Source organism: Streptomyces sp. NPDC093111 (assembly GCF_040683955.1).
Taxonomy (GTDB): Bacteria; Actinomycetota; Actinomycetes; order Streptomycetales; family Streptomycetaceae; genus Streptomyces.
This window is the reverse complement of record NZ_JBFBNW010000012.1, coordinates 277,653-322,279: the sequence shown is the minus strand read 5'-3', so window position 1 is coordinate 322,279 and position 44,627 is coordinate 277,653. Positions and strand designations below refer to the sequence as shown.

Sequence of the window (44,627 nt, the reverse complement as noted above, 5' to 3'; positions counted from 1 at the left end):
CTTGACGGCCCGGCCCCGGGGGCCTTTTCACACTCGGAGGGCGGCCGGGGGCCCGGCCACGCGGGGGGCTGGGGGAGTGGCCAGTGTGGGTGGGCGGCTGTCGGGTCGGTGGGGGGTGGGGCCGGGTATTGGCGGGCGTTTGTTTGGTGTGTGTCGGCTGGGTGGGTGGGGGCTGGGTTTGTGGCCGGGGCCGGTGGGGCGGGCTTGGGTCGGTTCGGGGTGCGCGGGAGTGGAGTGGGGCGGTCGGGCTGGGCTTAGCGGCGGATGGGTTGGTGATGGGCTGGGCTTCAGGCCCCGCTGGTCACTCTGGGAGTGGGGGATGCAAAGTCCGCGATTCCGGGCCGGGATGGGGTGGGTGAGGACTCGTGTGGTGGGAGAGGTGGAGGCCGGTCGTAGGCGTGCGAGTTGGGGGGACTTTGCATGGAGGTCCACCCCGTACGGGCGTGCACGGCCCGCTCTCCCCGCCCTCCCTGCCCTCGATGGGACGGGAGGTGGCTGGTGGGGCAGGGGAGGCGCCCCCCTCCCTTCCCCTGCCCCGGCCATCCAGGCATCCGGGCATGCAGTCATGCAAAGTCCGCTCTTCCCGTCCTCGATGGGGCGGGGAGGGACTCGTGTGACGTGGGGGGTGGTCGGCGGTGCTCTCGGGCGGGAAGTGAGCGGCGTTGGTCGGCTCGGGCTACGGCGGGGTGGGCTTCCAGATTCCTTCGCGGATCAGGCGTCGCTGCCGGGCTCGCTCGCAGATCGCCGTCACGTAGTACGTCAGGCTGAGGGCGGCGCCGAACGCGATGCCGACCATGACGTCCACGAGTTGTGTGCCGGGGGTGGCCGCGACCACGGCGAAGAAGAGCAGGCCGGGCGCCGCTGCCGGGGCCAGGGGCCGGCGAGCGGCGAATCGCTGGAATCGGGTCGGCGGTTGATTGCCTCCCAGGAAGCGATCAACTGCCCGGAAGCCCCTCGCCGGGGCTGGGGGGATCTTCGGCATACCGGCGAGCGTAGCGAAGCGCCCTCCATGGCCGACGCATGGATGACCAGGCCCCAAGCCGACGAACAGGCAGTGACCAGCGGGGCTTGAAGCCCAGCCCATTGCCGCCCTTCCGGCGCTGAGCCGAGCCCGACCGCCCCATTCCACTGCCGCGCACCCAGGACCGGCCGAAGCCCGTCCACCGGCCCGGGCCACAAGCCAAGCCCCCACCCACCCAGCCGACGCACGACAAACGAGGCCCGTCGATACCCGGCCCCACCCCCCACCGGCCTGACGGTCGCGCACCCACGCCAGCGACTCCCCTACCCCCCGCGTGGCCGGGCCCCCGGCCGCCCTCCGAGAGGTTTTTCGCACCTTCCAGCGCCGGGTCAAGGGTGGAGCGCAGCGGAATCGCGAAGCGACGCGACCGCAGGGAGCGCCCTTGACGCGGCGCTGGAAGGTGCGACTCTCGGAAAGAGGGCGGCCGCACCAGAAGCCCACCCGCACCCCCACCCCGACGAACCCAACCCTCCCCGAGCCCGAGCTCCCGGCCCAACCCCGTTTCCATCGCCCCGAGTTGTCCCCCACCCCGCCCTGTTGGCAAGGTGGATAACAACGCCCCCGGCGCGTTATTGTCCACCTTGCCGATAAGGCGACGGGGAGGGCAGGGGAGGGCACGGGAAGGCAGGGAGCGCGGATGACGGCGAAGCGGCGTAGGCGGAGTCCTGAGGAGGCTCGGGGGGAGATTCTCGATGCCGCCACCGAGCTCATCGCCCGGTACGGGCCCGATGGTGTCGGCCTGCGGCGGGTGGCCGAGGCCGTCGGTGTCACGCACGGGCTCGTGACGCACTACTTCGGCACCTACGCCGCCCTCGTCCGCGCCGTCCTCCAGCGCGAGAACGAGCGCAAGCGGGACCTCGTGCGGGAACGGCTCCGGGCCGACGGCCGCGTGCCGTACGCCGACGGCATGACCCGGGTCCTCTTCGAGATCCTCGGCGACGAGCGGTACGTCCGGCTCTGGGCCTGGTCCCAGCTCCACGACTGGGAGGGGGAGGCCGGCGGGGCTCCCGACGCCCCGACCAACCTCTCCCGGCTCGTCGACGCCATCGAGGACGGGGTCCGCAGCGTGCTGCCCGGGCCCGACGGCCCGGACCGGGAGCGGATCGAGATGGTCGTCCTCCTCGCCCTGTCCGGCGCGTACGGGTACGCCCTCGGCCGGCGTTACTGGCTCACCGACCTCGGTCACGACCCCGACGACCCGGGGCGCGACGCCACCTACCGCACGGCCCTCTCCTCCGCGCTCGCCGCCTACCTCCAAGGGTTGACGCCATGACACAGCACGAGCTCGACATCCTCGCCTCCGACCAGGAGCGGTACGCCGCCGAGGAGCGGCTGCGGTCCGCCGTCGAGAGCGGCCGGCTCCCGCTCGAACAGCTCTCCCTCCGCCTCGACGAGGTGCACGCCTCGCGCACCCGCGGCGATCTCGAAACCGCCTGCCGCGGCCTCCCCTCGCCCGGCCCCCGTGACGCGCTCGTCGTCGACCGGGCCCCCACCTCGGGCCGCTTCGTCGCAGGGGTCTTCGGCGGTTTCCACCGCAAGGGCCAGTGGGTCGTGCCCCCGCGCATGACGTTCTGGTCCATGTGGGGCGGCGGCAAGGTCGACCTCACGGAGGCGCGGTTCAGCAGTCACGACACGGTGATCCGGGCCGTCGCCCTCTGGGGCGGCACCAAGATCTTCGTCCCCGCGGACATCGAGGTCGACGTCCGGGGCTTCGGTCTCTTCGGCGTCTTCGACAAGCGCGCCGCCCGCCGCACCGGCAAGCCCGGCGTGCCCCGTGTCGTCATCAAGGGCCTCGCCCTCTTCGGCGCGGTCGTCACCCGGACGAAGGAAGCCGGGTAGCCGCTCGGTCGGAATTCGGTGTGAACTCCGCCGGAGGGGTTGGATTTCAGGGCGGGGGGCAGGGGCGGACGCCAACTCCGTAACTCCGTAACTCCGTAACTCCGTAACTCCGTAGCTCCGTAACTCCGGGAATTTCCCGGGGTGATGGGTGGGGTCGGCGCGAAGTCCGTCCGCCCAGGTCGTGCGTGTCTCGCCGGTCACCTTTGGCCATTGATTAACTCCCGACTCCCGCGCCGCAGTTGTTGACGAACTCGGCGGGAAATGGATTCGGAAAGGGAGGTGTTGGTGAAGAACGAAGACAGCACGCGGCGGCCGGTGAGTTCTCCGGCTCGCCGCACTCAACCTCGCCGGGCTCGGCGCGGGTGGAGGAAGGGGGACGGTCATGAAGCCGCCCATCGGTGTGTACGTCGTCGACCTCCGTACGGGGAGGATCGGCACCGTGATGGGGCACGAGGGGCCCTATCTCCAGCTCCGGCCCATCGGCGGCGGGCGCGAGTGGGACTGTGAGCCGGACGGGGTGCGGGTCGCCACGGCCGGTGAGCGGCTGAGCGCGGCGACCGCGCACGCGAACGCGCGGAGTCGGGGCGAGGTGCCCTGAGGGAGGGGTCGAACCCGGGCCGCGGGAGGGGCGAGCGGTGAGGGTCCCGGGCCGCTCTCCCCGTACGGGAGAATGGCTCCATGAGTCTGTTCCGCGACGACGGCATCGTGCTGCGCACCCAGAAGCTGGGTGAAGCGGACCGCATCATCACCTTGCTCACGCGCGGTCACGGGCGCGTACGCGCCGTCGCGCGCGGGGTGCGGCGGACCAAGTCGAAGTTCGGCGCCCGGCTCGAACCGTTCTCGCACGTGGACGTGCAGTTCTTCGCCCGGGGGAGTGAGCTCGTGGGACGCGGGCTGCCGCTGTGCACGCAGAGCGAGACGATCGCCGCGTACGGCAGTGGGATCGTCACCGACTACGCCCGGTACACGGCGGGGACCGCGATGCTGGAGACGGCGGAACGGTTCACCGATCATGAGGGCGAGCCGGCCGTGCAGCAGTATCTGCTGCTCGTGGGCGGGCTGCGGACGCTGGCGCGGGGTGAGCACGCGCCGCATCTGATCCTGGACGCCTTCCTGCTGCGCTCGCTCGCGGTGAACGGCTACGCGCCCAGTTTCGACGCCTGTGCCAAATGCGGACTTCCCGGGCCCAACCGGTTCTTTTCGGTTGGCGCGGGCGGAGTCATATGCGGCGACTGCCGGGTGCCCGGAAGCGTCGTACCCTCTGCGGAGGCCGTAGCCCTGCTCAGCGCGCTGCTCACTGGCGACTGGGAGACGGCGGACGCGTGCGAACCGCGTCACGTCAGGGAGGGCAGCGGCCTCGTGTCCGCCTACCTGCACTGGCACCTGGAGCGCGGGCTGCGCTCGCTGCGGTACGTAGAGAAGAGCTAGGAGAACCATCGCCATGGCCATCGCACGACTTCTCGGGCGCCAGCGCCGGGAGTACAGCACCCCCGAGCCGCACCCGTCCGGCGCCCGCCCGCCGAAGCTCCAGTCGGAGCTCGTGCCCGAGCACGTGGCGATCGTCATGGACGGCAACGGCCGCTGGGCCAAGGAGCGCGGTCTGCCGCGCACCGAGGGGCACAAGGTCGGGGCCGAGCAGGTGCTCGACGTGCTCCAGGGCGCGATCGAGATGGGCGTGGGCTCGATCTCGCTCTACGCCTTCTCCACCGAGAACTGGAAGCGGTCGCCCGAAGAGGTGCGCTTCCTGATGAACTTCAACCGCGACTTCATCCGCAAGTCCCGCGACCAGCTCGACTCCCTCGGCGTGCGGGTGCGCTGGGTGGGCCGCATGCCCAAGCTGTGGAAGTCGGTCGCCAAGGAGCTCCAGGTCGCCCAGGAGCAGACCAAGGACAACACCAAGCTCACGCTGTACTTCTGCATGAACTACGGCGGGCGGGCCGAGCTGACGGACGCGGCGCAGGCGCTCGCGGAGGACGTCAAGGCGGGCCGGCTCGACCCGGCGAAGATCACCGAGAAGACGATCCAGAAGTACCTGTACTACCCGGACATGCCGGACGTCGACCTCTTCCTGCGCCCCAGCGGCGAGCAGCGCACCTCCAACTACCTGATCTGGCAGAGCGCGTACGCCGAGATGGTCTTCCAGGACGTGCTGTGGCCCGACTTCGACCGCCGTGACCTGTGGCGGGCCTGTGTCGAGTTCGCCCAGCGCGACCGGCGCTTCGGCGGCGTGGACCCGGCGGACCTCGCCGTCCTCGAGAAGGGCTGAGCCGCCCGGCCGTGCGTAGGGCGAGAGGCCCGCACCGATTCGATCGGTGCGGGCCTCTCGTATGTCAGGTCGCCGGGCAGGTCACTTCGTCGCGCACTCCGCGCAGGTGCCGAAGATCTCCACGGTGTGCGCCACGTTCACGAAGCCGTGCTCGGACGCGATCGTCTCCGCCCACTGCTCCACGGCCGGGCCCTCCACCTCGACGGCCTTGCCGCAGACGCGGCAGACGAGATGGTGGTGGTGGTCGCCGGTCGAACAGCGCCGGTAGACCGTCTCGCCGTCGCTGGTGCGCAGCGCGTCCACCTCGCCCGCGTCCGCGAGGGACTGGAGCGTGCGGTAGACGGTGGTGAGGCCGACGGAGTCGCCGCGGTGCTTCAGCATGTCGTGCAGCTCCTGGGCGGAGCGGAACTCGTCGACCTCGTTCAGCGCCGCCGACACGGCGGCCCGCTGCTTGGTCGAGCGGCCTCGTACGGGGGGTCCTGCCGTCACCACGGGGGCCTCCTTGAATCTTGTCTGCCCCCGCCATTCTGCCAGTCCGCCGCCCCCCTGGGCCCGGACCGGGCTCAGACCTTCACGTCGTCGGCGGGGCGCCGGGCGCCCGGGAGCTCGGCGTCGCACTCCCGCGCGGCGGTCTCGGCGGCGCGGGCGCGGCGCCGGGCGAGCGGGGTCGCGAGGACCGTGAGGGCGATGAAGACCCCGATCGCGAGGAGCACGATCGTCGCGCCGGGCGGCACGTCCTGGTAGTAGGAGGTGACCGTGCCGGCGAGGGTGACGCCGGTGCCGATGACGACCGCGAGCACGAAGGTCGTGCGGAAGGACCGGGACAGCTGCTGGGCGGCGGCCACCGGGACCACCATCAGCGCGCTGACCAGGAGCAGGCCGACGACCCGCATGGCGACCGTGACGGTCACGGCGGCGGTGACCGCGATGAGCAGGTTGAGGAACCGTACGGGCAGGCCGGTGACGCGGGCGAACTCCTCGTCCTGGCTGACCGCGAAGAGCTGGCGGCGCAGGCCGACGGTGACGAGGACGACGAAGGCGGCCAGGATGCCGATGGCCGTGACGTCCTCGGCGGAGACCGTCGAGAGGGACCCGAACAGGAACGAGTTCAGGTTGGCGTTGGAGCCGGTCGGCGAGAGGTTGATGAGCAGCACGCCGCCGGCCATGCCGCCGTAGAAGAGCAGCGCGAGGGCGAGGTCGCCGCGGGTCTTGCCGTACGCGCGGATCAGCTCCATCGCGACGGCGCCGACGACGGCGACGGCGGTGGCCATCCACACGGGGCTGCTGTTGAGCAGGAAGCCGAGGCCGACACCGGTCATGGCGACATGGCCGATGCCGTCGCCCATCAGCGCCTGGCGCCGCTGGACGAGGTAGATGCCGACGGCGGGCGCGGTGATGCCGACGAGGACGGCGGCGATCAGCGCCCGCTGCATGAAGGCGAGCTGGAGGATTTCCATGGGTGCGGCTTTCCTAGATCCTCGGGGTCCTCAGGTCAGCAGACCGGTGCGGAGCGGCTCGTCGGCCGCGTGCGGGTGGACGTGGTCGTGGCCGGGCAGCGCGTGCTGGCCGACGGCCTTCGGGGGCGGGCCGTCGTGGACGACGCAGCCGTCGCGCAGGACGACCGCCCGGTCGATCAGCGGCTCCAGCGGGCCGAGCTCGTGCAGGACGAGCAGGACGGAGGTGCCGCCGGCGACCTGTTCGCGCAGGGTCGCGGCGAGGATCTCCTGGCTGGCGAGGTCGACGCCGGCCATCGGCTCGTCCATGATCAGCAGTTCCGGCTCGGAGGCGAGCGCGCGGGCGATGAGCACCCGCTGGTGCTGGCCGCCGGAGAGGGCGGAGACGGAGTCCTTGGCGCGGTCGGTGAGGCCGACGAGGGCGATGGCCCGGTCGACGGCGGCCCGGTCGGCCCTGGTGGTGAGGCCGAAGCGGCGCCGGGAGAGCCGGCCGGAGGCGACGACCTCGCGGATGGTGGCGGGCACGCCGCTGGCGGCGGTGGTGCGCTGCGGTACGTAGCCGACGCGCGCCCAGTCGCGGAACCGCTTCTGCTCCGTGCCGAACAGTTCGATGCTGCCGCCGGTCAGCGGCACCTGGCCGATGACGGAGCGGACGGCGGTCGACTTGCCGGAGCCGTTGGCGCCGAGCAGGGCGACGACCTCACCGCGCCGGACGGTGAGGTCGACGCCGCGCAGGACGGGGCGCGAGCCGAGGGTCGCGGTGGCTCCGCGGACGGAGATGACGGGGTCGTCGTGCCCGGGTGCGCTCACGGGTGCCTCCTGCTGCTTTCCCTGCGGGGTGGGTGTCACTTCGCGCCGAGGGCCTTCTGGAGCGCGGCGAGGTTGGACCGCATGACTTCGAGGTAGTCAGCGCCCTTGGACTTGTCCGTGATTCCCTCCAGCGGGTCGAGCACGTCGGTCTTGAGGCCGGTGTCGGTCGCGAGGGTGTTGGCGGTCTTGTCGCTGGCGAGGGTCTCGAAGAAGACGGTGGTGACCTTGTCCTTCTTCGCGATGTCCTGGAGTTCCTTGACGCGGGCGGGGCTCGGCTCGGACTCGGGGTCGATGCCGGTGATGCCCTCCTGGTCCAGGTCGTAGCGCTCGGCGAGGTAGCCGAAGGCGGAGTGGGTGGTGATGAAGGTCCGGGTGGCGGTGTTCTTCAGGCCGTCCGCGAACTCGGTGTTCAGCGCGCCCAGCTTCGTGACCAGGGCGTCGGTGTTCTTCTTGTAGTCGGCGGCGTGGTCCGGGTCGGCCTTCTCGAAGGCGGCGCCCACGCCCTTGGCGACCTCGGCGTACTTCACGGGGTCGAGCCAGATGTGCGGGTCGGTGCCGGCCTCGGACGCGTGGTCGTGGCCGTGCCCGGCGTCCTCGGCGGCGTGGTCGTGGCCGGAGGAGGTGCCGTGCTCCTCCAGCTTCGTGAGGGTGGCCGCGTCGACGGTGTTCGCGACGCCGGCCTGGGCGATGGCGTCGTCGACGGCGGGCTGGACGCCCTTGAGGTAGAGGACGACGTCGGCCTCGCCGAGCTCGCCGATCTGCTTCGGCTTGAGCTCCAGGTCGTGCGGCTCGACGCCGGGCTTGGTGAGCGTGTCGACGGTGACGTGGCCGCCGCCTATCTGCTCGGCCAGGTACTGCATGGGGTAGAACGACGCGACCACGTCCAGCTTCCCGCCACTCCCCTTGCCGGCCGCGTCCGAGGTGCCGGAGCAGGCGGTGAGGGTGACGAGGCCGAGGGTGACGGCTCCGGCGAGGGCGGTGGTGGGTATCAGTCGGCGTACGTTCATGACACTCATTTTCAACAAAGATGGAAACGGTTGTCAATTGCCGAACGCTTCGTCCCACTGTGTTCCCGAGCACTCCCGGGCCGGGGGGAACCGATTTGATACGGGGGGTGCGGGCGCCGGTAACCTGAGGCATTCGCACTTCGTCGTCGTAATGAAGAGAGCACCGTGGCCGCCGACAAGATCGACACCATCGTCAGCCTGAGCAAGCGCCGTGGCTTCGTCTACCCGTGCAGCGAGATCTACGGTGGCCAGAAGGCCGCCTGGGACTACGGACCGCTGGGTGTCGAACTCAAGGAGAACATCAAGCGTCAGTGGTGGCGCTACATGGTCACCGCGCGCGAGGACGTCGTCGGTATCGACTCGTCCGTCATCCTGGCCACCGAGGTCTGGGAGGCGTCCGGCCACGTCGCCACCTTCAGCGACCCGCTGACCGAGTGCACCTCCTGCCACAAGCGCTACCGCGCCGACCACCTGGAGGAGGCGTACGAGGAGAAGCACGGCCGCCTCCCCGAGAACGGCCTCACCGACCTCAACTGCCCCAACTGTGGCAACAAGGGCACCTTCACGGAGCCCAAGCAGTTCTCCGGCCTGCTCTCCACGCACCTCGGCCCGACCCAGGACACCGGCTCCGTCGCGTACCTGCGCCCCGAGACCGCCCAGGGCATCTTCACCAACTTCGCCCAGGTGCAGACCACCTCGCGCAAGAAGCCCCCGTTCGGCATCGCGCAGATGGGCAAGTCCTTCCGGAACGAGATCACTCCGGGCAACTTCATCTTCCGCACGCGCGAGTTCGAGCAGATGGAGATGGAGTTCTTCGTCAAGCCGGGCGAGGACGAGCAGTGGCAGGAGTACTGGATGCAGCAGCGCTGGAACTGGTACACCGGCCTGGGTCTCCGTGAGGAGAACATGCGCTGGTTCGAGCACCCGCAGGAGAAGCTCTCCCACTACTCGAAGCGCACCGCCGACATCGAGTACCGCTTCTCCTTCGGCGGCAGCGAGTGGGGCGAGCTGGAGGGCGTCGCCAACCGCACCGACTACGACCTGAACGCCCACTCCAAGGCTTCCGGCGCCAACCTCACGTTCCTGGAGCAGGAGACGGGCGAGCGCTACACGCCGTACGTCATCGAGCCGGCGGCCGGTGTCGGCCGCACCATGCTCGCCTTCCTGCTCGACGCGTACATCGAGGACGAGGCGCCGAACGCCAAGGGCGTCATGGAGAAGCGCACCGTGCTGCGCCTCGACCACCGCCTGGCCCCGGTCAAGGTCGCGGTCCTGCCGCTGTCCCGCAACCCGCAGCTCTCGCCGAAGGCCAAGGGCCTCGCGGCCGACCTGCGGCAGAACTGGAACATCGAGTTCGACGACGCCGGCGCCATCGGCCGCCGCTACCGTCGCCAGGACGAGATCGGCACCCCGTACTGCGTCACCGTCGACTTCGACACCCTCGACGACAACGCGGTCACGGTGCGCGAGCGCGACACCATGAAGCAGGAGCGCGTCTCCCTCGACCAGATCCAGGGCTACCTGGGCAGCCGCCTGCTCGGCTGCTGAGTCCGGCACACGCACGGGAAAGCCCCCGGTTCCGAGAGGAACCGGGGGCTTTCCCGCGTCGTGGGGACGCCTACGGGCGCAGACCGCGCAGCAGCAGACCGACGACCGACTCGAACTCCGCCTCGATCGCGGGCCGCCGCCACTCCGGCGCGTAGGCCGGGTCGTGGAAGCGGGCGGTGGCGTGGAAGAGCGCGCGGGCCGTGGCGTCCGGGTCGGCGGCGCTGAACGCGGACTCCCGGGCGCCCTCCTCGACGATCGAGCGGACCTGGCCGATCAGCACCTCGACGTGCTGGTCCACCACGCCGCTGTTCTCGTCGATGAGCACGCCGTAGGTCGCGAACAGCTCCGGATCGCCGCCCGCCTTGTGCCGCTTGGCCTCGAAAAGGGTCGCGAACCAGGAGTGCAGCTTCTCCGGCGCGGGCCGCCCCGGGGCGCCGGTCAGCTCGGCGAGGGCGACCTCGGTGCGCGAGAGCCAGCGCTCGGTGACCGCCTCGCGCAGCGCCGCCTTGGTGCGGAAGTGGCGGTAGACGCTGCCGTGGCTGACGCCGAGCACCCGGGCCACGTCCACGACGGTCGCCTTCGCGGGGCCGTAGCGGCGCAGCACCTCCTCGGTGGCTTCGAGGATGCGCTCTGCGGTCAGGGTTTCGGTGGCGGCCATGGAAACGACACTACCGGTCAGTGCTCGCTGTCCAGGTGGGCCATCTGGGCCTCCGGGTAGCGCGCCCCGGCCGCCGCCCCGGCGGGGACGGCCGCCTCGATCGCGGCCAGGTCGGCCGCGTCGAGCGTCACGTCCACGGCGCCGAGCGCCTCGGCGAGCCGGTCCCGGCGGCGGGCGCCGATCAGCGGGACGATGTCCGCGCCGTGCCGGGCCCCCTGGGCGAGGACCCAGGCTATGGCGGTCTGGGCGACCGTCACGCCCTTGGCCTCGGCGACCTCGCGGAGCCGGTCCACCAGGTCCAGGTTCCGCGCCAGGTTGTCGCCCTGGAAGCGGGGGGACAGGCCGCGGAAGTCGCCCGCGCCGAGGGTGCGGTCCCGGGTGAAGTGGCCGCTGATCAGGCCGCGGGAGAGGACCCCGTAGGCCGTGACGCCGATGCCGAGCTCGCGGGCGGTGGGCAGGATCTTGTCCTCGATGCCGCGGGATATCAGCGAGTACTCGATCTGGAGGTCGGCGATCGGGGCGACGGCCGCCGCCCTGCGCAGGGTGTCGGCGCCGACCTCGGAGAGGCCGATGTGCCGGACGTGGCCCGCCTCGACCAGCTCGGCGATGGCGCCGACGGTCTCCTCGATCGGCACGTCGGGGTCGACGCGGGCGATCCGGTAGATGTCGATGTGGTCGGTGCCGAGGCGCTGCAGCGAATACGCCGCGAAGTTCTTCACGGCGGCCGGGCGGCCGTCGTACCCGGAGAAGCCGCCCTCCACCGTGCGCAGCGCGCCGAACTTCACGCTGACGAGGGCCTGCTCGCGGGCGGCGGCGGGGGCGGTGCGCAGGGCCTCGTTGATCAGCAGCTCGTTGTGCCCCATGCCGTAGAAGTCGCCGGTGTCCAGCAGGGTCACGCCGGCGTCGAGGGCGGCGTGGAGGGTCGCGATCGACTCGGCACGGTCGCTCTCGCCGTACAGCGCGGACATGCCCATGCAGCCGAGGCCGAGGGCGGAGACCCGGGGGCCGGTGGTGCCGAGGGAGCGGGTGGGAAGCGGAGTCGTGTGCGTCATGAGACAACCATGGCATGACCGATGACAGATTTCAATATCTGTCATTCACTCTTTCTCTCCTCACGTCACCGAGCGGGGGAGCCGCAGGCTCAGCAGCAGCGTCAGCACCACCACGCCCAGCTGCACCAGCAGCGTCGTGGTCAGCGCCGTGCCCATCGCGGCCGGCGAGGAGGCCAGCGACAGGAAGAGCGAACCGAGCGTCGCCACGCCCAGCGCCATCGCCGACTGCTGGGTGGTCACCATGACCCCGCTGCCCACGCCCGCCTGCTCGCCCGGCACCTCCGAGAGCACCACCCGGAACAGCACCGGCAGCTGGAGCCCCTGGCCGAGCCCCGCGACCGCCATGCCCGGCAGCAGGTCCGCCACCGAGAGCTCCGACCAGCCGTGCCCCACGGCCCACGCGATCAGCGCGATGCCGGTCGCCTGGAACACCGCGCCCGCCGTCACGACCCGGGTGCCCCAGCGCCGTACCAGCCGCGGACCGGCCAGCGAGGCGGCGAAGAAGGCCACCGCCATCGGCACCAGCGCCAGCCCCGAGGCCACCGCACCCATCGCCAGGCCCTGCTGGAGCGCCACCGCGATCACGAACATGAAGCCGCTGAAACCGCCCGACAGCGGCAGCACCACGGCCAGCCCCCGGCGCAGCGAGACCAGTTCGAGGAGCCTCGGCGGCACCAGCGGGGTCCGGCCCCGGCGGTCCGCCCGCACCTCGACCCACCAGAACGCCCCCGCCGCGAAGGGGAAGACGCCCAGCGCCAGCCAGGTCCACAGCGGCCAGCCCGCCACCCGGCCCTCGGTCAGCGGGGCGAGCAGCGTCAGCAGGCTCAGCGCCAGCAGCAGCGTGCCCGGCACGTCCACCGGCGCCGGCCGGTCCGAGCGGGTCTCGGGCACGGAGCGGGCCGCGAGCACCAGCCCGAGCGCCGCCACCGGCACGTTGACCAGGAAGATCGACCGCCAGCCGCTGCCCGCGACATCGGCCGCGACCAGCACCCCGCCGAGGATCTGACCGGCCACCATCGCCAGGCCCGCGGTCGCCCCGTACAGGCTCAGCGCCTTCGCGTGCCGGGCGCCCGACGTCGAGGAGTGAATGGTCGCGAGGACCTGCGGCAGCATCAGGGCCGCCGCGGCACCCTGTGCCACCCGCGCGCCGACCAGGGTCCAGGCGTCCGGGGCGAGCCCGCAGGCGAGCGAGGTCAGGCCGAAGGCGCCCATCCCGGCGAGGAAGAGCCGGCGGCGCCCGAAGAGGTCGCCGAGGCGTCCGCCGAGCACGAGCAGCACCGCGTACGACAGGCCGTAGCCCGCGACGACCAGCTCCAGGAGCGCCGGTCCGGCGGCGAGGTCGTGGTCGATGGTCGGCAGGGCGACGTTGACGATGAAGAAGTCGATCAGGGGGAGCGCCGCGCCGAGCAGCACGGTGAACAGGCCGAGCGTGCCGAGGACCGGCCGGGCGTGGTCGACGACCGCGGCGGTACGGGCAGGGGTGGATGTCGTAGTCACACGACCGACGATCGACCCTCGCTCAACCTGGTACCAGAGTCTCCTTATCCTGGTACAAGCAGTACCTGGCAACGGGCTGAGCGCCCCGGCACCCTGGGAGCATGACGGTCATGACCTCCGACCCGGCGATCCGCCGCCACGAGCTCGCCGGCTTCCTGCGCAGCCGCCGGGAGCGGATCAGCCCCGAACAGGTCGGCCTCCCGCGCGGGCGCCGCCGGCGCACCCCGGGGCTGCGCCGTGAGGAGGTCGCCCAGCTCTCCGCCGTCGGCGTCACCTGGTACACGTGGCTGGAGCAGGCGCGGCCCATCCAGGTCTCCCCGCAGGTCCTGGACGCCCTCGCCGGTGCCCTGCTGCTCGACCCCACCGAGCGGAACCACCTCTTCGCCCTCGCCGGGCAGACCGACCCGCACCCCGAGACGCCCTGCCCGGCCGTCACGCCCGCGCTGCGCGGGCTCCTCGACCAGCTGGAGCCGGTGCCCGCCGCCGTGCAGAACAGCCGTTACGACTTCCTCGCCTACAACCGCACCTTCGGCCGGCTCTTCTGCGACCTGGACGCGCTGCCCCGCGAGGAGCGCAACAGCATCTGGCTGGCCTTCACGAACGACGAGTTCCGCGCCGCCGTCGCCGACCTCCCCGAGGTCCTCACCTCGCTGGCCGGCAAGCTGCGCGCCGCCATGGCCGAGCACCTCGCCGAACCCGCCTGGAAGGAACTGCTGCACCGGCTCCGTACGGCCTCGCCCGAGTTCCGCGAGATCTGGGCGCGGCACGACGTCGTCGAGCAGTCGGACCGGATCAAGATCATCCGCAACGCCCGGGTCGGTCTGCTCCGGCTGGAACACACCAACCTCTACCTCGGCCCCACCGCCGGGCCCCGGCTCGCCGCGTACGTCCCCGTCGACGAGGAGAGCCGGGCCGGGGTCGAACGGCTCCAGGCGCTGATCCTCGCCGAGGAGGACGAGGAGGACGAGAAGGAGGAGGAGTACGAGAAGGCGGCGAGGGCGGCGGCCGGGAGGGCCGGGGAAGCGGCGGCCTCCTCCGCCGGGCCTCAGGACGAGGCCGCCCTCGCCGTCGCCTGAACCCCGCCGTCCTCCGTCCCCAGCCGCGCCGCGGTCCGTTCCGCCGTCCCGCGCGCCCACGCCCCGCTGGTCAGCGCCCCGGTGACGAGCACGCACAGACCGCAGCCGGTGATGATCCAGTAGGCCGGCCCGCTCGCCGCCACGAAGGCGTCGAGGTCGCCCGCGGCCGTCGCGTACGAGGAGGAGGCGAGCCCCGTGCTCAGCACCGCGCCCGCCACGGCGACCCCCAGCGTCTGGCCGGTCTGGCGGCTGGTGGACGCCACGGCCGCGGCCACCCCGGCCTGCGCGCGGGGCATGCCGGACACCGCGGTGTTGGTGATCGGCGCGTTCACCATGCCGAAGCCGATGCCGAAGACCACGTACCCGGTGAGGAGCAGCGGCGTGCTCCGCTCCGCCTCGAAGGCGGCGAACAGCAGCGATCCCGCCGCCATCGCCGCCCCCGAGACCAGCAGCGAGGGACGCGGCCCGCGGGTCCCGACCAGGCGCCCCGACAGCGGCGCGAAGACGAAGGTCATCGCCGCCATGGGCAGCATGAAGAGCCCCGCGCGCAGGGCCGAGAGGCCCCGGACGTCCTGGAGGTAGAGCGTGTTCAGGAAGAGGAAGCCGCCGAGCGCCGCGAAGGCGCTGACCGCTGTCACGGTGGCCCCGCTGAACGGCGCGCTGCGGAAGAACCGCAGGTCGATCAGGGGCTCGCGGCGGCGCGGCTCGTAGAGCAGGATCCCGGCCAGGGCACCCGCCGCCACCGCCGCGAACACCGGGCTGGTCTCGATGATCGCGTACGTGAGGGAGCCCAGCAGCAGCGTCACCAGGACCTGGCCCACCGGGTCCGGGCGCCGGGGGCGGGGCGCGCGGGACTCGGGGACGTACCGGAGGGTGAGGAGCAGCGCGGTCAGGCCGATGGGCAGGTTGACCCAGAAGATCGCCCGCCAGCCGACCGACTCGACCAGCAGGCCGCCCACCAGCGGACCCGCCGCCAGGGAGATGCCCACGACCGCGCCCCAGGTGCCGATGGCCCGGGCGCGCTCCGCCGGGTCCGTGAAGGTGTTGGTGATGATCGACATGGCGACCGGGTTGAGCATCGAGCCGCCCACCGCCTGCACCATCCGGAAGGCGACCAGCGCCTCCAGGCTGGGCGCGAGGGAGCAGAGCAGCGAGCCGAGGACGAAGAGCACGAGTCCGGTGGTGAAGACCCGGCGGCGGCCGATCCGGTCGGCGGTGGAGCCGGCGAGCATCAGCAGCGAGGCGAGCACCAGGGTGTAGGCGTCGATGGTCCACTGCAGTCCGGAGACGGAGGCGTCCAGCTCGCGGCGCATGGAGGGGAGCGCCACGTTGAGGGCGGTGTTGTCCAGGCTGACGATCAGCAGGCTCAGGCAGCAGATGCCCAGGACCAGCAGCCGGCGGCGCCGGGGGAGCGGGGCGTCGGGGGGCCGCGGTGGTGTGAGCTCGGACATGTGCGGATAGTACGGCTGTCTAACGACCTCCGCAGTGCGCGACAATGGGCGGATGACCGCGTTCTCCCCCCTCGCCATCGGGCCGCACATCGTGCAGCCCCCGGTGGTGCTCGCGCCGATGGCCGGCATCACCAACGCCCCTTTCCGCACCCTCTGCCGTGAGTTCTCCGGAGGGAAGGGCCTCTTCGTGAGCGAGATGATCACGACGAGGGCGCTGGTCGAGCGCAACGAGAAGACCATGCAGCTCATCCGCTTCGACGAGACCGAGAAGCCGCGCTCGATCCAGCTGTACGGCGTCGACCCGGTGACCGTCGGCAAGGCCGTCCGCATGATCGTGGACGAGGACCTGGCGGACCACATCGACCTGAACTTCGGCTGCCCGGTGCCCAAGGTGACCCGCAAGGGCGGCGGCTCGGCGCTGCCGTACAAGCGGCCGCTGCTGCGGGCGATCCTGCACGAGGCCGTGACCAACGCGGGCGACCTGCCGGTCACGATGAAGATGCGCAAGGGCATCGACGACGACCACATCACCTTCCTGGACGCGGGGCGGATCGCCGTCGAGGAGGGCGTCACCGCGATCGCCCTGCACGGCAGGACCGCGGCCCAGCACTACGGCGGCACGGCCGACTGGGACGCGATCGCGCGGCTCAAGGAGCACGTGCCGGAGATCCCGGTGCTCGGCAACGGCGACATCTGGTCCGCCGACGACGCCCTGCGGATGATGCGCGAGACCGGCTGCGACGGCGTCGTCGTGGGCCGGGGCTGCCTCGGGCGCCCCTGGCTCTTCGCGGACCTGGTGGCGGGCTTCGAGGGCACGGGAGCGCAGGGCGAGGCCCCTGAGGGATACCGCGCGCAGCCCGGGCTGCGGGTGGTCGCGGACACGATGGTGCGGCACGCGCGCCTGCTCGGTGAGTGGCTGGGCGACGAGTCGCGCGGTGTCGTCGACTTCCGCAAGCACGTCGCCTGGTACTTGAAGGGCTTCTCCGTCGGTTCGGAGATGCGCAAGAGCCTGGCCATCACCTCCTCCCTGGACGAACTGAGCGCTCAGTTGAGCGAGCTCGACCTGGACCAGCCCTGGCCGCTGGGTGCGGACGGCCCGCGGGGGCGTACATCCGGAAATGGGCGGGTTGTCCTGCCGGACGGCTGGCTGAAGGACCCGTACGACTGCGCCGGAGTGAGCGAGGACGCGGAGCTGGACACGTCCGGCGGGTGAGATGAGGCCGCGATTCGGGCCCTTCCTGGTGAGTGATTCTCGCCACCCTTGATAGGGGTACTGCTCAGATGAGCATGTTACGGGCCCGTCTTCCGCTTGAAGGGTGGCACGGAGTGCCACCCTTTTTGCGTTCAAGAGTTGAACACAGATGGCGTTTTGAGCGCTCACTTGAGCGGTCAAGCCCTGGAATGAGTCAACTCGGCTTCGGGGCGTGAAAGCGGAAGCTACCGGTCAGTTACTTTCGATGTGCTGGCGGACGGGTGGTTAAGACCGGATGACCGGTAGGCGTACCTCCCCAGAAGCCTTCGATCTGGGTATGTTCCTCGCCGTCAGGGCAGCCAACCGAGTCGTCGAGGAGTCGGGACCCGTGTCGGAAATTAATGATCAGAAGTTCGTGTACGACTTCACCGAGGGGAACAAGGACCTCAAGGACCTGCTCGGTGGCAAGGGCGCGAACCTGGCCGAGATGACCAATCTCGGTCTGCCGGTTCCCCCCGGCTTCACGATCACGACCGAGGCCTGCAAGGTCTACCTGGAGAGCGGCTCCGAGCCGGCCGAGCTCCGCGACGAGGTCAGCGCGCACCTCGACGCCCTCGAGAGTCGGATGGGCAAGAAGCTGGGCCAGGCGGACGACCCGCTGCTGGTCTCGGTGCGCTCCGGCGCCAAGTTCTCGATGCCGGGCATGATGGACACGGTCCTCAACATCGGCCTCTCCGACGTCTCCGTCGAGGGCCTCGCGCAGCAGGCCGACAACGCGCGCTTCGCCTGGGACTCGTACCGCCGTCTCATCCAGATGTTCGGCAAGACCGTCCTCGACGTGGACGGCGAGCTCTTCGAGGACGCCCTCGACGAGGCCAAGGCCGCGAAGAAGGTCACCAGCGACACCGACCTGGACGCCGCCGACCTGAAGCAGCTGGTCGAGCACTTCAAGAAGATCGTCAAGACCGCGACCGGCCGCGACTTCCCGCAGGACCCGCGCGAGCAGATGGACCTCGCCATCGAGGCCGTCTTCAACTCCTGGAACACCGACCGCGCGAAGCTGTACCGTCGCCAGGAGCGCATTCCGGGCGACCTGGGCACCGCCGTCAACGTCTGCTCGATGGTCTTCGGCAACCTCGGCCCCGACTCCGGCACCGGCGTCGCCTTCACCCGCGACCCCGCCTCCGGCCACGCCGGCGTCTACGGCGACTACCTGCAGAACGCGCAGGGCGAGGACGTCGTCGCCGGCATCCGCAACACCGTGCCGCTCGCCGAGCTCGAGTCGATCGACAAGACGTCGTACGACCAGCTCATGCAGATCATGAACACGCTGGAGACCCACTACAAGGATCTCTGCGACATCGAGTTCACCATCGAGCGCGGCCAGCTCTGGATGCTGCAGACCCGCGTCGGCAAGCGCACCGCCGGTGCCGCCTTCCGCATCGCCACCCAGCTCGTGGACCAGGGCCTGATCGACGAGGCCGAGGCGCTGCAGCGGGTCAACGGCGCCCAGCTCGCCCAGCTGATGTTCCCCAAGTTCGACGAGCACGCCAAGGTCGAGCAGATCGGGCGCGGCATCGCCGCCTCCCCGGGCGCCGCCGTCGGCAAGGCCGTCTTCGACTCGTACACGGCCGTCAAGTGGTCCCGCTCCGGCGAGAAGGTCATCCTGATCCGCCGCGAGACCAACCCGGACGACCTGGACGGCATGATCGCCGCCGAGGGCATCCTCACCTCCCGCGGCGGCAAGACCTCGCACGCCGCCGTCGTCGCCCGCGGCATGGGCAAGACCTGTGTCTGCGGCGCCGAGGAGCTCGAGGTCGACACCAAGCGCCGCCGGATGACCACCTCCTCCGGCGTGGTGATCGAGGAGGGCGACGTCGTCTCCATCGACGGCTCCACCGGCAAGGTGTACGTCGGCGAGGTGCCCGTCGTGCCGTCCCCGGTCGTCGAGTACTTCGAGGGCCGCATGCACGCCGGCGCCGACGACGCCGACGAGCTGGTCCAGGCCGTCCACCGGATCATGGCCTACGCCGACCGCGTCCGCCGCCTGCGCGTCCGCGCCAACGCCGACAACGCCGAGGACGCCTCGCGCGCCCGCCGCTTCGGTGCCCAGGGCATCGGCCTGTGCCGCACCGAGCACATGTTCCTCGGCGAGCGCCGCCAGTACGTCGAGCGGCTCATCCTGGCCGACACCGACGAGGAGCGCGAGGAGTCGCTGAAGGCGCTGCTCCCGCTGCAGAAGCAGGACTTCGTCGAGCTCTTCGAGGCGATGGACGGCCTGCCCGTCACCGTCCGGCTGCTCGACCCGCCGCTGCACGAGTTCCTGCCCGACATCACCGAGCTGTCGGTGCGCGTCGCCCTCGCCGAGGCCCGCAAGGAGCCGCACGAGAACGACCTGCGCCTGCTCCAGGCCGTGCACCGGCTGCACGAGCAGAACCCGATGCTGGGTCTGCGCGGCGTCCGCCTCGGCCTGGTCATCCCCGGCCTGTTCACCATGCAGGTCCGCGCCATCGCCGAGGCCGCCGCCCAGCGCATCGACGCCAAGGGCGACCCGCGCGTCGAGATCATGATCCCGCTCGTCGGCACCGTGCAGGAGCTGGAGCTGGTCCGCGAGGAGGCCGAGGAGGTCATCGCCGAGGTCCGGGCGCAGACCGGCATCGAGCTCACGCTGGCCCTGGGCACCATGATCGAGCTGCCGCGCGCCGCCGTGACCGCCGGTCAGATCGCCGAGGCCGCCGAGTTCTTCTCCTTCGGCACCAACGACCTGACCCAGACGGTCTGGGGCTTCTCCCGCGACGACGTGGAGGCGAGCTTCTTCACCGCGTACCTGGAGAAGGGCATCTTCGGCGTCAGCCCCTTCGAGACCATCGACAAGGACGGCGTGGGCGCCCTGGTCCGCAGCGCCGTCGAGGCCGGCCGTGCCACCCGCCCCGACATCAAGCTGGGCGTCTGCGGCGAGCACGGCGGCGACCCGGAGTCGGTGCACTTCTTCCACGAGGTGGGTCTCGACTACGTCTCCTGCTCGCCCTTCCGGATCCCGGTGGCGCGTCTGGAGGCCGGCCGCGCGGCGGCCGAGGCGAAGGGCAGCGACAGCCGCTGACCCGCTGACCACCGGAGCCGCCGCTCGTCCCCGACCCTCAAGACCGATGGGCGGCGGCTCCGGTTCGCAGGAGAGACGGGGCGGACACCTTGTGCGGAGGTGTCCGCCCCGTCGTATTTCGTCCCGATGGTCCCGGCGGTCCCGGCCGCCGGCGTCACATGATCGTTGGCCTCATGTGAGTTCCTGTTCAAGTCCATGCGCGAATACGAGGCATTGGGTTATTGGACATTGAACGACAATGAGCGCTGTCGAACGACGTTCTAACGCCGTTGGACTTTCGCAAAGAATGAGACAGGCGCGACCTCCGGATCCCCACCCGGAGGCCGCGCCCATTTTTCATCGGGCAGGTGAGCCGCAACCTCGCCGACCGCCGCCGGACGAGACGAAGCCCCCCACGGTCTTCGCCACGTCACCTCGGTCCTGAAGGTTTCCTGCCCGACACGCACAGCTTTTCGGTTGACCTGTGTTCGCCGCGAGGCTTTTCAAGTGTGGCTGAAACACCCTGGTAACGTGCAGTGATGCTGTGCATACTCGTCGTCGGGGGTGGTTGCGAGTGCACAGGTGGGGGTTCCATGCTGCGGATTCATTTCAGCGGAAACGACTTGGCCGGGGTTCGGATGGCCGCCCGGCCGGACGTTCTCTGGGAAACGATTCTCAGTTTTCACCGTTTAAGGGACCGGCGCGGTTCCATGGTGTTCCGGGAATGGCGGTCGGAAGCACGGGTACGGCTGGGGGCGGAGACCCGGCTGCTCGCCGCGCTCGTTCCGGGCCGCGGCTATTTCCCCGACTTCCTGACTCCGCCGCAAGGCATCCTCGGAGTCGATGAGGCCCTCGACGCGATCCGCACGACCCCGCCCGGCCGGATTCACGCCGAAGTCGCGCTGCTCGGCACCACCCGCGCCGGGCGCCCGGCCGTACCGGCCGCGCTGCGGGCCCTCGCCGAGGGCGCCTCGGAGCCCCTGGAGCGGCTCGTGGCGGCCCTGCGCGGCTACCACCGGGCCGCCGTCGAGCCGTACTGGTCGCACATCCAGGCCCGGGTCGAGACCGACCGGGCGCTGCGCGGCCGGGCCCTGCTCGACGGGGGCGCGGAGGAGCTCCTCGCCTCGCTGCCGCCGATGCTCCGCTGGCGCAGTCCCGTCCTGGAGGCCGACTACCCCGTCGAACGGGACGTGCACCTCGACGGGCGCGGGCTGCTGCTCCAGCCGTCCTACTTCTGCCGCGGCACCCCGGTCGTGCTCCGCGATCCCGGCCTGCCGCCGGTGCTGGTCTATCCCGTCACCCACTGCGAGGCGCCGACCGTGCGCGAGCCGGGCCTGCCCTCGCTCGCCAAGCTCGTCGGGCACACCCGCTCCGCCGTCCTCAGCGCCATCGGCGACGGCGGCACCACCAGCGAGCTGGCCCGCCGGGCGGGGGTCTCCCTCGCCTCCGCGAGCCAGCACGCGGGCGTGCTGCGCGAGGCCGGCCTGGTCGCCACGCTGCGCCACGGCAACGCGGTCCTGCACACCCTCACGCCCCTGGGCGCCGCCCTGCTCGGCGGCGCCCAGACCCCCCGTGAGACGCGCTGCTACGCGCGGAACGGGCCGGTCACCTCGTAGGTGATGCCGCCCGAGGAGCTGCCGCTGGTGCCCCGCTGGCTGGAGAAGTAGAGGCGCCGGCCGTCGGGGGAGAAGGCCGGTCCGGTGATCTCGGAGCCGGACTGGCCGCTGATCCGCAGGAACGGCGTCACGACGTCGTCCGGCGTGATGAGGCAGATCTCCATATTGCCGCCGTCCTCGGCGACGAACAGGTCGCCGGAGGCGGAGCCGGTGATGTTGTCGACGCCCGTGAGGGGCGCGCCGCCGCCCGTCACCAGCGAGTCGTCGTAGGCCAGCTCGTAGGTCCCGGCGGCCAGGTTCACCTGCCAGACCCGGTTGTCGCCCTTGGTGGTGAACCAGACGGTGTCGTCGGCGTAGTGGCAGCCCTCGCCGCCGTTGAAGCGCTTGGCGCCGGAGACCTGGCTGCGGGTGGTGGCGGGCGAGCCGTCCGGGTCCGGCACGTTCTGCCAGGTGAAGCCGCCGGAGGTGCCGGTGCCCGCCTTGAACACCTGGAGGGTGCCGGCGGACAGGTCGCCCCAGGTGGTGGGCACGAAGCGGTAGAAGCAGCCGTCGGTCTCGTCCTCGGTCAGGTAGACCACCTTGCGGACCGGGTCGGCGGCCGCCGCCTCGTGCTTGAACCGGCCCATGGCGTCGCGGCGGTAGCTGGTGCCGCCCCACGGGTTCGACTCGTAGACGTAGCCCAGCGAGACCTCCTCGCAGGACAGCCAGGTGTTCCACGGGGTCTTGCCGCCCGCGCAGTTCTGCCGGGTGCCGGACAGGACGCGGTAGGCGTCGGTGACGGTGCCGGAGGCGTCGAAGCGCACCGCGCTCGCGCCGCCGCCCGGGTTGATCTCCGAGTTCGAGACGTAGATCCAGCCCGTCCCGTCGGCGAAGCAGGCGCCGCCGTCGGGAGCGCTGTGCCAGGCGTACGAGGTGCCCGCGACCGTCTGGCCGGACCGGGCCACCACCCGGCTGGTGAAACCGGCCGGCAGCAGGATGCCGTTCGCGTCGGCGGCGCCGAGCGCCCCGTACGGGCCGAGCCCGGGCTGGGCGGGCGCGGCGAAGGCCGCCCCGCGCCACAAGGTGCCGCCGAAGGCGGCGGCCGACGTACCGATGACCGCTCCACGCAGGAAACTGCGTCGCTCCACGTCCCACTCCTGATTCGAGGTGTGAACCGCCCCGTCGCACCGGTCGGCGACGGGGTCGCGCGCTTCCGCAACCTAGGAGGGCGGAGTTGACCGGGCGTCAACGCCCGGTGACGGGGGAGCGGCGGGCTGTCGGCGGAGACCCTCCGGCGGGCGGACCCGAGGGCTGACGTAGCCTCCTCCTCCGAAGATCGACACACCGATCGACACACCGAGATCGACACACCGAGATCGACGCACCGAGATCGGCACATCGATATCGAACCGAGGGGGAGCGCAGCGTGGAACGCCGTTCACTGATGCTGGCCATGGGCGGATTCGTCGGAGCGTGGGGCGGCGCCGCCGTCCTCGGCGCGGCACCGGCCGCGGCGGCGGCCGGCGGCGGGACCGTCGTCGACGTCACCGCGCACGGCGCCAAGGGCGACGGGACGGCCGACGAGACGGCCGCGTTCAAGAGCGCGCTCCTCGCCCTGAAGGCCGTCCAGGGTCCGGCGACCCTGCTGATACCGCCGGGCACCTATCTGACCGGCACCGGCCTCGTCGTCGGCGCCGGGACCACCGTCTCCGCGTACGGCGCCCGCATCGTGCGGACCGGCGACAACGGTGGCCTGCTGAAGAACTTCGACTCCGTCACGCCCGTGTCCGGCTACCAGGGCGCGGGCTCGATCGCCGTCCTCGGCGGCACCTGGGACATGCGCGGCGGGGTGTTCACCAAGCAGAGCGACGCCATCGGCTTCGCCCACTGCGAGGGCGTCCTGGTGAAGGACTGCACCTTCGTCGACACCCCCTCCGCGCATGCCGTCGAGCTGAACGCGGTCCGGAACGCGGCCGTCGTGAACTGCGTCTTCGACGGGCACCATCCCGGCGACGGGGCGAGCCTCACCACCAAGGAGGCCGTCCAGATCACCTGCGCCACCGAGGGCAACCTGCCCGCCCCCTCGTACGACTCCACGCCCTGCGAGGACATCCTCATCACCGGCTGCGTCCTGCGCCCCGGGACGACGACCGGGCCGTTCGGCGCGCTGTGCGGGGACCACTGGGGCGCCAAGGGCGTGGCCCACCGGCGGATCCGGGTCATCGGCAACACGGTGGAGAAGAGCGGGGCGTACGGCGTCCGGGCCGCCGACTGGCAGGACTCGGTCATCGCCGACAACACGATCCGCGGCACCGCCTCTCACGCGGTCTACCTCAACTCGCCCCAGGGCAACGCCCTCAGCGGCATCACCGTCAGCGGCAACACCATCGAGGGCATCGAGGGCGGCGGCGGCATCACCGCCACCGTCCCCACCGGCGGCGCCCGCCACCGGGCCGTCACCATCAGCGGCAACACGATCACCTCGGTCAAGGGCGAGGCCGGGATCTACGCCACGCAGACCGACGGCCTGACGATCAGCCGCAACACCGTCACCACCACCCTGCGCACCAGCCCCACGGGCAACTGCCAGGCCGTCCACGTCCAGAACTCCCCGAACGCGCTCGTCGTCGGCAACAGCCTCTCCGACGTCCAGGGCGACGGGATCGGCGTGGACTCCGCCGCCACCGGCACCCTCGTCGCCGACAACACCGTCCTCACCGCGACCGGCCACGGCATCAGCGCCGGCGTCAGCGGCATCACCGTGCGCGGCAACCGTGTCACCGGCGCCGCCGCGTACGCCGTCCGCGTCGGCGGGAACGCGGCCGGCGCGTTCGTCCAGGACAACACGGTGAGCGCCCTGACCGGCGGCGCCTCCAGCGTCGCGATCGGCGTCATGGCGGGCTCCACCGACACCTGGCTGGTCGGCAACGACCTGACCGGGCGGGGTGCCGGCGTGACCGCGATCGTGGACTCCGGGGCCGCGACGACGTCCGTCCGGAACGCGGTCTGAGAAAAATCCGAAAAAACCTTCGGCGCGGCGATGAGTTTCGTCGCCGCGCCCTGTCTTCACTCTCGTAAGCGCCACTACGGAACAGACCCCGTACGGAACGGAAGAGGGACGCCACCATGGCTCAGATGATCTTCGTGAACCTGCCCGCCCAGGACCTCGACGCCACCAAGACCTTCTGGAACGAGCTGGGCTTCTCCTTCAACCCGCAGTTCTCGGACGAGTCGACGGGCTGTCTGGTGATCAGCGACACGATCTTCGCCATGCTGCTCACCGAGGAGAAGTTCAGGACCTTCACCGCGCCGGGGAAGGACATCTCCGACGCGACGAAGAACACCGAGGTGCTGATCACCCTCAGCCGTGACTCCCGCGAGGCCGTCGACGAGCTGGCCGACGCGGCCCTCGCCGCCGGTGGCGGCGCGGCGAAGGAGCCCATGGACCACGGCTTCATGTACGGGCGTTCCTTCACCGACCTCGACGGGCACCACTGGGAGGTCTTCTGGATGGACCCGGCCGCCGTCCAGGGCTGAGACCGGCGGGGCGGCGGCGTCAGGCGGAGACGCCGCCGTCCACGACCAGGTCCGCGCCGACCGTCGAACCGGCGGCGTCGGAGGCCAGGTGCAGCACCGCAGCCGCCACCTCCGCCGCCGAGGAGATCCGCCCCAGCGGCGACTCCTCCTTCATCCGGACCTCCCGCTCGGCCTCGGTCTCGCCCGGCCGCAGCGACATGGCGGACTCCGAGGCGCCCGGGCTGACCGCGTTGATCCGGATGCCGTCGGCGACGTGGTCGAGCGCGGCGGCCCGGGTGAGCGCGGAGACCGCCGCCTTGGAGACCTGGTAGCCGAAGACGCCCGGGATGCGCACGTGCGGGCCCAGGTTCGAGGAGATGTTGACGATCGCCCCGCCGCCGTGGGCGCGCATGTGGGCGATCTCCGCCTGGAGCGCGTGCAGGACGCCGGTGACGTTGACGTCGAGCAGCGTGTGCCAGTCCTCCAGGGGGAAGTCGGCGGCCGCGTGGCCGCCGCGGAACACCCCCGCGTTGTTCACGGCCACGTCGAGACCGCCGAAGGTCTCGACCACCGAGCCCACCAGCCGCCGCACGGACGCGGCGTCCGACACGTCGGCGGTGAAGGCGGCGGCGGTGCCGCCCGCGTCCTCGATCAGCGCGACCGTCTCCTCCAGGGTGGCGGCGCTGCGGCCCGCGACGGCGACCTTCGCACCCTCGGCGGCGAAGGCGAGCGCGATGGCCCGGCCGAGACCGGTGCCGCCGCCGGTGACGAGGACGGCGCGGTCGGAGAAGCGTGCGGAGAAGGGCGCGGAGGAACGTGCGGTCGTCATGGTCGACTCCTTGGTGGAAAGGTTCACTGCGGGACGTTCACTGCGGGACGTTCACTGAGGGCGTGCAGGGAAGGCGTTCACTGAGGGACGTTCACTTGGTGTACGAGGCCGCCGCGGCCAGGGCCGCGAAGCCGAGGGCCGTCGCCGCCAGGGAGGCGGCGTCCGTGCCGAGGGTGAGCACGGCGGCGAAGACGACGGTGGGGCCCAGCTCCATCGCGGTGTTCAGGACGCCGCCCGCGAGACCGCCGTCCCGGGCCGGCACCCCCTCGGTGGCGAGGACGGCGGCCCCCGCGAAGGAGACGGCCGCGCCGGCCGGGAGCAGCAGCAGGCCGGGCAGCAGGCCGTACGCGTACGGCACGGCCGGGTCGAGTCCGGTGGCCGCGAGCAGCCCGAGGCCCACGGCCCCGGTGCCGAGCCCGGCACCGGTCGCGCGCCCCGCCCCGTACCGCCGGATCAGCGGCCCGGCCGCCCGGCCCGCGAGCAGCAGGGCGACGGCGAAGGGCACGAAGGCGCCCGAGGTGCGCAGCGCGGACCAGTCGCGGTCCTCCTGGAGCGCAAGTGACAGCAGGACGAAGACCCCGGCGGTGCCGGAGGCGGTGAGCGCCACGGCGGCGAGTCCCAGGCCCCGGCGCCGGTCGCGCAGGAACGCGGGCGGCAGCAGCGGATCGGCGGCCCGCCGCTCCACGAGCGCGAAGCCCGCGAGCAGCGCCAGGCCGCCGAGCAGCGGGACGAGGACGTCGGCCGAGCCCCAGGGGCGGGCGTCGGTGAGCACGAGTCCGTAACTGGCGAGCGTGATCCCGGTGGTGGCGAGCAGCGCGCCGGGGAGGTCGAGGCCGCGGGCGGTGCGGGTGGGGTGCGTCCCGGGTGCCGTGCCGGGCAGCAGGCGCGGGCCCAGGAGCAGCGCGGCGGCGGTGACGGCGACGGGGACGGCGAAGGTCCAGCGCCAGGAGGCGGCGGCCGAGATCACCCCGGAGAGCAGGTTGCCCGCGGTCGCGCCGAGGACGGCGAGCCCGCCCCAGGTGGCCATGGCCCTGCGGTACTCGGCGGGCGCCGGGTACAGGGCGCGCAGCAGGCCCATCGCCGCGGGGGCGACGAGCGCGGCGCCGAGTCCCTGGGCGAACCGGGCGGCGAGCAGCGTGCCGTATCCGGGGGCGAGCGGGGCGAGGGAGGAGGCGGCGCCGAAGGCGAGGAGTCCGGCGGTCAGTGTCCGGCGCCCGCCGTAGCGGTCGGCGAGCCGGCCGCCGAAGAGCAGCAGCCCGGCGAAGGTCAGTCCGTAGGCGGCGCTGAGCAGGAGGAGACCGGCCCGGTCCAGGCGCAGTTCGGCGCCGATCCGGGGCAGCGGCACGGCGAGCGAGGCGAGGGTGAAGATCAGGGTGGCCTGGACGGTGCCGAGCAGGGCGAAGGCGGGGGCGGGTGAGCGGGCGGGGTGGCGGCGGTCGTGCCCCGCCGGGGGTTCCGGCGGTGTGCGCCGGGCCGCCGGGGCCTTCGCCGTGGTCGTGCCGGGCATGAGCCCCCCTCTTGTGTAATGGACCGTACATTCCAGAATGAGGGCCGAAGAGAAGGGCGCCAAGGCGGCGCCCCTCGGTGGCCGGGCCGTCAGTCGAGCAGCGTCAGTGCCTGTTCCGCCGCGTCGTGCACCCGGCCCGGGTCGCTCGACGCCTTGCCGACCACCCGCAGGCCCTGCATCAGCACCAGCAGCATCCGCGCCAGCGCCCGCGGGTCCCGGTCGGCCGGCAGCTCGCCCTGGGCGACGGCCCGCGCGAGCGCCGCGTGCAGCAGCGTCTCCAGCTGCTCCCAGCTGCGCTCCACGCGGCGCGCCACGCCGGCGTCGTGCGGGCCCAGTTCGGCGGCCGAGTTGGTGACCAGGCAGCCGCGCAGCCGGGTCTCGTCCGCGCCGGACTCGGCGGCGAAGCGGCGGACGAGGCCGCGGACGGCGGGCAGGGCGGGCCCCGGCGCCGACAGCTCCTCGAACAGGCGCGGGTCCTGCGTCCGCGCGTACCGCTCCATCGCCTTCAGGTACAGCTCGTGCTTGTTGCCGAAGGTCGCGTAGAGGCTCGCGCGGCCGATGCCGAGGTGCCCGACCAGGTCGGCCATGCTCGTCGCCTCGTACCCGCGCTCCCAGAACAGGTCGAGGGCCGAGCCGAGGGCCGCGTCCGGGTCGAATTCCTTCGTTCTGGCCATGCGAGGACGCTACGCCTTTCTGGAACGATCAGTCAAGTGGGGGTGTGTGCGGCTCGTCGGCGGGTCCGGTCGTCCGCACCGGGTATACCGCCACCGACACCTCCTCGTCGTCCAGGCACCGGCCCGTCTCCAGGTCGAAGCGCTGCTTCAGGAGCGGCGAGGCCACGAAGGGCCGGCCGGCCGCCGAGCCGGTCAGGCCCCGCGACAGGACCTGCGCGCCGGTGAACGGGTCGCGGTTGTCGATCGCGTACGTACGGCCCGACCGGTCCTTGAAGACGGCGGCCTGCCGGCCGTCCGGCAGCAGGGCCGCCACGCCCCGGCCGGGGGTGAGCCGGTGCTCCTCGCAGACCGGCGTCCACGCGTCGGCGGAGTGGGAGAGTTCGAGCATCATCGGGTCGGGGTCCCTTCGCGCGTTCCGATGGTCAGGAGCCGGAGGTCCGGCTTGATCTGGTCGCGTTCCGGCACGAACCGCACGGTCGGGTCCGGCGCCTCCGGCGCGTTCACGAACGACACGAAGCGCCGCAGCCGCTCCGGGTCGTCCAGCGTCTCGGCCCACTCGTCGCGGTAGCCGGCCACGTGCGCCGCCATCAGCGCCTCCAGCTCGTCGCACAGCCCCAGCGAGTCGTGCACGACCACGTCCCGCAGGTGGTCCAGGCCGCCCTCCAGGCGCTCCAGCCACACCGAGGTGCGCTCCAGGCGGTCGGCGGTGCGGATGTAGAACATCAGGAAGCGGTCGATCAGCCGGAACAGCTCCGCGTCCGACAGGTCCTGCGCCAGCAGGTCCGCGTGGCGCGGGGTCGCGCCGCCGTTGCCGCCCACGTACAGGTTCCAGCCGTTGGCCGTCGCGATCACCCCGAAGTCCTTCGACTGGGCCTCCGCGCACTCGCGGGCGCAGCCCGAGACGGCCGACTTCAGCTTGTGCGGGGCGCGCAGGCCCCGGTAGCGCAGTTCGAGGAGGATCGCGGTCCGCACCGAGTCCTGCACGCCGTAGCGGCACCAGGTCCGCCCCACGCAGGACTTCACCGTCCGCAGCGCCTTGCCGTACGCGTGCCCCGACTCGAAGCCCGCGTCCACCAGCCGGGTCCAGATCGACGGGAGCTGCTCGACCCGGGCGCCGAACAGGTCGATGCGCTGGCCGCCGGTGATCTTCGTGTAGAGGCCGAAGTCGCGGGCGACCTCGCCGATCACGATCAGCTTCTCCGGGGTGATCTCGCCGCCCGGGATGCGCGGCACCACCGAATAGGAGCCGTTGCGCTGGAGGTTGGCCAGGAAGTGGTCGTTGGTGTCCTGGAGCGCGGCCTGCTCGCCGTCCAGGATGTAGCCGTCCGCGCCGATCTCCGGGGCCAGGCTCGCCAGGATCGAGCCGACCGTCGGCTTGCACACCTCGCAGCCCTCCCCGCCCTTCGCCTCCTCCCGGCCGTGCGAGTCGAGCAGCCCGGCGAAGGAGGTGACCCGCAGGGTGCGGGCGATCTCGTACAGCTCGCCGCGGGTGTACGGGAAGCAGCCGCACAGGCCCTTCGCTGCGGGCGCCGGCAGCAGCTTCTCGATCACCTTCACGCAACTGCCGCAGCCCGTACCGGCCTTGGTGCACTTCTTCACCTCGGGCAGCGTCGCGCACTGGGCGATCGCGTGCTTGGTGACGTTGTGGCAGGAGCAGATCACCGCGTCGTCCGGCAGCGCGGACGGGCCGAGCGCCTGCGCCCCGGCGCCCGCCCCCGCCGGGAGCACCAGCTGCTCCGGGGAGACCGGCGGCTTCGTGCCGGTGAGCGGGCGGAGCATGCCGTACGCGTCGGCGTCGCCGACCAGGACGCCGCCGAGCAGCGTGCCCTCGGCGTCGACGACCAGCTTCTTGTAGATCCCGGAGCGCGAGTCGGAGTAGACGACGTCGAGGCAGCCCTCGGTGGTGCCGTGGGCGTCGCCGAACGAGGCCACGTCCACGCCGAGCAGCTTCAGCTTGGTCGACAGGTCCGCGCCGGTGAAGCCCTTCGTGCTCTCCTCGGCGATCGCCGCCGCCACCGTCTGCGCCATCTCGTAGCCCGGCGCCACCAGGCCGTACACCCGCCCGTCGGAGGCGAGCGCGCACTCGCCGATCGCGAACACCCGGGGGTCGGAGGTGCGGCACTGCTCGTCCACCGCGATGCCGCCGCGCTCGCCGACGTCGAGGCCCGCCTCGCGGGCCAGCTGGTCGCGGGGGCGGACGCCCGCCGAGAACACCACCAGGTCCGTGCGCAGTTCCGAGCCGTCGGAGAGGCGCATGCCCGTCACGGCGCCGTCCTCGGTGACGACCTCCTGGGTGCCCGTCCCGGTGTGCACCGTCAGGCCCATCCGCTCGATCGTGCGCAGCAGGGCCGCCCCGCCGCCCTCGTCGACCTGCACCGGCATCAGGCGCGGCGCGAACTCCACCACGTGCGTGTCCAGGCCCAGGCCCTTGAGCGCGCCCGCCGCCTCCAGGCCCAGCAGACCGCCGCCCACCACCGCACCGGTCGTGGCGTCCTTCGCGTACTCCTCGATCGCCAGCAGGTCCTCGATGGTGCGGTAGACGAAGCAGCCCCGGGCGTCCTTGCCGGGCACCGGCGGGACGAACGGGTACGAGCCGGTGGCCAGGACCAGGGTGTCGTAGCGGAAGGTCCGGCCGGTCGCGGTCGTCACCGTGCGGGCGTCGCGGTCGATCGCCGCAGCCGCCTCCGAGGTGTGCAGCTCGATGCCGTGCCGCTCCATGAAGCCGGCCTCGACCATCGACAGGTCGTCGGGGGTCCGCCCCGAGAAGTACGAGGTCAACCGCACGCGGTCGTAGGCCGGGCGCGGCTCCTCGCAGAGCACGACGATCCGGGCCCGCGCGGTGACGCCCCGGTCCGCGAGCGCCTCCAGGAAGCGCTGGCCGACCATGCCGTGGCCGACCAGGACGAGGGTGGGGATGGGCGCGGTGGTCATCTCAGGAGCCTCCGTCGTGGGTGAGCAGATGGAGCAGAGGAGCGTCTTCGGGAAGGGCCTCGTCGCCCTCCCAGGTCCGGGCCAGCGTTCCGACCGAGGCCAGGTCGCCGAGCAGGACGCCGCCCACCAGCCGGTCGCCGCGCACGACGACCTTGCGGTAAGCGCGGCGGGTGGCGTCGGTGAGCTGCACGACGTCGTCGCCGGGCGTGGGCGTCGTCTCGCCGAAGGTCGCCAGGTCGAGGGGGCCGAGGGTGTCGAGGGTGCCGAGGGTGTCGATGGTGTCGGCCGCCGGGCCGGCGAGGGTGAGGCGGGTCAGGGCGCGGGTGCCGGTGTAGCGGGGGGCGGCGGGGGACCCGGGACCGCGCCCGGTGCCGCTGCCGCTGCCGGTGCCGCCGAGGGCCTCGGCCTCCGCCTCCGCCGTGAGCAGTTCCGCCAGCACGTCGGCCTGGTCCAGGGCCGGGCCCGCCAGGCCGTAGACCCGGTCCCGGTGTTCCGCGCAGTCGCCGATCGCGTGGACGTACGGGTCGGAGGTGCGCAGCTCGTCGTCGACGACGACGCCCCGGCGCACCTCCAGGCCGGCGTCCCGGGCCAGCGCCACCCGGGGGCGGACCCCGCAGGCCAGGATCACCACGTCGGCGTCCAGGACGTAGCCGTCGGCCAGCTCGACGGCGGTCACCGCGCCCCGGTGCCGCCGCAGTCCGCTCACGCGGCACTCGGTGTGCACCTCCACGCCCCGGGCCTCCAGATGTTCCTGGAGCAGGGCCGAGGAGGTCCGGTCCAGCTGGCTCTCCATCAGGTGCTCGCCCTGCTGGGTCAGGACCACCCCGGCGCCCAGGGCCGCCAGCGCGCGGGCCGCCGAGACGCCCAGCAGGCCGCCGCCGACGACCACGGCACGGGTACCGGGGCGGACCAGCGCCCGCAGGGCCAGGCAGTCGTCCAGGGTGCGGAACGGGTGCACGCCCGACGGCGGTTCGGTACCGCGCAGGCCGCGCAGCGGCGGCAGCACCGGGGCCGAGCCGGTCGCCAGGACCAGCCGGTCGTAGCCGACCAGCGAGCCGTCCGCGCACTCCACCGTGCGGGCCGCGCGGTCGATCCGCACCGCCCGGACGCCGAGCCGGGCCGGCTCCCGCGTCCCGGGCAGCGCGATCACCTCGGGGCCGTACCGGCCGGCCAGCACGTCCGCCAGCAGCACCCTGTTGTACGGCGCGTGCGGCTCCTCGCCGAGGAGCGTCACCGGCAGGCGCTGGGCCAGCCGGGCGCCCGCCGTCCCGCCGCCGACCACCACGATCCGTGTACTCATGCCCGAAGCGTGCGCGGAGGGTGTTACCCGGTGGCATCCCCGCTGTTACCCGTGCGGAACGCTGATCTCACCTCGGCCGGTCCGCACTGTGAGGGCCGAAGGACGGTGAGGGCCGAAGGACCGTGAGGGTTAACCGGTGCTGAGGACCTCCTCAAGGGGGCCTTAAGGATCACGCGGCGGGGCCGGATGGGACGGTGCGCGGGGGGTGCGCCGACCTAGGGTGCCGACGTGACCACCGAGGCCCCGCACCCTCTCTACGCCCCGCTGTCCGTGTCGCTGGCTCCCGCCCCCGAGCCCGCCCCCGCCGCCCGGCCGGCCCCCGAGCCCGCGCCGCTCCGGCTCGCCCCCGACCGGCTCCGCGACGTCGTCGTCGCGGGCGCCGGGGCCGTCGCCCTCTGCTGGGGCGTACAGGCCCGGCCGTCCGCCCGGCTCGACGCCCTGTTCGCGAGCGGCGCCCACCTCACCGGACTGCTCGCCGGCTACGGGGTGCTCGTCATGCTGCTGCTCATGGCCCGGATACCGGCCGTCGAGCACGGGATCGGCGCCGACCGGCTCGCCCGTTGGCACTCCCTCGGCGGGCGGTACGTCCTCGGGCTCGTCGCCGCCCACGGCCTGCTCGCCCTGTGCGGTTACGCCGTCCACACCGGCACCGACCTGCTCGCCGCCGTCCGGGGCCTGCTCGGCTACACCTGGGTCGCCGCCGCCTGCGTGGGCACCCTCCTCTTCGCCGGCGTCGGTGTCGCGTCCGCCCGGCCGGTGCGCCGCCGGATCCGGCACGAGACCTGGCGCCGGATCCATCTGCTCAGCCACCTCGCCGCCGCCCTCGGCTTCGTGCACCAGCTCGCCGGACCGGACCTCGCCGCCCCCGTCACCCGCTGGCTCTGGGCGATGGCGCACGCCACGGTCGGCGTCGTCCTCGTCTGGTACCGCGTGGTGATCCCCGTCCGGCGCGCCCTCCGGCACGACCTGCGCGTCTCCGAGGTCGTCGCCGAGAGCCCCGACACGGTCTCCGTCCTCGTCCGGGGCCGGGGAGTGGCCGAACTGCGCGCCGAGCCGGGCCAGTTCTTCCGCTGGCGCTTCCTGCGCCCCGGGCTGCGCTCCACCGCCCTGCCCTTCTCGCTCTCCGCGCCCGTCCGCGACGACACCCTGCGGATCACGGTGAAGGCGTGCGGCGACCACACCCGCCGGATCCGGCGGCTGCGGCCCGGCACCCGCGTGGTGGCCACCGGCCCGTTCGGCGCGCTCACCGCCCACCGGCGCACCCGCCGCAAGGTGCTGCTGCTCGCGGGAGGCGTCGGCATCACCCCGCTGCGGGCCCTGTTCGAGACCCTGCCCGGCCGCCCCGGCGACCTCACCCTCCTCTACCGGGCCTCCGACGCCGCCGGGCTGGTGCTGCGCACCGAACTGGAGGCCATCGCCCGGGAACGCGGGGCGGCCCTGCACTTCCTGCTCGGCCCGTCCGACGCGGCCTTCGACCCGCTCGCGCCCGGCGCCCTGCGCAACCTGGTGCCCGACCTCGCCGCGCACGACGTCTACCTGTGCGGGCCGCCCGGGATGGCCCGGGCGGCGACCGCCTCCCTGAACCGGGCCGGGGTGCCGGCCCACCGCATCCACAGCGAGGACTTCAGCCATGCCTAGCCACCGCAGAGCAGCAGGCGGAGAGGGGACCCGGCGCAGGACCGCCGCCGGGCTGCTCGCCATGGGCGCCCTCGCCGGCACGCTCCTCACCGTCGGCCTGCACCCGGCGGCCCCGCCGGCCCCGGACCGCGAACCCGCCGCCGGGACCCTCGTACCCGCTCTGGACTCCGCAAGCTCCGGGGCCTGGACTCCGTAAGCTCCGGGCCCTGGACTCCGTAAGCTCTGGCGAAGCTCAACTCTCCCGGGATCGATGGATCACACAGCCATCCCGGCCCTAGGCTCGCGGGCATGCCTGACATATCCCTGACCACCGTTGTCCTGCTCTGTCTCGCCGCGCTGGTGGCGGGCTGGATCGATGCCGTGGTCGGGGGCGGCGGGCTGCTCCTGCTGCCCGCGCTGCTGCTCGGGCTGCCGCACCTGCCGGCCGCCCAGATCCTCGGCACCAACAAGGCCGTGGCGATCGTCGGCACCTCCGGCGCGGCCGTCACCTACGTCCGCAAGACACCCGTCCCGGTGGGCCGGGCGGTGCGGATCGGGCTCGCCGCGCTCGCCGGCTCGATGGGCGGGGCCTTCTTCGCGGCGGGGATCGGCAGCGAGGTGCTCCGCCCGGTGATCATGGTGGTGCTGGTCGGGGTGGCCGCGTTCGTGCTCTTCCGGCCCTCCTTCGGCACCCGCGCGGAGGGCGCGGAGCGAGCGCCGCTCACCCGGGCCCGGATCGTCACCTCGATCGTCGTGGTCGGCGGCGGGATCGGCTTCTACGACGGCCTCTTCGGGCCGGGCACCGGCACCTTCCTGGTCCTCGCCCTGACCGCCGTGCTCCACCTGGACCTGGTGACGGCCTCCGCCACCGCGAAGATCGTCAACGTGTGCACCAACGTCGGCGCGCTCGCGATGTTCGCCTACCACGGCAGCGTGCTGTGGCAGCTGGCGGCGGTGATGGCGGTCTTCAACCTGGCCGGCGGGATGATCGGCGCACGGATGGCGCTGAGCAAGGGCTCCGAGTTCGTCCGCGGGGTGCTGCTGGTGGTGGTCTTCTCGCTGGTCGCGAAGCTGGCCTTCGACCAGTGGGCGTGAGGCCCCCGGGCCGGGCCCGGCGCTAGCGGACGCCGATGAGGTGCCCGAAGGCGACCACGTTCCCCTGGTAGCCGCCGGCCTTCTTCGAGAAGCCGCCGCCGCAGGTGATCACCCGGATCTCGGCCCGGTCCGCCTCCCCGTACACCTTGGCGTCGGGGAAGTGGTCCTTGTCGTAGACCTCGACCGCGTCGACGGTGAACACCGCCGTCCTGCCGTCCTGCCGGAGCACCTCGACCCGGTGGCCCTTCTTCAGGGCGCCCAGCGCGTAGAAGACCGCCGGGCCCCGGTCGTTGTCGACGTGCCCCGCGATGATCGCGGTGCCCTTGGCCCCGGGCCGGGTGCCGTCCTCGTACCAGCCGGCCAGGTTGCGGTCGGACGCCGGCGGCACCTCCAGGGAGCCCGCGGCGTCGAGACCGAGGGAGGTCAGGGGCGTGTCGACGTCGATCTCGGGGATCCGCATCCGGAGCGGCTCGGAGGGCGGCAGCGGGTCGGCGGCGGCGTCGGTGTGGACGCTGGGACCGGCGGCGAAGGCCTGGGCGGCGGACGGGACGGGCGGGGTGACGTCGCCCGAGCCGTTCTGGATCAGCCAGATGCCGACGCAGGCGGCGACGGCTATCCCCCAGCCCTTGCTGCTGTTGCTCACGGGACGACCTCCGGCGGCGCTGACGGCGGGGTGTGATCCTGCCCCCGCCGGGCCGTCAGCGGGCGCGGCGGGGGCAGGAGGGGCGGTACCTTCAGTCGCCCTGCGCGCCGCTCGCCCGGCGGCGCAGGAGCCAGGTACCGCCCACGGCAGCCGCGGCCAGCACCGCCGCGCCCGCCGTGACCTGGGCGGTGTCGGGGCCCACACTGCCGCCGACACCGGTCTGCACATGGCCGCTGGGGCTCCTGTGCTTGACGGTGAGGTCGCCCCGGGCGGTCCGCCCGTTGTCGCAGGCGACGCTGATGCCGTACGTGCCGGCCCGGGCGTGGTGCGGCACCGTGAACTGGCCGACCACGACCTCCTTGTGGGTGCTCGGGTCGAGCGGGAAGTCGCCCGCGCCGAGCGAGCTCGCGTCACCGACGCCGTGGCCGCGGGAGCCGCAGGCGAGGGTGTTCACGGTGACCGTGGTCCCCGGGTCGGCGGAGGAGGGGAAGATCTCCAGCGCCTCGGGCCGTCCGCCGTGCCCGTCGGGTCCGTCGTCGCTCGCGTACGCCAGGGGCGCGGCGAGGGCTCCGAGGGCGACGACTGCCAGCGCGGTACCGGTGAGCAGGGGGACAGGGGTGCGGCGCATGGGGGCCTCCGTGGCGCGCGGACGGTCTTTCCGGAAAGGGGCTTCCGTAGGACCGAGATAAATGCGTGGAGGCGGCAGGCGCCTGCTGATGTCCCATCAGAATTGCTCCGTCCGATACGGCGCGTCGGCTGGAGCACGGGAATCCTCGCAGGTCAGCCCCGGTTTCGCAGCGTCAGCTGACGGGGCGTGCCGAACGGGTGAGGCGGCCCGGGAGGCGTACGCCGGGGCGGGATCGGGCGGCCCCGGCGCACGACGCGGGCCCGGGCGCACCGGCCCGCGCCCGCGCGCCCCGCGCGCCCCTTCCGCCCCGCCCGTCGCCCCGGCACCGTCAGAGCGTCTCCCACGGAGCCGCGTCGTACGCCGCGTACACCCGGTCCATCAGCTCCTGGTCGACCACGAGCTCGATCCCGTCGACGCGGGAGACGGGGGCGATGCCCCGCGAGTTCGTCACGAAGGCCGAGCGGAAGCCGGGCAGGTCCGCCAGGGTCACCCGGCGGGTCATGGACGGCAGGCGGGGGGAGAGCAGGGCCATGGTGATGCCGGCCAGGCAGGGCGCGGACGGCCAGATCACCGAAGTGCCGTCCCAGAAGGCGATGTTGGAGACCGCGCCCTCCGCGATCTCGCCGTCCGGCGCGGTCAGCAGGGCCTCGTCGAAGCCCGCCCGGCGGGCCGCCTCGCCGTGGTAGGTCTGGCCGAAGCCGCCCAGGTGCTTGATGTGCGCGGCGGGGCGCCAGTACGCGACCGAGCGCAGTGCCTGCGGGGTGCGGTCCGGCGGGAACGGTGCCCGCACGGTCACGACGGTCCGGCCGCCGTCGTACACGTAGACCCGCGCGGAGGCGTTCCGCCGCCCCGTCGCCTCCAGGGCCGCGCCGACCAGGGCGCGGATCCGGCCGCCGTCGAGGCCCCGGTCGAAGAGCTCCCGGGTGGCCCGGTCCAGGCGGTCGAGGTGCAGGCCGAGGCCCTGCACCCGGCCGTCGCGGACCTGCATGGCGGTGAAGTGGCCGTACCCGCTCATGAGGGCTGCGAGAAGTTCCGGGTCGGCGACGGGGGCGCCGTCGACCTCGACGTACAGGGCGGGGGTCCCGGCGGGGGGTGTCGTGGGCGTGGTCATGGGTGCCACCGTATGCCGCGGGGATCCGGGCTTGACCTCAACCAAAGTTGAGGTATCAGGATCCTCGTCATGGACATCACGAATCCGCAGCCCCTCCGTCTCGCCGTCGTCGTCGCCAGCAACCGCGAGGGCCGCTTCGGCCCCGTCGTCGCCGACTGGTTCACCGCCCGCGCCGCCGAGCGCGAGGACTTCGCCGTCGACGTCGTCGACCTCGCCGAGGTCGACCTGCCCACCGCCCTCTCCCACCACCCCGCCCCCGAGGTCCGCGCCGAACTCGCCAAGGTGAGCCCGGTCCTCGCCGCCGCCGACGCCTTCGTCGTCCTCACCCCCGAGTACAACCACTCCTTCCCCGCCTCCCTCAAGTCCCTGATCGACTGGCACTTCACCGAGTGGCAGGCCAAGCCCGTCGGCTTCGTCTCCTACGGCGGCATGTCCGGCGGCCTGCGCGCCGTCGAGCAACTCCGCCAGGTCTACGCCGAGATGCACGCCGTCACGGTCCGCGACACCGTCTCCTTCCACGGCGTCCACGGCCGCTTCGACGAGGACGGCACCCCCAAGGACCCCGAGGGCACGGGCGTCGCCGCCCGGACGATGCTCGACCAGCTCGCCTGGTGGGCCCACGCCCTGCGCGACGCCAAGTCCGTCCGCCCGTACGCCGGTTGATCGGGGAGTCCTGCCATGCTGATCCGCCTCGTCGCCGCCCGGCTCGGTCCCCACCGGCCGCTGCTCGCCTTACTCGTCCTGCTCCAGCTCGTCCAGGTCCTGGCCTCCCTCACCCTGCCCACCCTCAACGCCGGCGTCATCGACCAGGGCGTGCTGCGCGGCGACACCGCCCGCGTCCTGTCCGGCGGCGGCCTCATGCTCGCCGTCACCGTCCTCCAGGGCGCGGCGGCCGCCGCCGCCACCTACGCCGGCGCCAGGATCGCCATGGGCGTCGCCCGCGATCTGCGCTCCGCCGCCTTCCGCCGGGTCCAGGACTTCTCCGCCCGCGAGACCGGCCGCTTCGGCACCGCCTCGCTCATCACCCGCACCACCAACGACGTCCAGCAGATCCAGACCTTCGCCGTCCTCCTCCTCACCATGCTGGTCCCCGCACCCCTGCTGTGCGTCGGCGGCCTCGCCATGGCCCTGGACCAGGACGCCCCGCTCTTCCTCGTCCTGCTGCTCTACGTCCCCCTGATGACCGGCGCCGTCGGCGCGGTCGTGCTCCGCATGCGGCCCCTGTTCCGCGGCATGCAGCGGCGCGTCGACCACGTCAACCGGCTGCTGCGCGAACAGATCACCGGCATCCGGGTCGTCCGCGCCTTCGTCCGCGACCGGCACGAACAGCGCCGGTTCGCCGCCGCCAACGCCGAGCTGCGGGACGTCGGCCTGCGCGCCGGACGCCTCCAGGCCGTCATGTTCCCGATCGTCCTGGTGGTCTGGGAGCTCGCCACGGTCGGCATCGTCCTGGTCGGCGCGCACCGGCTCGACTCCGGCGCCCTGCAGCCCGGCGCGCTCATCGCCTTCCTCGGCTACCTGCTGCAGATCTCCATGTCCGTGATGATGGTGCTCTTCCTCCTCATGCACATGCCCCGCGCCGAGGTCAGCGCCGAACGCGTCCGCGAACTCCTCGACACCACGCCCTCCGTCACCCCGCCCGCCGACCCGCGGACCCCCGCGGGCGACCCCGGCCGGCTCGACTTCGCGGGCGTCGGCTTCCGCTACCCCGGCGCCGAGGAACCCGTCCTCACGGACATCGCCCTCAGCGCCCGCCCCGGCCGCACCACCGCCGTCATCGGCTCCACCGGCAGCGGCAAGTCCACCCTCCTGGGCCTCGTCCCGCGCCTGTACGACACGACCGGCGGCCGGGTCACGCTCGGCGGCACCGACGTCCGCGACCTCGACCCCGCCCTGCTCGCCCGCACCGTCGGGTTCGTCCCGCAGAAGCCGTACCTGTTCTCCGGGACGGTCGCGAGCAACCTGCGGTACGGGAAGCCGGACGCCACCGACGAGGAGCTGTGGCACGCCCTGGAGGTCGCCCAGGCCGCCGACTTCGTGAAGAAGCTGGAAGCCGGGCTCGACGCGCCCGTCACCCAGGGCGGCGGCAACCTCTCCGGCGGGCAGCGCCAGCGCCTCGCCATCGCCCGCGTGCTCGTCGCACGCCCCCGGATCTACCTCTTCGACGACTCCTTCTCCGCCCTCGACAACGCCACCGACGCCCGGCTGCGGGCCGCCCTCGCCGAGGAGACCGCCGGCGCCACCGTCGTCATCGTCGCCCAGCGGGTCTCCACCATCCGCGACGCCGACCGGATCGTCGTCCTCGACCACGGCCGCGTCGTCGGCTCAGGCGCCCACCCCGAACTCCTCGCGCACAACCCGACCTATCAGGAGATCGTCCGCTCCCAGCTGACGAACGCATCCGAGAAGGAGGCCGCCGCATGAGCACCTCGGCACCCGCCCGCGACCGGGCCGGGCAGCGGGACGGCGGGCGGGACCGCACCCCCGGGGCCGTCCCCGCGCGGATCGGCCCCCCGGCCAAGGACCGCGGCCCCGGGGCGGCCGGCCCCGCCCTCGAACGCTCCCTGGACTTCCGGGCGTCCGGCCTGCGCCTGCTCCGCACCCTCGCACCCGACCGCCCCCTGCTCCTCGCCGTCCTCGCCGCCGCGGCCCTCGCCGTCGGGCTCTCCGTCCTCTCGCCGAAGATCCTCGGCCACGCCACCGACCTCGTCGTCTCCGGCGCCGGCACCCCCGCCGGGGTCGACTTCGGGGCCGTCGGCCGGGCGCTCGCCGCCTCCGCCGCGGTCGTCGCCGGAGCCTCCCTGCTCACCTGGGCGCAGCAGCGGCTGGCCACCGCCGTCGTCCAGCGGGCCGGGCACCGGCTGCGGGCCGAGGCACAGGCCAAGCTGTCCCGGCTGCCGCTCGGCTACGTCGACCGCCAGTCGCGCGGCGAGCTCCTCTCCCGCACCACCAACGACATCGACAACGTCGTGCAGACCCTCCAGCAGGCCTTCAGCCAGATGGTCCGCGCCCTGCTCACCCTCGTCGGCGTGCTCGCGATGATGTTCTGGATCTCGCCGCTGCTCGCCCTGATCGTGCTCGGCACCGTCCCCGTGTCGATCGGGGTCGCCACCCTCGTGGGCCGCCGCGCCCAGCCCCAGTTCGTGCGCCAGTGGGCCGTCACCGGCCGCCTCAACGGGCACGTCGAGGAGATGGTCACCGGCCACGCCGAGGTGGTGGCCTTCGGGCGGCGAGACGAGGCCGTCCGCCGCTTCGACGAGCTCGGCGAGGAGCTGCACGGGGCCGCCTTCCGGGCCCAGTTCATCTCCGGCTTCATCCAGCCCGCCCTCACCCTGGTCGGCAACCTCACCTACGTCCTCATCGCCGTGGCCGGCGGCCTCCGGGTCGCGAGCGGCACCCTGACCGTCGGCGACGTGCAGGCCTTCATCCAGTACTCGTACGAGTTCAACGGCCCCGTCAACCAGGTCGCCGCCATGACCAACCTCCTCCAGTCCGGGGTGGCCTCCGCCGAGCGGGTCTTCGCCCTCCTCGACGCCGAGGAGGAGACCCCCGACCCCGCCGAGCCCCAGCGCCCGGACCGCCTCACCGGACGGGTCTCCTTCGAACGGGTCTCCTTCCGGTACGAGGCGGACAAGCCGCTGATCGAGGATCTGTCGCTGGTGGTGGAGCCGGGTCAGACGGTCGCGATCGTCGGTCCGACCGGTGCGGGCAAGACGACGCTGGTGAACCTGCTGATGCGGTTCTACGAGGTGACCGGCGGCCGGATCACCCTCGACGGCGTCGACATCGCGAAGACGGCCCGCGAGGACCTGCGGGCCGGGATCGGCATGGTCCTCCAGGACACCTGGCTCTTCGGCGGCACCATCGCCGAGAACATCGCGTACGGGGTCCCCGGCGAGGTCTCCCGAGAGCGGATCGTCCGGGCCGCCCGCGCCGCGCACGCCGACCGCTTCGTCCGCACCCTGCCGGACGGCTACGACACCGTCCTCGACGAGGAGGGCGGCGGCCTCAGCGCCGGCGAACGCCAACTCGTCACCCTCGCCCGCGCCTTCCTCGCCGAACCCGTCGTCCTCGTGCTCGACGAGGCCACCAGCTCCGTCGACACCCGCACCGAGGTCCTCGTCCAGCGGGCCATGGCCTCCCTGCGCACCGGCCGCACCAGCTTCGTCGTCGCCCACCGCCTCTCCACGATCCGCGACGCGGACGTGATCCTGGTGATGGAGAACGGCTCGATCGCCGAACAGGGCACGCACGAGGAGCTGTTGTCCGCCGGCGGTGCCTACGCCCGGCTGCACGCCGCCCAGTTCGCCCAAGAGGAGGCGAGGGAAGGGTAGTTCACCTATCGTGGCGGGACGGGCGCGGAAACGCCGCGACGAGGGGGGACCGCCGTGGCCGCCGTCCACGAGCAAGAGATCCTGGCACGCTCGCTCGTCCGGGTCCGCACCCGCTCCGGCCAGGTCGTCGGAGCGGGCTTCCTCGTCGCCGCCGACACCGTCGCGACCTGCGCCCACGTCGTCGCCGAGGCGGCCGGGGAGCCCGGCGTCCCCGACACCCCGCCGGACGGGCCGGTCCGCCTCGACTTCCCGCTGCTGTCCGGCCGCGAGGCCCGCGCCACCGTCCTGACCTGGCGCGCGGAGGCCGACGTCGCCCTGCTCCGCCTCGACGCGCCCGTCCCCGGCACCCGCCCGGTCCCCCCGGCCGACGGCGAGGGCGCCCGCCTGTGGCAGCACCCGTTCCGCGCCCTCGGCTTCCCGGCCCGCTCCGACGGCGGCGTCTGGGCCACCGGCACCCTGCGCGGAACGCAGGGCGAGGGCTGGGTCCAGATGGAGACCGACCTGCCCGGGCAGCGGATCGTCCCCGGCTTCAGCGGCACCCCCGTCTGGGACGCGGCCCAGCACGGCGTCGTCGGCATGACGGTGGCCGCCGACGGCGCCGCCGGATCCACCACCGCCTACCTGATCCCGCTCGGCGCCCTGCTCGACCCGGCCGTGCTGCCGCCGCGCAGCCCGTTCCGCGGCCTCGCCCCCTTCACCGAGGCCGACGCGGACGTCTTCCACGGGCGCGAGGAGGAGACCCGGCACCTGCTGGCCGCCGTCGCCCGCCGCCCCCTCACTCTCGTGGTCGGCCCCTCGGGCTCCGGCAAGTCCTCCCTCGTCCGGGCCGGACTGCTGCCCGCGCTCCGGGCCGCCGGGACCACCGTCCGCGAACTCCGCGCCGTCCCCGGCACCCGCCCCGCCGCCGCCCTGGCCCGCGCCCTCGTGCCCGTCCTCGAACCGGAGGCCGGGGAGGTCGCCCGGCTGCGGGCGACGGCCGAGCTCACCCAGCTCCTCGACACCGCGGACGGGCTGCCCGCCGCCCTGCGGGACCGGGTCCTCGCCCACGCGGGCGAGGGCGGACACGTCCTCTTCGTGGACCAGCTGGAGGAGTACGCGACGGCCGACCCCGCCGCCGCCCGCGCGCTGACCCGGCTCCTCGTCGCCCTCGGTGCCGGGCAGCCCGGCAGGCCCGCGTTACGGGTGGTGGCCACCGCCCGGGCCGAGTCCCTGGACGTTCTGGTCACCCCCGACGTCGCCGACGTGCTCAGCGACGCGACCCGCCTGCTCGTCCCGCTCTCCGCCGACGGCCTGCTCCGGGCCGTCACCGGACCCGTCGCCGCCGTGCCCGGCCTGTGGTTCGAACCGGGCCTGCCCGAACGGATCGTCGCCGACGCGGGCGAGGAGCCCGGCCGGATGCCGCTGGTCGAGTTCGCCCTCACCCGCCTGTGGGAGGCCCGCGAGGCCGGCACCCTCACGCACACCGCGTACGACGCCGTCGGCGGTGTCGCGGGCGCCCTCGTCGGCTACGCCGAGGACGCGCTGGCGGAACTCCTCCGCCCCGGCGAGGAGTCCCTGGCCCGCCGCCTGTTCGTCCAGCTCGCCCGCCCCGCCGCCGACGACTCCTTCGCCCGCCGCCCCGCCCGCACCGCCGAGCTGGACCCCGCCCTCGCGGAGCTCGCCCGGCGGCTCGCCCCGACGAAGCTCGTCGTCCTGGGGACGGCGGGCGGCGAGGACACCGGCCCCGACGGGCCCGCCGCGGAGACCGTCGAACTCGCCCACGAATCCCTCACCACCCTCTGGCCCCGCCTGCACGACTGGCTCACCGAGTCCCGCGACTTCCGCGCCTGGCAGGAACAACTCCGCAGGGACCTCACCCGCTGGCGCGACCAGGACCGCGAGCCCGCCGCACTGCTCCGCGGCTCCAGCCTCGCCACCGCCCTCGACCGGCTGGTCCGCCACCCGGAGGACGTCGGCGAGGCGGAACGCGCGTACATCCTCCTCGGCGACCGGCAGGCCAAGCGCGGCACCCGCGGGCTGTACGCGGTGATCGCCTTCGTCGCCGCGCTGGCGCTGACGGCCGGCGGACTCGCGGGCTGGGCGCTGTACAACAACGCCCGCTACCAGGGGCAGTTGCGGGAGCAGGCCGGCCGTCTCCTCGCCGCCACCGCCGAACGCCGCGAGGCCGCCGAACCCGCCTCCGCCGTCCAACTGGCCCTCGCGGCCCGCGCGACGGACCCGAGCCCGGACACGTACGGGGCACTGCTCCGTCAGTACGCCCGCGGCCAGTTCCTGACCGGCAGCCACCCGGGCCTGTGGCCGGGCGCCTTCAAGAGCATGGACGTGACGCCGGACGGGCGGACGGCGGTGGTCGTCTCGACGCGGGAGGACGGGACGCGGGCGGTGTCCGTGGTGACGGGCCTCGACGGGGACGGTCCGCGCTCGCGGCCCCTGTGGCAGGTCCCGGCGGCGGCCCTGGAGGACGCCGGCCACAGTTCCACGAGCGAGCTCGGCCCCGACGGGCGGACCTTCGCCCTCGCCTCCGGGGACGGCCGGGTGTGGCTGTGGGGCCTCTCGGGAACCGGCCCGGACGCGCCGCCCCGCGTCCTGACGTCCGCCGACGCGGCGGGCCGCAAGGTCAACGGGGTCCACCTGGACGTCAGCAGCGACGGTCGCCGGCTGCTGCGGATGCTGGCCTTCTACGACGGGAAGGGCGCCAAGAGCGCCCAGGACCGCCATGCGGTCCTCTCCGCCTGGGACCTGACGACGGGCCACCGCCTCCCCACCGCACCCGGCCTGCTCCCGGGGGACACGCGCTACGCCGCCTTCACGGCCGACCCCGGACAGGTCGTCCTCCTTCCGGACGACGAGGGCGGGAAGACGGTCGTCCGCGAGCTGGCGACGGGCCGCGAGGTCCG

Annotated in this window: 38 protein-coding genes (1 of these 38 only partly in view); 19 read left to right on the top strand and 19 right to left on the bottom strand. The window is 72.9% G+C overall.

The window, feature by feature from the left end; genetic code table 11:
* Positions 1-676 precede the first annotated feature (676 nt).
* Positions 677-982, bottom strand: a complete 306-nt coding sequence (locus AB0Q96_RS23050) for a hypothetical protein (protein WP_365328297.1) — start codon at positions 980-982, stop codon at positions 677-679.
* Positions 983-1,658: 676 nt separating this feature from the next.
* Here AB0Q96_RS23050 and AB0Q96_RS23045 point away from each other — a divergent pair.
* From AB0Q96_RS23045 to AB0Q96_RS23025, 5 genes are all read left to right on the top strand, one after another.
* Positions 1,659-2,294 (top strand): TetR/AcrR family transcriptional regulator, encoded by a 636-nt coding sequence (locus AB0Q96_RS23045; protein WP_365328295.1) that lies wholly within the window; start codon positions 1,659-1,661, stop codon positions 2,292-2,294.
* Positions 2,291-2,860 (top strand): DUF1707 domain-containing protein, encoded by a 570-nt coding sequence (locus AB0Q96_RS23040; RefSeq protein WP_365328293.1) that lies wholly within the window; start codon positions 2,291-2,293, stop codon positions 2,858-2,860. The genes AB0Q96_RS23045 and AB0Q96_RS23040 overlap by 4 nt, the downstream gene beginning before the upstream one ends.
* Positions 2,861-3,242: 382 nt before the next feature.
* On the top strand, positions 3,243-3,458 hold the full coding sequence (locus tag AB0Q96_RS23035; RefSeq protein WP_365328291.1) for a hypothetical protein: 216 nt from the start codon (positions 3,243-3,245) through the stop codon (positions 3,456-3,458).
* Between the two features lie 80 nt (positions 3,459-3,538).
* Positions 3,539-4,288, top strand: a complete 750-nt coding sequence (gene recO / locus AB0Q96_RS23030) for a DNA repair protein RecO (RefSeq protein WP_365328289.1) — start codon at positions 3,539-3,541, stop codon at positions 4,286-4,288.
* 13 nt (positions 4,289-4,301) lie between these two features.
* Positions 4,302-5,126, top strand: a complete 825-nt coding sequence (locus AB0Q96_RS23025) for an isoprenyl transferase (RefSeq protein ID WP_365328287.1) — start codon at positions 4,302-4,304, stop codon at positions 5,124-5,126.
* 81 nt (positions 5,127-5,207) lie between these two features.
* Here AB0Q96_RS23025 and AB0Q96_RS23020 read toward each other — a convergent pair whose 3' ends face one another.
* From AB0Q96_RS23020 to AB0Q96_RS23005, 4 genes are all read right to left on the bottom strand, one after another.
* On the bottom strand, positions 5,208-5,618 hold the full coding sequence (locus tag AB0Q96_RS23020; RefSeq protein WP_329420434.1) for a transcriptional repressor: 411 nt from the start codon (positions 5,616-5,618) through the stop codon (positions 5,208-5,210).
* Positions 5,619-5,689: 71 nt separating this feature from the next.
* On the bottom strand, positions 5,690-6,583 hold the full coding sequence (locus tag AB0Q96_RS23015; RefSeq protein WP_365328285.1) for a metal ABC transporter permease: 894 nt from the start codon (positions 6,581-6,583) through the stop codon (positions 5,690-5,692).
* A gap of 30 nt (positions 6,584-6,613) precedes the next feature.
* Entirely contained in the window at positions 6,614-7,390 is a 777-nt protein-coding gene (locus AB0Q96_RS23010; RefSeq protein ID WP_365328282.1) for a metal ABC transporter ATP-binding protein, read from the bottom strand.
* 35 nt (positions 7,391-7,425) lie between these two features.
* A complete protein-coding gene (locus AB0Q96_RS23005) occupies positions 7,426-8,397 on the bottom strand; it encodes a zinc ABC transporter substrate-binding protein (RefSeq protein ID WP_365328280.1) in 972 nt (323 codons plus the stop codon).
* A gap of 165 nt (positions 8,398-8,562) precedes the next feature.
* On the opposite strand from AB0Q96_RS23005, the gene AB0Q96_RS23000 reads away from it, so the two are divergent.
* On the top strand, positions 8,563-9,945 hold the full coding sequence (locus tag AB0Q96_RS23000; RefSeq protein ID WP_365328278.1) for a glycine--tRNA ligase: 1,383 nt from the start codon (positions 8,563-8,565) through the stop codon (positions 9,943-9,945).
* A gap of 70 nt (positions 9,946-10,015) precedes the next feature.
* Here the strand turns inward: AB0Q96_RS23000 and AB0Q96_RS22995 are convergent, their stop codons facing one another.
* The 3 genes from AB0Q96_RS22995 to AB0Q96_RS22985 are packed head-to-tail and all read right to left on the bottom strand — an operon-like array spanning position 10,016 to position 13,152.
* On the bottom strand, positions 10,016-10,603 hold the full coding sequence (locus AB0Q96_RS22995) for a TetR family transcriptional regulator (protein WP_365328276.1): 588 nt from the start codon (positions 10,601-10,603) through the stop codon (positions 10,016-10,018).
* A 17-nt stretch (positions 10,604-10,620) separates the two neighbouring features.
* Entirely contained in the window at positions 10,621-11,655 is a 1,035-nt protein-coding gene (locus AB0Q96_RS22990; RefSeq protein WP_365328274.1) for an aldo/keto reductase, read from the bottom strand.
* 60 nt (positions 11,656-11,715) lie between these two features.
* Positions 11,716-13,152, bottom strand: coding sequence for an MFS transporter (locus AB0Q96_RS22985; RefSeq protein ID WP_365328273.1), 1,437 nt, complete (start codon positions 13,150-13,152; stop codon positions 11,716-11,718).
* Between the two features lie 101 nt (positions 13,153-13,253).
* Here AB0Q96_RS22985 and AB0Q96_RS22980 point away from each other — a divergent pair, with 101 nt between their 5' ends.
* A complete protein-coding gene (locus AB0Q96_RS22980) occupies positions 13,254-14,228 on the top strand; it encodes a helix-turn-helix domain-containing protein (RefSeq protein WP_365328271.1) in 975 nt (324 codons plus the stop codon).
* Here AB0Q96_RS22980 and AB0Q96_RS22975 read toward each other — a convergent pair.
* Positions 14,198-15,679 (bottom strand): MFS transporter, encoded by a 1,482-nt coding sequence (locus AB0Q96_RS22975; protein ID WP_365328269.1) that lies wholly within the window; start codon positions 15,677-15,679, stop codon positions 14,198-14,200. The two genes, AB0Q96_RS22980 and AB0Q96_RS22975, sit on opposite strands and share 31 nt — an antisense overlap.
* A 52-nt stretch (positions 15,680-15,731) precedes the next feature.
* Here AB0Q96_RS22975 and dusB point away from each other — a divergent pair, with 52 nt between their 5' ends.
* The 3 genes from dusB to AB0Q96_RS22960 all read left to right on the top strand — a co-directional run bounded on the left by dusB (position 15,732) and on the right by AB0Q96_RS22960 (position 21,566).
* Positions 15,732-16,892, top strand: a complete 1,161-nt coding sequence (gene dusB, locus AB0Q96_RS22970; RefSeq protein ID WP_365328267.1) for a tRNA dihydrouridine synthase DusB — start codon at positions 15,732-15,734, stop codon at positions 16,890-16,892.
* A 367-nt stretch (positions 16,893-17,259) separates the two neighbouring features.
* Positions 17,260-19,971 carry a pyruvate, phosphate dikinase gene (gene ppdK, locus AB0Q96_RS22965; protein ID WP_365328332.1) on the top strand — a complete coding sequence of 904 codons (2,712 nt, stop codon included), beginning with the start codon at positions 17,260-17,262 and terminating at the stop codon, positions 19,969-19,971.
* Positions 19,972-20,543: 572 nt separating this feature from the next.
* Complete coding sequence (locus AB0Q96_RS22960; protein WP_365328265.1) at positions 20,544-21,566, top strand: winged helix-turn-helix domain-containing protein; 1,023 nt, start codon at positions 20,544-20,546, stop codon at positions 21,564-21,566.
* On the opposite strand, the gene AB0Q96_RS22955 is transcribed toward AB0Q96_RS22960, so the two are convergent.
* The gene (locus tag AB0Q96_RS22955; RefSeq protein ID WP_365328263.1) at positions 21,536-22,693 is read right to left on the bottom strand and encodes an alkaline phosphatase PhoX; all 1,158 of its coding nucleotides are present in this window, start codon (positions 22,691-22,693) and stop codon (positions 21,536-21,538) included. The genes AB0Q96_RS22960 and AB0Q96_RS22955 overlap by 31 nt on opposite strands.
* A gap of 278 nt (positions 22,694-22,971) precedes the next feature.
* Between AB0Q96_RS22955 and AB0Q96_RS22950 the strand changes: the two genes are divergently transcribed.
* Together AB0Q96_RS22950 and AB0Q96_RS22945 are read left to right on the top strand one after the other, a co-directional pair.
* Positions 22,972-24,555, top strand: a complete 1,584-nt coding sequence (locus tag AB0Q96_RS22950) for a right-handed parallel beta-helix repeat-containing protein (protein ID WP_365328261.1) — start codon at positions 22,972-22,974, stop codon at positions 24,553-24,555.
* Positions 24,556-24,671: 116 nt separating this feature from the next.
* A complete protein-coding gene (locus tag AB0Q96_RS22945) occupies positions 24,672-25,082 on the top strand; it encodes a VOC family protein (RefSeq protein ID WP_365328259.1) in 411 nt (136 codons plus the stop codon).
* 19 nt (positions 25,083-25,101) lie between these two features.
* Here the strand turns inward: AB0Q96_RS22945 and AB0Q96_RS22940 are convergent, their stop codons facing one another.
* The 6 genes from AB0Q96_RS22940 to AB0Q96_RS22915 form a co-directional block, all read right to left on the bottom strand.
* Positions 25,102-25,890, bottom strand: coding sequence for an SDR family oxidoreductase (locus tag AB0Q96_RS22940; protein ID WP_365328257.1), 789 nt, complete (start codon positions 25,888-25,890; stop codon positions 25,102-25,104).
* Positions 25,891-25,981: 91 nt separating this feature from the next.
* A complete protein-coding gene (locus AB0Q96_RS22935) occupies positions 25,982-27,397 on the bottom strand; it encodes an MFS transporter (protein ID WP_365328255.1) in 1,416 nt (471 codons plus the stop codon).
* 89 nt (positions 27,398-27,486) lie between these two features.
* Positions 27,487-28,071 carry a TetR/AcrR family transcriptional regulator gene (locus AB0Q96_RS22930; protein ID WP_365328253.1) on the bottom strand — a complete coding sequence of 195 codons (585 nt, stop codon included), beginning with the start codon at positions 28,069-28,071 and terminating at the stop codon, positions 27,487-27,489.
* Positions 28,072-28,099: 28 nt separating this feature from the next.
* The gene (gene nirD / locus AB0Q96_RS22925) at positions 28,100-28,462 is read right to left on the bottom strand and encodes a nitrite reductase small subunit NirD (RefSeq protein ID WP_365328251.1); all 363 of its coding nucleotides are present in this window, start codon (positions 28,460-28,462) and stop codon (positions 28,100-28,102) included.
* Positions 28,459-31,002 carry a nitrite reductase large subunit NirB gene (gene nirB / locus AB0Q96_RS22920; RefSeq protein ID WP_365328249.1) on the bottom strand — a complete coding sequence of 848 codons (2,544 nt, stop codon included), beginning with the start codon at positions 31,000-31,002 and terminating at the stop codon, positions 28,459-28,461. Before nirB ends, nirD begins: the two co-directional genes overlap by 4 nt.
* 1 nt (position 31,003) lies before the next feature.
* On the bottom strand, positions 31,004-32,302 hold the full coding sequence (locus AB0Q96_RS22915) for an FAD-dependent oxidoreductase (RefSeq protein ID WP_365328247.1): 1,299 nt from the start codon (positions 32,300-32,302) through the stop codon (positions 31,004-31,006).
* A 228-nt stretch (positions 32,303-32,530) separates the two neighbouring features.
* Between AB0Q96_RS22915 and AB0Q96_RS22910 the strand changes: the two genes are divergently transcribed.
* The 3 genes from AB0Q96_RS22910 to AB0Q96_RS22900 all read left to right on the top strand — a co-directional run bounded on the left by AB0Q96_RS22910 (position 32,531) and on the right by AB0Q96_RS22900 (position 35,014).
* The gene (locus tag AB0Q96_RS22910) at positions 32,531-33,940 is read left to right on the top strand and encodes a ferredoxin reductase family protein (RefSeq protein WP_365328245.1); all 1,410 of its coding nucleotides are present in this window, start codon (positions 32,531-32,533) and stop codon (positions 33,938-33,940) included.
* A complete protein-coding gene (locus AB0Q96_RS22905; RefSeq protein ID WP_365328243.1) occupies positions 33,933-34,136 on the top strand; it encodes a hypothetical protein in 204 nt (67 codons plus the stop codon). Before AB0Q96_RS22910 ends, AB0Q96_RS22905 begins: the two co-directional genes overlap by 8 nt.
* Before the next feature lie 92 nt (positions 34,137-34,228).
* A complete protein-coding gene (locus AB0Q96_RS22900; RefSeq protein WP_365328241.1) occupies positions 34,229-35,014 on the top strand; it encodes a TSUP family transporter in 786 nt (261 codons plus the stop codon).
* A gap of 22 nt (positions 35,015-35,036) precedes the next feature.
* Here AB0Q96_RS22900 and AB0Q96_RS22895 read toward each other — a convergent pair whose 3' ends face one another.
* From AB0Q96_RS22895 to AB0Q96_RS22885, 3 genes are all read right to left on the bottom strand, one after another.
* Positions 35,037-35,657 carry a class F sortase gene (locus tag AB0Q96_RS22895; RefSeq protein WP_365328239.1) on the bottom strand — a complete coding sequence of 207 codons (621 nt, stop codon included), beginning with the start codon at positions 35,655-35,657 and terminating at the stop codon, positions 35,037-35,039.
* A 91-nt stretch (positions 35,658-35,748) separates the two neighbouring features.
* Complete coding sequence (locus AB0Q96_RS22890) at positions 35,749-36,285, bottom strand: hypothetical protein (protein WP_365328237.1); 537 nt, start codon at positions 36,283-36,285, stop codon at positions 35,749-35,751.
* 328 nt (positions 36,286-36,613) lie between these two features.
* Positions 36,614-37,396, bottom strand: coding sequence for an aminotransferase class IV (locus tag AB0Q96_RS22885; RefSeq protein ID WP_365328235.1), 783 nt, complete (start codon positions 37,394-37,396; stop codon positions 36,614-36,616).
* Between the two features lie 69 nt (positions 37,397-37,465).
* On the opposite strand from AB0Q96_RS22885, the gene AB0Q96_RS22880 reads away from it, so the two are divergent.
* The 4 genes in view from AB0Q96_RS22880 to AB0Q96_RS22865 are tightly spaced (at most 54 nt apart) and all read left to right on the top strand, a layout consistent with a single transcriptional unit that may run on beyond the window.
* Positions 37,466-38,059 (top strand): NAD(P)H-dependent oxidoreductase, encoded by a 594-nt coding sequence (locus tag AB0Q96_RS22880; RefSeq protein WP_365328233.1) that lies wholly within the window; start codon positions 37,466-37,468, stop codon positions 38,057-38,059.
* A 15-nt stretch (positions 38,060-38,074) separates the two neighbouring features.
* Positions 38,075-39,820, top strand: a complete 1,746-nt coding sequence (locus AB0Q96_RS22875) for an ABC transporter ATP-binding protein (RefSeq protein WP_365328232.1) — start codon at positions 38,075-38,077, stop codon at positions 39,818-39,820.
* Complete coding sequence (locus AB0Q96_RS22870) at positions 39,817-41,730, top strand: ABC transporter ATP-binding protein (RefSeq protein WP_365328230.1); 1,914 nt, start codon at positions 39,817-39,819, stop codon at positions 41,728-41,730. Before AB0Q96_RS22875 ends, AB0Q96_RS22870 begins: the two co-directional genes overlap by 4 nt.
* A gap of 54 nt (positions 41,731-41,784) precedes the next feature.
* Positions 41,785-44,627, top strand: the 5' portion of a protein-coding gene (locus tag AB0Q96_RS22865) for a trypsin-like peptidase domain-containing protein (RefSeq protein ID WP_365328228.1). The gene runs 1,465 nt beyond the window's last position; the window shows 2,843 of its 4,308 coding nt (coding positions 1-2,843); it begins with the start codon at positions 41,785-41,787; its stop codon lies beyond the right edge, outside the window.

Coding starts and splice junctions, on each gene's coding strand:
- AB0Q96_RS23050 (WP_365328297.1), bottom strand. CDS start 982: ATGCCGAAGATCCCCCCAGCCCCGGCGAGGGGCTTCCGGGCAGTTGAT.
- AB0Q96_RS23045 (WP_365328295.1), top strand. CDS start 1,659: ATGACGGCGAAGCGGCGTAGGCGGAGTCCTGAGGAGGCTCGGGGGGAG.
- AB0Q96_RS23040 (WP_365328293.1), top strand. CDS start 2,291: ATGACACAGCACGAGCTCGACATCCTCGCCTCCGACCAGGAGCGGTAC.
- AB0Q96_RS23035 (WP_365328291.1), top strand. CDS start 3,243: ATGAAGCCGCCCATCGGTGTGTACGTCGTCGACCTCCGTACGGGGAGG.
- recO (WP_365328289.1), top strand. CDS start 3,539: ATGAGTCTGTTCCGCGACGACGGCATCGTGCTGCGCACCCAGAAGCTG.
- AB0Q96_RS23025 (WP_365328287.1), top strand. CDS start 4,302: ATGGCCATCGCACGACTTCTCGGGCGCCAGCGCCGGGAGTACAGCACC.
- AB0Q96_RS23015 (WP_365328285.1), bottom strand. CDS start 6,583: ATGGAAATCCTCCAGCTCGCCTTCATGCAGCGGGCGCTGATCGCCGCC.
- AB0Q96_RS23005 (WP_365328280.1), bottom strand. CDS start 8,397: ATGAACGTACGCCGACTGATACCCACCACCGCCCTCGCCGGAGCCGTC.
- AB0Q96_RS22995 (WP_365328276.1), bottom strand. CDS start 10,603: ATGGCCGCCACCGAAACCCTGACCGCAGAGCGCATCCTCGAAGCCACC.
- AB0Q96_RS22990 (WP_365328274.1), bottom strand. CDS start 11,655: ATGACGCACACGACTCCGCTTCCCACCCGCTCCCTCGGCACCACCGGC.
- AB0Q96_RS22980 (WP_365328271.1), top strand. CDS start 13,254: ATGACGGTCATGACCTCCGACCCGGCGATCCGCCGCCACGAGCTCGCC.
- AB0Q96_RS22975 (WP_365328269.1), bottom strand. CDS start 15,679: ATGTCCGAGCTCACACCACCGCGGCCCCCCGACGCCCCGCTCCCCCGG.
- dusB (WP_365328267.1), top strand. CDS start 15,732: ATGACCGCGTTCTCCCCCCTCGCCATCGGGCCGCACATCGTGCAGCCC.
- AB0Q96_RS22960 (WP_365328265.1), top strand. CDS start 20,544: ATGCTGCGGATTCATTTCAGCGGAAACGACTTGGCCGGGGTTCGGATG.
- AB0Q96_RS22945 (WP_365328259.1), top strand. CDS start 24,672: ATGGCTCAGATGATCTTCGTGAACCTGCCCGCCCAGGACCTCGACGCC.
- AB0Q96_RS22940 (WP_365328257.1), bottom strand. CDS start 25,890: ATGACGACCGCACGTTCCTCCGCGCCCTTCTCCGCACGCTTCTCCGAC.
- AB0Q96_RS22935 (WP_365328255.1), bottom strand. CDS start 27,397: ATGCCCGGCACGACCACGGCGAAGGCCCCGGCGGCCCGGCGCACACCG.
- AB0Q96_RS22930 (WP_365328253.1), bottom strand. CDS start 28,071: ATGGCCAGAACGAAGGAATTCGACCCGGACGCGGCCCTCGGCTCGGCC.
- nirD (WP_365328251.1), bottom strand. CDS start 28,462: ATGATGCTCGAACTCTCCCACTCCGCCGACGCGTGGACGCCGGTCTGC.
- nirB (WP_365328249.1), bottom strand. CDS start 31,002: ATGACCACCGCGCCCATCCCCACCCTCGTCCTGGTCGGCCACGGCATG.
- AB0Q96_RS22915 (WP_365328247.1), bottom strand. CDS start 32,302: ATGAGTACACGGATCGTGGTGGTCGGCGGCGGGACGGCGGGCGCCCGG.
- AB0Q96_RS22905 (WP_365328243.1), top strand. CDS start 33,933: ATGCCTAGCCACCGCAGAGCAGCAGGCGGAGAGGGGACCCGGCGCAGG.
- AB0Q96_RS22900 (WP_365328241.1), top strand. CDS start 34,229: ATGCCTGACATATCCCTGACCACCGTTGTCCTGCTCTGTCTCGCCGCG.
- AB0Q96_RS22890 (WP_365328237.1), bottom strand. CDS start 36,285: ATGCGCCGCACCCCTGTCCCCCTGCTCACCGGTACCGCGCTGGCAGTC.
- AB0Q96_RS22885 (WP_365328235.1), bottom strand. CDS start 37,396: ATGACCACGCCCACGACACCCCCCGCCGGGACCCCCGCCCTGTACGTC.
- AB0Q96_RS22880 (WP_365328233.1), top strand. CDS start 37,466: ATGGACATCACGAATCCGCAGCCCCTCCGTCTCGCCGTCGTCGTCGCC.
- AB0Q96_RS22875 (WP_365328232.1), top strand. CDS start 38,075: ATGCTGATCCGCCTCGTCGCCGCCCGGCTCGGTCCCCACCGGCCGCTG.
- AB0Q96_RS22870 (WP_365328230.1), top strand. CDS start 39,817: ATGAGCACCTCGGCACCCGCCCGCGACCGGGCCGGGCAGCGGGACGGC.